This is a genomic window from Aeromonas sp. Marseille-Q5825 (assembly GCF_946892685.1).
Taxonomy (GTDB): Bacteria; Pseudomonadota; Gammaproteobacteria; order Enterobacterales; family Aeromonadaceae; genus Aeromonas; species Aeromonas rivipollensis.
Map to the genome: position 1 here is coordinate 115344 of NZ_CAMPOU010000002.1, position 57671 is coordinate 173014.

Consider the following 57671-nt stretch of genomic DNA (forward strand, 5'->3'; position numbering starts at 1 on the left):
CTGGTTGTGGTCCGGGTTGAAGATGTCGATGGCGGGCGCAGAGTAGTCGAGGGTGTCCTGATAGAGGATGCGCGCGTCCAGATATTGATAGTCGACCCCGAGCAGCAGGTTGTGCTGGGCCGGCCCCGTCATCACCTTGCCCGCCAGCTGGTTGTCGATGACAAAGCCCTTTGAGGCCTCGTCGGTCAAATAAGCGTTGCGGGCCAGGGTGCGGTTGTCCGCCGCCAGGGCCGCGTTGTAGGTGTTGCGCTGATAGGCGGAGGCATCCATGTAGCGGGCGTTTTGCAGCACCTGCCAGTTCCCGTTGAAGTCGTGGCTCAGCTTGTAGCCGAGCAGGGTCACATCCCGGTTGTACTCGTTCCAGTTCTGGTCGCCGAGGAAGGTATCGCTGCCAAGCTGCCCCAGGGGGTTGCTCTTGACCGAGCCGCTGGCGGGTACAGTGGTGTAGATGCCCGCCTCGGGGTCTTTCTGGTAGTAGAGGTTGAGGTTCAGCAGGGTGCGCTCGCCGAGCTGCCAGTCCAGGGAGGGCGCAAAGACGTAGCGCTCCTCCTCCGAGGTCACCGCCTGCCCCTCCTTCTGGCGGGCCAGCCCCACCACGCGGTAGGCGAGCTGATCGTTGATGGCCCCAGTGCTGTCGAGGGTCATCTCCTTGAGGGTGCCGGTGCCGGTCGCCACACTCACACTGTGATTGCTCTCGCGCTGCGGACGCTTGGCAATCAGGTTGACCATGCCACCGGGCGGCATGCTGCCATAGAGCACCGAGGTCGGCCCCTTGAACACCTCCAGCTGCTCTATGGCCACGGGATCTATCTGGGGTTGCAGGTTCCACTCGTTGTACTGCAGCAAGAGGCCGTCATAGAAGTTCTGGTAGTTGTCAAAGCCGCGGATGTTGAACAGATCCAGCCGGTTGACCGCCCCGCCGCGCAGCTCGGTATTGACCCCGGGCACGTAGCGCAGCGCCTCGCTCACCGAGCTCACGCCACGCTGTTCCAGGGTCTCGCTGTCCACTACCGAGATCGCCTGGGGCGTCTCTATGGGGTCGAGCCGGGTCTTGGTCGCGGTGTTGCGATAGGTCTGACCCAGCACCGTCAGGGTCTCGTCAGCCAGCGCCGCGTCCTGGCTGGTGGGCGCGGCGGCCAGCACAGAGCCTGCCAACAGGGTGGAGATGGTCACGGCGACCACGGTCAATGGGGGGTGAACAAGTTGCATCTGATCCTCGACTGCCTACTGCATGTGAATAGTAACAAATATCATTTGCATTTTATTGTTCTAAATTGCCCCGGAATTAACAATTTGGGGCATGTTGGCGGGTCAGTGACAAAGAAAGGGGGAGAGAAGGGCGCCATCTGACTTCGTGACGAGTGAAATAGAGTGCAGGGGAAGCCAAATGGAGAGGATGCGGCCTTGGGCTGGTCTGGATGCGCTTTCGCCGGAGTGGCCTCAAGGCCCCCTGCCCTGCTGGCCGAACCGGGCCGGATCAACCCTCGCATCCGGCCTTTGATTTAGAGTTTTTGCTCTTTTTTCATCCACACCCTTGATCCGGGTCAAGCCCTGCCGACAGGGATGACGATAGTATGCGGCCCCTTTTATCAGTCCTGTTTGAGACGATACGAGGCCAAACGATCACGCCAATGAATGACATCATCAATAAAGATCTGCACTGTCACACCCAGCTCCACGTCTCCTTCGCCGTGATAGTGCTGACCCTGCTCACCGCCCTGGTGGGGGTCAGCTGCAGCATCCAGCGTGCGGCCGAGGTGAAGTATCACAAGGTGGCCGCCATGTTCGTGCACAACATGGCGACCCAGTTCATCGCGTTGCAATTCAAGCCGCTGGAGCACGTCCTCAACGAGACCGGCAGCTTTATTGACAAGCCCGCCCTGCAGGCCTTCCTCGGCAACGGGCACGCCCCCCTTCGCATGACCCTGATGCAAACGTTGTCCCTCACCCCCTATGTGAAAAGCATCCTGGTCGCCGATCAGCAGGGGCGTTTCAACTCTGTCCCCCACCTGCCGGTCGAGGCGGACTTTGATGCCAGGGAGCGGCCCTGGTTCAAATCCGCGACCTCCCGCCCCCTCTTCGTCAGCTACACGGACCACTACGCCAGCAGGATTGACCAGCAGCGGACCATTTCCGTCTCCCGGCCCATCGTCGACAGGGAGGGCTTTCCCCTTGGCACCCTGGCCATGGAGCTAGATCTCGAGCAGATGAGCCATCCCCTGCGCCTGCTCAAGAGCCCCCTCAAGGGGGAGTTCTATCTCATCGCCCGTACCGGCGACACCCTGCTGCACGCCAATGTGGGCAACCTGTTTCACCGCCAGCTGGCGCCACGGCTCATCGCACAGATGACCAACGGGGCCGACCATCTCTATGACGCCGAACACCAGACCCATGTCTACTACTACGCCTTCTCCAACCCGGACTGGTTCGCCATCTACACCGTCAGCGACGCCGAGTTCAAGGAGGCCAGCCACAGCGAATCCTATCAGTTGCAGATCGCCGTGGCGGGCTGCCTGCTGATCTGCCTGCTCTGCTGGGGCTCACTGCGCCATGCCATCAACAAGATGATCGTCGAGATCATCGCCCTGATGCGCGTCGGCCGCATCGACATGAGCAAGCCAGGAGAGCTGCTGCGCCAGGAGATCCAAAGCGCCCATCACCAGATGCAGGAGGCCGTCGCCGCCTCCAACACGGATGCCCTGACCGGCCTCTTCAATCGCCGCAGCTTCGATCAGGATCTGGCCAGCCATCTGGCTGACGGCCGCCCCTTCTCCCTCGGCATGATAGATCTGGACAACTTCAAGTCCATCAACGACCAGCTGGGGCACCTGGTGGGCGACAGCGTCCTCCAGGCCGTGGCGCAGGAAGGGATGACGGTGGCCGACGGCCTGGCCAGGCTCTACCGGTACGGCGGGGAGGAGCTAGCCATCCTGATCCCGGGGGAAGACGAGGCCCAGGCACTGGCCCTGCTGGAGCGCTGGCGCCTGCGAGTCCTGCAGCGTCAATGGCGAGAGGCCGGATTGGTGGTGACCTTCTCGGCGGGGCTGGGGCTGTGGCGCCATGAATCGGCCGCACAGCTGATAGCAAGGGTCGATCGGGCACTCTATCAGGCCAAGGAGGCTGGCAAGAATCGGGTTCACCCTGCGGGCTGACGGGGCTGACGGGGCTGGCCGCCTGAGATCATGCAGGCGGCATGAGGGGCCTCGCTGCCGAGCTTAGCGGGGGGCTATGGGCAGCCAGTACTCCATGGAGGCATCGGGTTGCTGGCCGTCAAAGCCCGGGGCATAGCGCTCCAGCTCGAAGCCATCCAGCCCGCGATAGCTGGAAGAGGGCAGCCAGTGCAGGATGAACCAGTTGAGGCTCTGCCCCAACTGGCTGATGGGGCCCAGGTGGCCCAGCACGGCGTACTCCTGTGCCGGTACCCTGAGGCGCGCCAGCCCGGGGCCGGGCTCGCTCCCCTCCTCTGCCGCCACCCCGGCCCAGTAAGGCAGCCGCTCCCCCCCCCGACACGTCCACCACCCCGAGCAGCTCGCTGAAGGACAGGCGCCCCCCCGCCTCGCGCCAGGCGCCCCAGATGGCGGGCACCGTCTGCTGAAAATCGGGCGCCTTCGCAAACAGGCCCCGGATCTCCCCCCTGACGCCGTGCAGGGTGAACCCAGGCCGGCTCTCCACCCGCACCTGCACCAGTCTGGGGGGACTGGCCAGGGGCATGGGGACCCGTACCAGGGGGGTACGCAGCCCCAGCCGCAGGCCCCGCTTGCGATAGGCCAGGGGGGAGCAGCCAAAGTGCTGCTTGAAGGCCCGGCTGAAGCTGACTTCCGAGCCAAAACCGTGGTTCAGCGCCAGATCCAGCACCCGCTGACGGCTCGAGAGCAGCGCCTCCGCCGCCAGGCTCAGCTTCAACTCGCGCACATAGTGGGCCACCGTCTGGCCGGTCTCGTGCAAGAAGACCCGCTGCAACTGCCAGCGCGACCAGCAGCTCTGCTCGGCCAGCTGCTCCAGCGACAGGGGCTGATCCAGGTGGGCGTGAATGTAGTCGAGCACCCGCTCGATGCGGGTGAAATGGGGGCGCGTGTGTGGCGCCGGGTCTGGGAAAGCGAGGGAGCTTGTCATGCTGTGGTCGGGCTCTGTGCCGGCGAAGGGGCGCAGTCGCCCAAGTGGCCACATTAAACATGGCCGCCGTGCCGGGGGCAAGCCTTGTGCGGCCCCGGCAACCCCGGCGTCTGGCCGGTGGCGGCCCGGATCCCTCGCGAGCACTCTCCCCCAGGCGCCCCCTTGTCACAAAAGTGACGCCTTTCCCTGCCACATTGTTTGCAAACAAGGTTGTCAATTGCCCCCAGGGGCACAGTTCAACTCGTGATATGCAGGGAGAGCCAAGATGAAGAAGATTGCCTTGATCACCGGAGCCCGCGGCGGCATCGGATCCGCCATCACCACCGCCTTGCTGGCTCAGGGGTATCGCATCATCGCCACCCACTCCAGCGTCAACAATGCGGCGGCCCACGACTGGTACGCAGAGCAGGGCTATCACCAGGATCAGGTGCGGTTGCTGGCGCTGGACGTGGCCGACACCGCCATGTGCCGCGAGACCCTGGGCCGCCTGCTGCAAGAAGAGGGCCGGGTGGATGTGCTGGTCAACAACGCCGGCATCACCCGGGATGGCGCCTTCAAGCGGATGGCGCCGGATCAGTGGTTCGAGGTGATCCACACCAACCTGTGCAGCCTCTACAACGTGACCCAGCCGCTGTTCGACGCCATGTGCGAGCAGCGCGATGCCCGCATCATCAACATCTCCTCGGTCAACGGCCAGAAGGGACAGTTCGGTCAGGTCAACTACTCGGCGGCCAAGGCGGGCATGCTGGGCTTTACCAAGGCGCTGGCGGCGGAAGGAGCCCGCTTCGGGGTCACGGTCAACGCCATCGCCCCCGGCTACACCGCCACCCCCATGGTGGCGGCGATCCGCACCGACATCCTCGACAGCATCAAGGCCGACATCCCCATGCGCCGCCTCGCCAAACCCGAGGAGATAGCCGCCGCCGTGGCCTTCCTCGCCAGCGAAGCGGGGGCCTATATCACGGGGGAGACCCTGGCCATCAACGGCGGTCTCTATATGAAGTAGCGCGGGACAAGCGGGACCCACAGGGGGCAGCCAACGGGCTGCCCCCTGCTTTTGGTCGGTGCTACAAGGGGCGCGCCGTCCCCCCTGGCTCGGCGAAATGGCTGCGCAGGGCGGTGATCACCCGCCGCACCTTCTCGGGGATCTCCCGCTGCGGCGTGATGGCGTGGATCTCCATGGGCGGCACCCGAAAGCCCGGCAGCAGTTCCAGCAGGCGGCCCTGGGCGAGATCCTCGCCAACCTCCCCCTCGGGTTGCAGGGAGATCCCCTGCCCCGCCAGGGCAAACTGGCGCAGAGGCAGGACGTTGTTGCAGAGCACCCTGGGTTTGAACCTCACCCTGTGCTCGCCCCCTCGCTCGTCAAGGAGCAGCAAGCCGCTCCCCAGCATGTCGCCACTGAGCCAGTCGTGCGCGGCCAGATCTGCCGGGGTGCGCGGCGTCCCCTTGCGCGCCAGGTAGGCGGGGGCGGCGCAGAGCAGCATCTTGGTCTGACCCAGCTTGCGGGCCACCAGGGTGGAGTCCGGCAGGGTGCCGACCCGCAGCGCCACGTCGATGCGCTCTTTGATCAGATCCCGCTTCTCGTCGTCGGCGATGATCTGGATACAGAGGCCCGGATGGGCCTGCAACAGGGGCGACAAGGCCAGCGCCAGCGGCTGGCCCGCCATGCCCACGGGCGCGGTGATCCGCACCTCCCCGAGCAGGCTGTCGCGCACTTCCGAGAGGCGCAGCTCGGTCTGGTTGAGGGTCTGTTGCAACGACTGGCACCCCTGCCACACCACCTCCCCCGCTTCGGTCAGGCTGAGGCGGCGGGTGGAGCGATGGAGCAGGGTGAGACCGAGCAGGCTCTCCAGCTGGCCTATATGCTGGCTGACCGCGGAGGGGGTCATGCCGAGGGCCTTGCCGGCCCCCGTCATGGTGCCCGCCTCCACCACGGCGGCGAAGATGGCGTAACGTCTGAGCTGATCCATTATTAAATCCAGCTTACAAGTGAATGCAATTTAGAGGTGATTATTAAATCACATCCGGGGGCGTAGGATAGCCTCATTCCCACAGTGAAGGAGACGTCTCCATGAAAATTGCCCTCATAGGTGCCAGCGGTTTTGTCGGTTCAGCCATCCTCGATGAGGCCGTCAGCCGTGGCCACAGCGTCACCGCCATAGTGCGCGACACAAGCAAAGTCGCCCCCCACCCGCAGATCACCACAGTGGCGGTCGATGCCCAGGACCCGCAGGCGCTGGCCGAGGTGCTCAAGGGGCAGGATAGGGTGATCAGCGCCTACAACCCGGGCTGGACCGCACCGGACATCTACGACCAGTACCTCAAGGGCGCCAGCGCCATAGTCGAGGCAGCCAAAGCCGCCCACAGCTGGTTGCTGGTGGTCGGTGGTGCCGGCAGCCTGGAGATAGCCCCTGGCGTGCAGCTGGTGGATACTCCGGACTTCCCGGCCGAGTGGAAGCAGGGCGCCCTGGCGGCCCGCGACGGTCTCACCGCCCTGCGCCGCGAAGCCGCCCTCGACTGGCGCTTCGTCTCCCCGCCCGTGTTCCTCGAACCCGGCGAGAAGCGCGGCGGCTACCGTCTCGGGGGCGATCAGGTGCTCTTTAGCGGCGACAAGCCTGCCGGGATCACGGTCGGGGATCTGGCGAACGCTGTGCTCAACGAAGCGGAACAACCGGCTCACCTGCGCCAGCGCTTCACCCTGGCTTACTGAAGACACTGACCGGTGCGCACCGAGCGGGCGCTAGCCCTCAATCCTTTGCGCCCCACCAACAAAGGGGAGGCTGATGCCTCCCCTTTGTTCATTCGCCTCCCACGGGCACTGTGCCCTCCCTGCCCCCGACCCCAGGCGGATTCAGGGGCAAGGCGATCGGCAGGAGCGCATTTCTCCGTGCAATCGACAGGCTGCCCTACAGGACTCGAATTCTATTTCGACTTTTGTATATAACTAAGAATATTTTGTTGCTTCCACCTTATAACTCCGAACAGTAGCATCCCCCTCAACCCAAATGGTGCCATCGTGAGCCACAGACCCCGACTCCTGCCACGAGCCACACCGTCGTCTTTGTACCGGATCCTCGGGACTGCACCCGACATCCGGCAAGTGAGGAGATGCACATGGAACATTCATCACTGCCCATCATCGACTATGCCGCGATCAATGGCACCCCCGAGGAGCGTCGCCAGATGCTGGCCAAGCTTGGCCGGGCGGCCCGCGACATCGGCTTCTTCTATCTGACAGGCCATGGTCTGAGCGAGGCGGAGCAACGGGAGACCCTGGCGTTGGCGGCTCGCTTCTTCGCCCTGCCCCTGCAGGAGAAGCTGGCGGTACAGATGGTGCACTCCCCCCACTTTCGTGGCTACAACCTGGTGGGGGCCGAGCTCACCCGGGAGCGGCCGGACAGGCGGGAGCAGTTCGACATCATGAACGAGGAGCAGGCCCTCCCCCTGGCGCAGACCGGTAAACCCTGGCAGCGGCTCACAGGGCCCAACCAGTGGCCCACCGCCCTGCCCGAGATGAAGACGCAACTGCTGGACTGGCAGGAGCGGCTGAGCGACATCACCCTCACCCTGCTCGCCGCCTTTGCCGAGGTGCTGGAGCAACCGGCCGGGGTGTTCGACGAGAGCATCCAGGGCGCCCCCTATCAGCACATGAAGCTCATTCACTACCCGGGACGGGAAGCGGGAGGCAGCGGCCAAGGGGTCGGCGCCCACAAGGATCCCGGCTACCTGACCCTGGTGATGCAGGACGATCACTCGGGGCTAGAGGTGGAGACGGCGCACGGCTGGATTTCAGCACCGCCCCTGCCCGGCGCCCTGGTGGTCAACATCGGCGAGCTGCTGGAGCTTGCCTCCAACGGCTATCTCAAGGCGACCCTGCACCGGGTACAGAGCCCGCCCCCCGGAGTCTCGCGTCTCTCCTGCGCCTTCTTCATGGCGGCGAGACTCGATGCAACAGTGCCGCTGCTGTCGCTCTCCCCCGAGCTGGCGGCGCAGGCACAAGGGCCAGAGAGCGACCCGGCCAACCCCCTCTTCTATCAGGTGGGGGAGAACGTGCTCAAGGGCCGACTGCGCTCCCATCCCGATGTGGCGGCGCGCCACTATGCTCAGCAACACAGGGTAGCGCAGGAGCCGGTACCGGCCTGACGCCATCAAGGGGGATGGCAACAAGCCGCCATCCCGACCACAGGAGAGGGGCGCCGGCGCGGCCCCCTCCACAGATTTCCACACCAGAACAACAACGCCATAGCCTGGCGACCACGGAGCAAAACGATGAAATTCAAGACCATGAGCGTGCACAGCGGCCAACGGATCGATCCCCAGACCGGCGCCCTCACCACACCGCTCTACCAGAGCAGCACCTTCAGCTACGTCAATGCCCAGGCGGGCAAGGAGCGGTTCGCAGGCCAGGCCCCGGGCTTTATCTACAGTCGCTTCGGCAACCCCACCACCGCCGAGCTGGAGCTGAAACTGGCGGCCCTGGAGGGGGCCGACGAGGCGCTGGTGGTGGCGAGCGGCATGGCGGCGGTGAGCGCCATCCTCTATGCCCTGGCCAGCAGCGGGGATGAAGTGGCCTATGTCGGCCCGCTGTACGGCGGTACAGATGCGTTTCTCAAGCAGACCTTCAGCCGCGCCGGCATCACCATCACAAGTTACGATAGCGATCAGGATCTGCTGGCCAACATCAGCCCCGCCACCAAGGTGATCCTGTTCGAGACCCTGACCAACCCCACCCTCAAGGTGGTGGATCCCCGGGTGGTGGTGGAAGCCGCCCGCAAGGTGGGCGCCATCAGCGTCTGTGACAACACCTTCCTTACCCCCTATCTGCTGCGCCCGCTGGAGCTGGGCATCGATCTGGTGATGCACAGCGGCACCAAGTACCTGGGCGGCCACGGCGACATCATCGCCGGTGTGGTGGCCGGCTCCCACGCGCTGATGAAGTCGGTGCGCACCGTGGCCCTCAAGCACATAGGCTCCCCCATTGGGCCACAGGAGGCCTACCTGCTGCAGCGCGGTGTCAAGACCCTGCCCCTGCGCATGGATGCCCACCTGCACAATGCCCAGAAGGTGGCAGACTTCCTCGCCGCCCACCCGGCGGTGAAGAAGGTGATCTACCCGGGGCTTGCCAGCCATCCGGGTCACGATGCCCTCGGTGCCTTCGCCAGCGGCTTTGGCGGCATGGTGAGCATAGAGCTGGAAGGGGGCTTTGCCCGCTGCGCCACCCTGCTCGACAACCTGCAGCTGTTCGTGCAGGCGGTGAGCCTCGGGGATCTCGAGAGCCTGGCCTGCCATCCGGCCAGCACCACCCATGCGGCCATGGACGAGGCGAGCCGCCTCGCGGCCGGGGTCAACGACGATCTCATCCGCTTCAGCATCGGAGTGGAAGACGCCGATGATCTCATCGCCGATCTGGCTGCGGCGCTGGCCCTGATCTGACAAGGCCACCCTGATCAGTCGCCTCGGCAGAGCATCACGTTCGACCAGCAATAAAAAAGGGAAGGCCAGGCCTTCCCTTTCTCTCATCCCTTCCCTAGTGCGGGAAGGGGCCCTGCTCAGGCGTCGTGATAATCCTGGCAGGCGCTCAGGGTGTTCTCCATCAGGCTGGCCACCGTCATGGGTCCCACGCCACCGGGCACAGGGGTGATGAAGGCGGCATGATTGCGCGCCGTTTCAAACTCCACGTCCCCCACCAGGGAGCCGTCGGCCAGGCGGTTGATCCCCACGTCGATCACCAGGGCACCGGGCTTGACCCACTCCCCCGGGATGAAGTTCGGCTTGCCCACCGCCACCACCAGCAGATCGGCACGGCGCACCTGGGCCTCCAGATCCTGGGTGAAGCGATGGCAGGTCGTGGTCGTACAACCCGCCAGCAACAGCTCCAGCGTCATCGGGCGACCGACTATGTTGGAGGCACCGACCACCACAGCATGCAGACCGTGGGTCTTGACGCCGGTCGCCTCGATCAGGGTCATGATCCCCTTGGGGGTGCAGGGACGCAGCGCCGGGATGCGTTGGGCCAGACGACCCACGTTGTAGGGGTGGAAACCATCCACGTCCTTGTCGGGACGAATGCGCTCCAGCACCTGGGTGGTGTCGCAATGAGCCGGCAGGGGCAGTTGCACCAGAATGCCGTCCACCTCCGCATCCTCATTGAGCCGGTCGATCAGGGCCAGCAACTCTTCCTGGGTCGCATTGGCGCTGAGATCATAGGAGCGGGAGACAAACCCCACCTCTTCACAGGCACGACGCTTGCTGCCCACATAGACCTGGGACGCCGGATCCAGCCCCACCAGGATCACCGCCAGACCCGGTGCCCGCTTGCCCAGTGCCAACCGCTGTTGGACTTGTTCGGCGACCTGATTGCGAATCGTTTGCGCAACCTGTTTTCCATCAATGATTTTGGCAGACATCGTTCTTCACTCACCATGTGTTCAACTGCCGCGCATTGTCGCATTTTTTTGGCGCGGGTGTTAGCGGCTCTCGCCTGGCGGGCAATAAGTAGGCATTTGAATTTACTGGCGGAAAAAGTCATTGACGCTGACTTTGACGCTTGGGTATGATGCCCGCCCGTTGCCCAGTCGTACCGCCCCCGGTATGCTGGACGATGAGATTTCGGTGATTAGCGCAGCCCGGTAGCGCATCTGGTTTGGGACCAGAGGGTCAAAGGTTCGAATCCTTTATCACCGACCAGGTTCATCGAGACGTCTTGTGACGGCTCGATACAGAGCGCCCTTAGCTCAGTCGGATAGAGCAAAACTAACCCCCAAAGTGTTACCACTTTTTGAGGTGACTAGAGCAGGCAAGGGCTGGAGAGATGGTAAGGTTACCTAGTAAAGCCTTGCTGTTACTCCTTACAAAAAAGAGTTACCATTTTGCATAGCTCTTAAGATGTTGTTGATTTGTAAAATTTGTCCCGTTAGCTCAGTCGGATAGAGCATCCGCCTTTAAGTTATTAGGAGCCTGTACAGGGAAACCTATACAGTGGAGAGGGTGAATTCAAGGAAGCCTCAGCGCGTAATGGCGGTGGTAATCTTGAGCCAAGCTCTACAAGCGTGTAGAGAAGGTGCAGAGACTAGATGGTGCAATGCGATCTCATTGCGGAATACATCATTAGCGCCCTCCACCCAAACAGATAATGCTGTGGGTGAAGATATAGTCCAGACCACAAACACCCTCGGGTGGCAGTGAAAGCTGTAGTGGTAAGCTAAGCGGATGGTCGCAGGTTCGAATCCTGCACGGGACGCCATTTTCAGAAGTAAAAAAGCCAGCATTAGCTGGCTTTTTTACTTCTATAACCTCTCAATTAAATCCCCCCCCTCCCCCATTAGACAACCAATGACGACCTTATTGGTCTTTGGATGAGTACGCCCTCATCACCTCCTCCACAGCAAAGTGTTGGCTCATGACAACCTTATCGATCGGATCTATGTGTGTATGGCTCTGAGCAAGATAGCGGTCTGTTTTATGACAGCCAACGGGCGTGGCATTGATGTCGCCAAGCGCCTGCTGGAGTAGGAGTTGGCTGGTGTATTGGTGGCGGGCCTGTATGCTGGCTACCGGTTTATCTGCACGAGTCTGCGCCTGCTTTGCTGGGCCCATGTACTGCGCAACGTGGCTGTTATCGCCCTGAGTGGGGAGCTGTTTCGTCAACGCTTACTTTCGTTGGTTGAGACGACCAAACGCTTGGGACATTGACCCCAAGAGTGACTGCATACCATTATCCGAGCCCGCATCGAGAAAACGGATTACCCCATTCACTCCGAACTGTGTGCATCAATCCCCTGACGCTGAACGGTTACATCAAGAGGCACTTCTAAACGCAATCAACCCCCTCAAAAGCCTCTCCACGGCCTCCAGCCTGCCCCGCAAATCGCGTTTCTCTGCAACGGTATTGCTGATGGCACTTTCAATCGCTGGATCCAATATGGAGAAGTCCACTCTTAATTGCTGGTACTCAGCGAGCATTGAATCACATTCCTGCAACCCCTTACGGTAGTGCTGTGCTCTCGCGATCAGTCCTTCCAGGACGGATTCATACGTTTCCGACTTACGCTCCTTACCCGATTCCGTTACAAGCGCACAAGGCCCAATAAATTCCTCTTTGAAATGCACTTCATCGAACTTGGGAGTCCTGATGAAATGAGAACAGCGCTTCCCATCATCAACATGCTTCCTTTTTAGAAGTCCCTTATTTACGAGCTTGATCAGATGCCGATAAATGAAGGTATAACGATAACGCCGCTGACGTATCTGCGATTCTGCTTTGTCACCAAAAATGGCATTTACAAATCCTATCGCAGTGAAGTCATCCATCTGCCATCGAATGAGTGCGGTGTAGAGCGCGGTTGGTAACCACACGGTCTGGGAGCTCATAAGTAATCCTGGGCCTCGAACGAAAACACTTAGTGGAAATCTAAACTCGTTTGCGGATTATAATCCGTGGTCGTTAGCCAGACAACCAGAGATAGTGCTCGCCAGCGAGAGGCGAGACATGCAAGAGCTAGCAAAAAAATTTGGTGATGCTGTACGTGATAGACGGCTTCAATTGGGCGTATCGCAAGATGCACTCGCATATGCGGCCGAAATTGATAGAAGCTACGTAGGACGAATTGAGCGTGGTGAGGTCAATGTCACCCTGGAAAAGGCTTATCGTCTTGCCAGGGTTATGGGGTGTGACATTCGCGATCTGCTGCCATAGATATATTTGCCAAATAATTATCTCTTCACCCAGATAAAACTAAATTTCCCTATAATTATTCACAGTGATGGCATAGCGAGTACCATCAGGCATATGAGTGAGCAGACCTAAGGGCATCTGCGTGTGCGTGGCTTCATGCAGCGCAAGCTGCAAGCTCCCAAAAAGCATTCGAAACGAAAACGAGCTCCCGCCTTGTCTATCTACTGGTTGCTGTAGCGCCACACAGCAGCAATAAATCCAGTTTTTCATTAGCTCCGGTCTGAGATTTTCAGCCTGGATCTCCATCCTCATCACCAGCTCTACCAGCTCTACCAGCTCTGCTGTTCTGCTGCATGTGTTATATTCGGCTCAAACATTGAGCCGAATGATGGGCTGGGTCGGCTCATTATTGAGACCCTAGCACGTTGGATGAGGAAATAATGGAACCATTTTGGATTTGGCAACAAGCTGATTGGCCCCATTTTCGTTGGCAGGATAGCGAGATATTGCCCAGATTACGGCATGCTCAACGCAGGCTGGGAATGCTAATAGGTAGTCATTCCAGATTGGGGAACTCCGACCAAACGTTGGATACGTTACTGGCTAACATCATCTCCTCATCCGCTATTGAGGGTGAGCGTCTCAATGCCCAATCCGTGCGTTCCTCCTTGGCTAGGCGGTTAGGGGGATCAGAAACTCCGTCCTATCCCGTGTCAGATCGCTCAGAGGGGCTCGCGGCCATGATGCTGGACGCCATCGACAATCATGGACAGCCATTGACGATTGAGCGGCTTTACCAATGGCATCGTTGGCTGTTCCCCGCCAACGAATGGTCGGTGCAGCCAGTGAACGTAGGGCAGTTGCGAGGAGATGAGCCGATGCAGGTTGTCTCTGGGCGTGTTGATCGCCCCACCGTGCATTTTGAGGCACCGCCCAGAGCAACACTGGACGATCAACTGGCCGAGTTCATCCCCTGGTTTAACCAGACTCGGCATGACCCCACGATGGATCCCCTTCTTCGTGCGGCAATCATCCATTTCTGGTTCGTGACCCTGCATCCCGTTGATGATGGTAATGGGCGGCTCACGCGGGCATTGACCGATCTCGCGCTGTCACAGGCTGACAGCCAAAGTATCCGGCTGTATGCCATGTCAGTTGCAATTCTCGAACGGCGGGATCACTACTATCGGGCGCTTGAGTCAGCGCAGAGGGGCCCGCTAGATATTACCTCCTGGATCTGTTGGTTCCTCGACACACTGGATTACGCCATAGAGCTGGCATTACAGGTTATTGATCGTTCTCTCGCCAAGACATTTTTCTGGTTGCGGCACTGTAATGACGCTCTGAGTCCAGAGCAAACCAAAGTGCTGAATCGTTTACTGGATGGCGGCGAACAGGGTTTTGAAAATGGCATCAGTGCCAGTCAATATCAAAAAGTCGCCGGAGTCAGCAAGGCGACTGCCACACGCCATCTGGCTGAACTGGTGGAGAGGGGATGCATTGAGAAATTACCTGGTGGCGGACGCAATACACGCTATCAGATCTGCTTGCACACCGAGGGAGTTTGAAAAAGCATCGCCATGGGGCGTTAATTTCATCTGGTAGATGAGAGCTGCGATTGGTGTACAAATGACGCTATTTAGTTAAATGTTGACGCCATGATGTGTGCCGTCAGGCATATGAACGAATAGACTTAACCGACACTCATGGCTCTCAACTAATCTTTTGAGTGATAACAAACTATCGAGAACATCGGGATCTATTGCAGGAACATCACCAGGCCCGAGATTTGAAAGCAGTTTGGTCACACTGAGACGTACCAGTTGCTCTTCGGCCAGCGCCTTGGCTCTCTGGACAACCTCGGGTGATTCGGATGAAATCATATCCTCCAATGTCCTCCCCATACGGTGCTCCTACTACAGATAGAATTAAAGGCCCACGCCGAGCAGGCATGGGCTCTCAGCATTAGATCAAGAAGTCATCCAGTGCTTTTCCAGCCGCAACAGCGTCTGCAATGGCCTTGGGCATGCGCCCCTGGCCAGTCCATGTCTTCTCCTGACCGCCTTCGGTGTACTTGTATTTTGCAGGACGGGGAGCGCGTTTGACTTTGTTGGCTGAACCATCAGCTTTCGCTGGAGCCGCAGTGCCAACCAGCTCACTCGGATCTATGCCCGCTTGTTTCAGCAGCTCGGTAAACTCAGCCAGTTTTTGCAGGCGTTCAGCTGACTCTTCTCTCAATTTGCTCTCTTGCTGCTCACGTTCGGCATAGATTTCGTCAAATTTGTCTTTAGCCTCGACCAACTGCTCATAAGACAACTCACGCAGTACAGCTCGCAGACTACGAATATTCATCAGTGTTTTCAAAAAATCGTTCATTGATAGCCTCATGTATCACATTTTTATATCATGAAAATTATCTCTCAATCTCAGCATCAGCTCCACTGTTTTTTGCACCAAGATAGTTTGGAAATAGCATCATTCAAAAATCGTGAGCTAAATTGCGCTTGAATCTATTTAATAGCCTAGCTCCAATCTGCTATGAAACTATGTAGCCAAAAATTAAATCTAGGTGGTAGTGAGCGTTGAGACCATCTCACCAGATGAGCCGATGAAGGATCTTGTTCGGCTCACGAAATGAGCCGATTGAAAAGTATCATTGGCTCACAGAATGAGTCGATGATAAGAGATTTTTATCTCCACACAAACTAGAGTATGGGAGCATATTACTCATATTATTTCCCTATTAGAATAATCACGCCCAAATGTGTCTGGGTTTGCAGCCTCATAGTCATCGTCAAACATATGTTCCCCGCGATGCATCTCCCTCACTGTTGCGAGTGTACCGAAAAAGCACATTTCACACAGATGCACCTTATAACGTTCACCATCGTGACGGGAACCATAGCCAAAATCCGCCGATAACGAGCCGTATTGATTGGTTCCAAAATTCGTTTTTGTACTACGACCACAGACATCACAGAGAATGTCAACGACCTGCTCTGTTGGCACAATTTCTTTTACGAGCATGCTACGCTCCTAATCTGATGAGAATAGGAGTTATCATACGCGGACACACTATATATATTGCAACTTGTTTTGGTTACTTTCTGGTATCCATGCGAATGAGAGCTTTCACTTCGACAACAGTGGCGCCGATAGGAACACCTATCGAACTCAATAACTCGCCATTTTCAGTTCTGGTAACCTCGGGATCACCCTTATACCAACACCATTCTCGGCCAGTTTTTGTGTCGGCTGCCTCTAAGATGCCACAACGATAATCAAAATTGATGGTCACTGAATGTTCTCTCGGCTAGCTAGTGGTTATAGCATAGTAAATATATGAGAATTCAAGTCTCATAAAGACCCCAGATAGAATTATGCACAGAGATTCACGAAAAAGTTGGTATTGCCCGAATGGGGCGCTTCAACCTCTGTATCCTGTGCCTCATCCAACAAAGTCCTCAGACCCATCGCCATCGCCACATGGAACAGATAGGATAAGGTAATCTGGTATCGTAGGTTCAGGGGAGATTTCATCATGTCCTATGCGAGTTATCATCCAGGTAAGGCTACGGCCTCTACTAAGACAATATTTGACTCTCTTGGCATACCGAGTGACCCGTTGGGGGCACATCTATGGATCGTGGCTGGCGTAGCTCCTGGCATCATTCATCGACTAGCTGAATTGATGAACACACACTCAGGTTTGATATGCCGCTTAGCAGGCATTAGCCGGAGCACTGTTGCTCGCAAGCTGAGGATTGAGGCTCCCCTATCAATCTCGCAGGGCACCAGGGTATACGGCGTTGTACAGGCCCTAGATGCGGTGCTCTCCCTCCATGAGCACGACACCACCAGAGCGATTTCATGGTTAAGCCGCCCAGCCTGGGGCTTAGGTGGCATAGCTCCAGCTGAGGTATTGACGACACAAATGGGGGTTCTGGCTGTTGTCGATCTGGTGGGACGGATTGAATATGGGGTGTGCCAATAACAATAAATTGAAACACCTTGATAGCGAAAAACCACCAACAATCGTTTAAAAAAACAGCAAAACAATGAATTTTTAACTTTTTTTCATTTGTACCACTTGAAAAATTCGAAAAACTGTCCATTTACTAATTATGAGAGCAAAAAAATTTTTTCCGACATTCCGCTGCTATGCAGCGAAGATAAACCAGTCTTTCACCCCCCTTATATCCATGCTCTTAGACGCTAAAAGCAGCTATACCTTATATCATACTAAAAAATACTGATTTAGATCATTAACTTGAATAATAGAGCAAGGTTTACAAATCGACTTTATATACACGCAAGATGACAAAATAACCTTTACCAAAAAATATTAACACCATATCAAAATGACAAAGTGGCAATATAAGGGGATGAAAGATGCGTTGTTTCCTAAATCAGCTATCAAGCTACGACTTCCTCAGCCCCAAGTGACTGCTACACTCGGTACTTCCTGACAGGAAGTCTAAAGATGCTCAGTTTGTTTATCTCGCGCACATACTCCATCGCCCTACCTGGCCGTTGTCGATACGCGGGCAGGTTGTGCCTGACAGCAACTGTTTGAACCGATACATTTCCGTTTATGCTAGGGAAAGTGCGAACAAGTATCCCACGAACAAAAAATGAAAATTTTAGTCATTTAATATCAATGGGTTACCAGTAAATGCTCTCGTGCCATATGACTTATTCGCACCTTCCCTAGTGAACAACGGTGATACCCAGGCATTTTCTTCCAGTGTGCGCGTCCTTCCTTGCGCATCACCAGCGCGACCTCATTTCTTGGTGCCCCTTTTTCCATGGCCCCTGTTGCAAGGCAGGATACAGGCCGTCACTCCTTTGTGCGCTATCAGCTGATGGCTGGCTTTGCTCTCATAGACAGCATCAGCATAATGCGCCGTAGTGTATTGAGCAGTGTTGGCAGCGCCTCAGCACCATGAATATTTTCCAACGACACTTCCGCTGCCACGACCTCGTGAGTCGCTAGGTCAACCGCGAGATACAACTTACGCCAGACGCAACCTTTCTCGGCACCGTGTTTTCTTACCTTCCACTCACCCTTTCCAAACACCTTCAGGCCGGTCGAGTCGATAACCAAGTCGGTGATACCCCTTTTGTGGGCTGCTGATCGATAAACTTCATTGTGCGGGCACACGGCAGCACATTCATAAGATAAAACAGGGAGTCGCATAGTCTCTGAGTGGTTCGCAGGGTAAGGCTGCAAATCCCCTTGAACATCGAAAGGTACAGGTAGTCTGGTCGGTGTATAGCTGACTGCGGCCCTATAACCCATCACAGCCATGGTGGAACCAGTTGCTTATGGCATCGGCATCAATACAGAAGATGAGTGAGACACGATTAATCAGAGACCTGCTATATTGAAGCCAATTTCAGTGATGGAATGAAGTAACTTGCCCATGATGCTGGCTGGAAGGGGATGGTGGTGATCAGATTACCGACTTCTCAGTTCGTTCCACTCAAGAAGCATCGATTTGTGAAATAAAGCGGATGAAAGAACAAATGGAGCAATTCGCACGTATAGTGCGGATTATTTAAACAATGGTCTTTATAAAACTTAAATCCACATTAAAAACTACAGCCCTATAGGTCGCTATATTTTCTGAATGAGTTTATAGCTATACACTAATAGTAACAAGTGCTAAAAACCTTCCGAAAAAATAAATAAGAGAAATGAATTTCCAGGTTAAATAAAAGGCATCAGTGCAAAACTGATGCCTATTGAAAAATAGATTACACACAACTACCTTAAATTAACTAAACCATTATCAATATCAATTATTTCTTTTTTACCTAAAGACCCTGAATTTAATTTCAATGTGGCAACGTTGACTATGTAACTATATCTAGAAATAGCTAACTTTGTCTTTGCATCATACAATTTTCTATTAGCATCCAATACATCAATGATAGTCCTAGTGCCAACCTCATATCCTGCCTCGGTCGCTTTTAAAGCACTTTCAGCAGAAACTACAGCTTGTTGGTATGCTCGAACGGATCCTATGCTTGCATTAACATTGTTATATGAAGACTTAACTGCACTCATGACCGAGCGATAACTTTTCTCCAGCTGCTCACTGGCAGCAACATAGTCAAAAGAAGATTGTTTGACTTGTGATGCTGTTGCACCACCTGTATATAGTGGCAATGAAAATTTAATACCAATGTCGCCTTGATTGGAATAACCGTCCGTATTAACTGTATTATCTTTGTAGTTATTATAAGTTGAAGATAACCCCATAGTAAGATCAACTAATGGCTTATGTCCTGACTTAGATAAATCGATCTGCATCTTCGCAAGTTCTTTTTTAATCCGAGCCTGATGTAATGCCAAATTTTTTTCAATTGCTGCATCAGTCCACTTATCAATTTTCCATAAAGTTTTTTGAGGACTGAAACGCTCTGTATCAAGCTTATTAAGCTTTCTATGCTCAAGACCAGTTAACTCACGTAGAGCCTCATAGCTATTTTCAAGCGTGTTCTCTGCATAGATCTCATCGGCAAAAGACTGATCGAAGGCGGCCTCTGCCTCATGTACATCAGTAATCGCGGCCAAACCTACCTCAAAACGCTGCTGGGTTTGAGCAAGCTGCCTCTGAATTGCCGTTTTCGTTGCCTGAGAATAAATCAGCGAATCTTCAGCCTGGAGAACATTAAAATATGTCTGTATTGTACGAAGCACTAAGTTTTGATGCTCAAGAACATAAGAAACATCTGATAGTGTCGCATTCTTCGCAGCTAAATCAAGATTAATCCAATTAGCACTGTTGTAGAGAGATTGCTCTAGATTGATTGCACTATTCGTTGCGCTCCCAGTTTGCATATCCAGATTATCGTCAACATAGTTAGCACTAAGACCAAGATTTATCTTTGGTAGAAATGATGCTTGCTCTTCATTGATTTTTTCGAATGATTGGTCACGCATTGCCTTTGACTCAAGAAGTTGCGGATCCTTTTGCTTCGCCAAGTTATAAATATCTAGCAAGCCCTCCGCATGCGTGTAACTACTAAGAAGAGCGAGTATAGGTAAAAACATTTTGTTCATCATGATAGATACCAACAGATTGTAAATAAAGAAAACGAAAGTAGCGGATGCATATTCATATAATGCATCCGCCTGTGCACCAACCGTTATTCAGGCATATCAACACCTGTAGTATTAGTGATGCTCTTCAGAGTACGTCTACGCCATAAGTAAAATGCCGCAGGTAGAACTAAGAGAGTTAAAACGAGTGCGCTTACCATCCCACCAATCATTGGCGCGGCTATTCGTTGCATAACCTCAGAGCCAGTCCCATGACTCCACATGATAGGTAATAGGCCAGCAATTATCGTTACCACTGTCATCATTTTAGGACGTAGTCGCATTGCAGCTCCATGGATAACGGCACCATGTAATCCTGCATTATCAAGTTTATCGTTCTTAACGAGATCATCCCAAGCATGGTTGAGATAGATCAACATCAATACACCTGTTTCTACAGCGACACCTGCAAGTGCTATGAATCCAACTCCAACGGCCACTGACATATTAAATCCAGCTAGCCACACGTACCAAATGCCACCAACTACAGCAAGAGGCAAGGTCGTAAGAATAAGAAGCACTTCTTGAACACGCCGAAACGCCAAGTAAAGCAATAGAACTATGATGGCAACGGTTAATGGGACTACATAGGTAAGGCGAGCTTTAGCTCGTTCCATATATTCGTATTGACCAGACCAAGTAATAGAGTACCCAGCAGGAAGAACTAATTGTTCTCCGACCATTTTTTTTGCATCCGCGACAAATGATCCAATATCTCTATTACTAATATCAACATATACCCAACCATTTAACCTAGCATTTTCACTTCGCAACATTGGGGCTTCATCGCTAATATAAATTCGAGCAACATCAGCTAGAGCAATTCGTTCACCTTTGGGAGTGATCAAAGGAAGCAACTCTAGACTAGCGACTGAGTCGCGATAGCTTTGTGGATAGCGTATATTGATTGGATATCGCTCTCGCCCCTCTATCGTCTGTCCAACATCCATGCCGCCCACAGCCGTTGCTAGTACTGCTTGAACATCCGCAATATTGAGTCCATATCGGGCAGCCTTCAGTCTATCGATATCAACTTTGACATAACGACCACCGGCGACACGCTCAGCATACACGGATGATGCCCCCTCTACACTGCCAACAATTTTCTCAAGTTGCTGTCCTATTTTTTGTATCACTTTAAGATCTGGACCAGCAATCTTGATCCCAACAGGTGTTTTAATTCCTGTTGCGAGCATATCTGTTCGAGTCTTGATTGGGGGGACCCACGCATTTGTCAAACCAGGAAATTGAATTAATGAGTCTAGCTCTTCCCGTAATTTCTCTGGTGTCATCCCAGGACGCCACTCTGATTGAGGCTTCAGCTGAATAGTGGTTTCCATCATAACAAGATCAGCTGGATCTGTTGCACTATCCGCACGGCCAGCCTTACCGAATACATTCTTTACCTCAGGGACAGTTCTAATCAGCTTATCTGTTTGTTGTAATATCTCTCGCGTTTTCCCTACCGAGATATTTGTTGCCGTTGTCGGCATATACATCAGATCCCCCTCATCAAGTGGAGGAATAAACTCAGACCCTAAATATTTTAAAGGCAAGAAACCAACAACGGTCACGATAAATGCTAAAGTAAGAGTCACCTTCGGCCATGCTAAGACGCATTTCAGCAAAGGTATATAACCCTGACTTAGCCATCTATTAATTGGGTTCGCTTGTTCAGCAAGTACCTTACCACGAATAAAGTACCCCATTACAACAGGGACTAACGTTATTGCAAGTGCAGCAGCTGCGGCCATAGCATAAGTCTTAGTATATGCGAGCGGAGCAAACATCCGCCCTTCTTGTGCTTCAAGAGCAAATACTGGTAAAAAGCTCATGGTAATAATTAATAGAGAGAAAAATATAGCAGGGCCGACTTCTGCACTGGCCTCTCCAATTACCTTCCATCTGTTTTCATTAGTTAGGGGTGTCTGTTCCATATGCTTATGGACATTTTCAATCATTACAATTGCACCATCAACCATTGCTCCAATTGCGATGGCTATCCCTCCCAAAGACATTATGTTGGCGTTGACACCCTGTATATTCATTATTATAAATGCAACTAGAATTGCAATTGGTAGGGTAATAATCACTACTAACGATGACCGTAGGTGGAATAAAAATGCTAAACAAACTAATACAACAACAATAAACTCTTCCAGTAACTTCCCTGAAAGGTTGTCGATTGCTCTTTGGATTAGATCTGAGCGGTCATATACAGTTATTATCTCAACCCCATCTGGTAGACTACTTTTTAATTCATCAAGACGAGTCTTAACTCCATCAATAGTGTGTTGTGCATTTTCGCCATAACGCATGACGATAATGCCCCCAACGACTTCACCTTCACCATTGAGCTCTGCGATGCCTCGACGTACTTGAGGGCCAGTTACCACATCCGCTACATCACCTAGCAATAGTGGAGCACCACGTACATTTGTTCCTAATGGAATGTTTTTTAGATCAGAGACATTTTTCAAATACCCATTGGAGCGAACCATATACTCAGCTTCGGCCATCTCGATAACTGAAGCACCTGTTTCCTGGTTACCTTGTTCTATTGCTGTCTGAATTAAAGACAAAGGTACACCATATGCACGCAGCTTATTGGGGTCTACACGAACCTGATACTGACGAACCATTCCTCCAACCGTAGCGACTTCAGAAACCCCCTCTACAGTCTGTAATTCATACTTTAAAAACCAGTTTTGCAGTGAGGTTAATTCACTTAAGTCATGCTTACCTGTTCTATCGATCAGTGCATACTGATAGACCCAACCAACACCAGTTGCATCAGGCCCAAGCTGGGGCCTCGCAGAAGATGGTAAATTAGGAGCAACTTGGCTCAAGTATTCTAAAACTCGCGCCCGCGCCCAATACAAATCCGTATTGTCATCGAATAGAACATAAACGAAAGAATCACCAAAGAAAGAATAACCACGGACGGTAGTTGCACCAGGAACAGCAAGCATGGCGGTGGTTAATGGGTAAGTTACTTGGTCTTCAACTACTTGTGGTGCTTGCCCAGGATAACTTGTTTTGATAATAACTTGAACATCCGACAAATCAGGCAGCGCATCAACAGGAGTTTGCTTGACTGACCATATTCCCCATGCAGTGAGCAACACACTTAACAAAAGAACAAGGAATCGATTGCCAATAGACCATCGAATTATTGATGTGATCATTTCTGACCTCCTATCTCATCCATTTCGGCCATATCATGCTTGGAATGGTCCAATTGTGGAGCAGATGGAGCCTTACCTTTCCCGTTGCTACTATTTGAATCTGAATTTTTAATATTTGTTTTAGCAATCGGCTCCTTGATACCAGTTATAATGTATCGTTCCCCATCCTGCCTTAGCAAAACACTCACGGAGTGACCCATCTTTAAACTTGAAGGAGCAATACTCTTATCAAGTTCAAAGCTCATACGCATTGCTGGCCATTGCCATTCTGGTACTTGTTGGTGTGCAATTGTGATCTGCCTATTCTGACCAATATCAACGATGTCAGCATTGACCCAGACTTGAGCAGGACGAAATGCAGTCATGCGCTGGAAGTCGGAACTGATACTTGACTCAGAGTCTAATAAAAACTGAGCAGACCTTACTATCTCATCACCTTCTTCAACTCCAGATGTAACAACGATATGTTCCCTAAACTGAGAACCGAGAGTGACTTCAACAGATTTGAAGCGCCCATCACCTAATGACAGCACTACTCGATTCTGCGTTCCTGTTCTAATAATAGCCTCACTAGGCACCACAAGATTAGACTCGGTTCCACCGGCTTTTATGTTGATCTGAGCAAACATATTCGGCTTAAGGAACTCGTCTGGATTATCAAAGCGTAGCCTGACCTTAAGCGTTCTAGTTGATGCGTCTAGGGTGGGATATAAATAATCAACTTTACCGACCCAAGTTCTGCTTGGCGCATAATCAAGAGTCATGGTAACTGGATCTCCCAATTTCAATACGGTAGCTTGGCGCTCAAAAATTTCTGCACTGACCCAAACTTGTTGTAATGTGCTGATATTAAATAGCGCCTCAGCTGGTTCTACGTACTGTCCCTCTCGAATTTTTAGCTCAGAAATATATCCATCACTAGGTGCATAGAAATTAATTGTTTCACGCACTTTCCTAGTTCGCTTTAAAATAGATATTTGATCACTTGGAATTTGTAGCGCCTTGAGTTTCCCTTCTGCGGCTCGAATCAACAAAGGGTTACTGCTATTCATGGCCAACAAGTATTCATGCTGCGCATTTACTAAATCAGGGGCATATAATGCGTAAATAAAACTACCTTTGGTAACCCTTTGCCCCTCACTTTTAATTGCAAGGGTTCGTACCCAGCCAGCCATACGTGAGTTGATAGCTTCAAGACGGTCTTCATCATATCCAACATATCCAACAGTATCAATTTCCTGATAAGTAGGAGCTCGTTTGACTTGATCGAGACGAACACCAAGATTCTGCTGTATTTCCGGTGATATTGTAACTGTGCCAGCTGACCCTTGACCTTGAGCTTTCTCTTCATAAACAGGAATGAAATCCATTCCCATTGTGTCCTTGGCTGGAGAAGGTCTCTTATCAGCTGGATCCATCGGGTTTACCCAATAAAGAGGTTGTTTTTCCTTTAATGTATTTACATCTTTAAAATTTGTGAGCAGGTAGACACTACCGCCTCCTGCGACAAAAACTAACAACATTGCAATAAATTTCATCATGCCATGCCCCTTAAGATATATTCAAAATATGGAAAACCAGGTGGTGTAAAATCATCTCTCATACCCCAATAGGGTGAATCATACATACTTGCCCTCTTAAAGATCTATATCCTTACGGTAATGTAATCTTGCTGACAGCAGCATGTAATGTTGATTGTATATAGTGATTAGCGATAACCGTGCAATAACAACGAAATGAGGTAATCCAATGAAAATCAAGACCATCTTAGCTGCGCTCACCATGTTGATTAGTAGTTCAGCGGCTTTCGCTAATGCCCCAATGCCTTTCGATCTTAGAGCAGGGCATGGAGTAGTCTATGTAGAATGGAAAATATCTGCATTGCCTACTGACTCCGTGGACGTATCCACCCCCGATGGCACGAAACTGGGCGTTGTGAAGGCTCTCCCTGGTAAGACCAAGCAGTTAACACTTCCTTCTGATAAAAATATTACAGAAGTTATCGTGGACTATAAAGGAACCATTCATAACGTCTCTCTCCCGCATGGTATGGGAAGCGGTAGTAACCGTTAAGATCTTCCACATGTAAAAAACGGCCAGCTTATGCTGGCCGTTTTTTAAACATTAAAAATAATCATTCTAGATTTTATAATTTCGATATAACCTTCATTGAAACTCTTGATGCAGCTGGATTTTTTTTATTTTTTAGTGTATGTAGTAGCATAGACTACTGACTATCTTAATACTGCATATTGGAGAACATAATGAATATTTTAGTTGTTGAAGATGAGCCAAAGATAGGTGAGTATTTAAAGAAAGGACTCACTGAGTCAGGCTACATTGTTACTCTCGCCACAAATGGAATTGATGGTCGCTTTTATATACTTAGCCATGAATTTGACTTAATAATACTAGATATTATGTTACCTGGGATTAACGGATGGCAGCTTCTTGAGGAAATTAGAAATATAAACATTCAAGTACCTGTCATGTTCCTGACGGCAAAAGATGGTGTCGGAGATAGAGTAAAGGGGCTAGAGTCTGGAGCTGATGATTATCTTTCAAAACCATTTGCATTCACTGAACTACTAGCCAGAATAAAAAACCTTCTTAGGCGATCCAAAGACAATCATATTGAAGAGGTTATATCAATTTCAGATTTGATTATAAACATCAAATCAAGAACAGTTAAGCGGTCGGGTAAAAAACTACATCTCACCCCTAAAGAATATCTATTACTTGAGTTATTAGCTCGGCGGCATGGTGAAGTATTACCTCGCTCATTAATTGCCTCTTTGGTATGGGATATGAATTTTGACAGCGATACAAATGTAATAGATGTTGCAATCAGAAGATTAAGAGCCAAGGTTGATGATGATTATCAAATAAAATTAATTCATACTATTCGAGGAATGGGATATAAATTAGAAGGTGCTGGCGATGAAGAGTAACATGCCTATAACTATACGTGCTATGCTTTTTGTTTCTGTCGCCATAACGATCAGTATGATTTCCTTGTTATTTTTGGTAGAGACATCTATCAAAAATCATTTCTTAGACCTTGATAATGAAACGATAGATAACAAAACGATTATTATCGAGCAGTTTTCAAAGCGCATAGATGCAGTTCAAAGAATTATCAATTGGGATACAATCAATCCTGACTCTAATTTTTATATCGAGATATTAAAAGATGGTAAAAATATATATAGGAGTAAACGAGACAGCTTTAATTTGAGAAAGTTCAGCAATACACTAATTCATGTATCTGAAACTGACACTTCCGCTCCACATAAATATCTCAGTAAAAACATTAATTTTAAAAAAAATGATAACTCCTATTCAGTCGTGTTCTATTTAGACTCAAGTGTTCACTCTCATTTTTTGTCTGACTTTAGGATGCAGCTATTAATCATAGTCTTTGGTGTTTGGGCGATCATAATATTGTCTACATACTTGGGTATAAGGCAAGGCCACAAACCTATTTATATATTAAGCAAACATATGTCGACTATTCAGGCTGAACAGTTGAGCTCAACATTAGAACCCAACCAATATCCGAGAGAGTTAAGGGAGTTGGTTGACTCATTCAATACCATGCTATCTAAACTAAATAATAGTTTCGTTAAGTTATCTGATTTTTCAGATGATGTAGCGCATGAACTAAGAACCCCATTAACCAATATAATCATGCAGGCTCAAGTTGGGTTAAATCAAGACAGGAGCATCTCCGAATATAAAGAGTTCCTATATTCAATTCTGGAAGAGCTTGAGCGTTTGGCAAAGATGGTTAGCGATATGCTGTGGATTGCCAGGTCAGACAAAGGTTTGATTTCTGCAAATAAAGAATTTTTAGATTCAGAGAATGAACTTTCTTCTATTTTAGATTTCTTTATGTATTTAGCAGAAGAAAAAAGCCTTACGTTTAACGTTGCAAATACTAATAAGATTATATTTGCTGACAAAATAATGTTTCGTCGTTCGATATCCAATCTGATATCTAACGCAATAAAATACTCAGAGAGCAACTCTGCCATTAGCATCTCAATATCAAACGATGAAGGAAATAATTCTATCATTGAAATAAAGAACAAATGCAAAGATATATCTTACGATGAATCCTTGAGAATGTTTGATCGATTTTATAGGGCAGATTTATCAAGATCTAGCAATAACGATAGTGTCGGGTTGGGTCTATCGATTGTTAAATCGATAACCGAAGTTAATGGAGGAAAGGCTTGGAATAAATTAAGTGGTGACTACATTTCATTTTATTTATTATTCCCAGCTCGGCGTTTTTCAAGATAGTTGTCGCGCAAAGCTGTTTTAAGCAGCCTCTTTTTGCTCCGGCTCGGGTTTCTCGGGCCGCTCCGGATTTAGCATCACGGCACCGATAGGTGTCCAGTATCGCGTCTTGCCACTCCACCTCGCTGGGTGTTGTGCTCGGGCGGCCTGGTACACAGCATCCCGTTTCGCCAGCAGGGCTTTATCGTCACCCCGATGCCGCTCGTTGGGTGTGACGAAGCGGATACGGCTATGCCGGTGCTCTTCGTTATACCAGGCCATAAAGTCGCGCACCCACTCCCTGGCCGCTTCCAGACTGGCAAAGCCGTCTGATGGCCACTGCGGACAGTACTTCAGCGTCCTGAACAATGACTCCGAGTACGGATTATCGTTGCTGACCCGAGGCCGTCCCGGCGAGGGCGTGTCACCCAGGTCATGCATCTTGGTCAGCAGCGTGACTGACTTCATTGGCGCGCCGTTGTCCGAGTGCAAGACCAGCGGCTGCTTCCAGCACTGCTCGCGGATGATGCTCCGTTGCAGCAACGCCGCCGCCCGTTCACCGCACTCTTGCTCATGCACTTCCCAGCCCACCCCTTTGCGGCGGTAGATGTCCTCTATCAGATAGAGGTAGTAATACTGGCCGCGCACGAGTGACGGCAAGTAGGTGATATCCCAGGACCACACTTGATTGGGCCCAGTCGCGGTATGGCTGGTTGGTACCGGCACATGACGCGGTGGCTGGCTCCGGCCACGCCTGTGCTGCTGGTCAGCCGCCCGCAAGATGCGATAGAAGCTCGACTCACTGGCCAAGTAGCGCCCCTGGTCGGCCAGCCGTGGCACAATTTGACTCGGCGGCAACGAGGCGAACTCCTGGCTATTGCAGACGTCCAGCACGGCCTGCCGCTCCTCTGGGCTCAATGCATGAGCAGGTATGGAACGAACCGCATCCGGTCGCCTATCGGCACTCAGCTCAGGCCCGGCCAACCAGCGCTGGAGCGTGCGCAGACTCAGCCCCAACACCTCGGCCGCAGGATGCTTGCGGGCGCCAGCTTCAAGCGCTTCGCGCCACCATGCAACGTATTGCTGCCGCTCTGGCAACGAGGTCAGTTGTCCTCGTCGACGTTGCTCCAGTAGGCATCGAGCTTTTTTTGCAATATCAGCAGAGCTGCCGCCTCGGCCAGGGCCTTGTCTTTGCGCCGCAGCTCTTGCTCCAGTTGTCGGATACGCTTCTTGCCCGCTTTGGCCTGTGCCTTCTCCGCCTGTTGTAAGGTACGAGCGGATTGCTGGCCCAGAATACAGGCTTGGCGCCATTGCTGGACTTGCTCGGGATAGAGACCCTTACGGCGGCAGTACTCACTGAGTTCAATCTCGGAAAGCGCAGCGGTTTCCAGCACGACGGCGAACTTGGCCTCGGCGGGCCATTCATCGGTCAGTTTGTTGTCCCCGGGCACAGGAGACCCTCCGTCTTTGGCGTGTTTGCGCCAATTATACAGAGTGACCTCGCTGATGTTTTCCTGCCGAGCCAACTCGGCCACCGACATATTGATGGGCGGCAGCAGCTTCTTGAGCAAAGCAGCCTTGCGCTCACTTGAATAACGAGCCATTCGACACTCTTTATCCGCCCCCGGTCTTCACATTTAGATTATTCAGATTAGGCGACAACTATTCTGACACCGGGGGACTGGAAACAATACAACCTGGCGTTGGCTCAACATAGTTTTCCTGACCATCTGAAGGAATGAACACGTCTTCAGGCGGCATCCATCATGGCTGGTATTCTGCGTTAATATTCAAGCCCATATTCAGGCTGCTCCTGCAAGCCCTGGATAGCTTCATCAACTTGCTGTTCACTGGCTGCCCCACTCCAGTAACCAGGCTACAGTTCTATTAACAAACAAGCTAATATGGAGGATATAAACTACGAGTAGCCGACCGCTGGTGTATCAGGTGATTGATGCAATTCGACTCTAAATCCATAGCGAATGCGAATGAAAGCGTATAACTACAGCGAGGAGAAGTAGCGGTTTTGGCGCAGGTTTCATTCAATTGTTGATGTGGCCACCTATCAGCTGAGGCCCGCCTGGAGACGGTTGTACCGACCTTGCTCAATCACTTGCGGCGCAAGATAGAGCAGGTTAGTGTTGATGGTTACCATGGCACCAAAGCGTGTCACCTCCTTCTGAAAAATAGGGAGCAGGGCCATTTTTTCTCACAGTAGCTCTATTTATTAACTTCAATGTATGTTCTTCCTGCTTCTTATAAAAAGCAGTTGATTATGTTAATTTTTATCATTATCCGTAAAGTTTAGAACTGAATTATGAAAATCAAAGAGGGGCCTGAACAGGCCCCTCTTTGATTTTCATATAGGCTCAGATAGCCTCTTATTTAACGACAACCTCTCCAACCATACCAGCTTCCATATGACCAGGTACAAGACAAGCAAATGATACTGTACCTGCTTTATCAAATTTCCATAGCACTGCACTCTTCTGACTGGGTGCAAGAGAGATCATGTTTGGCATGCTATGTTTCATCTGCATACCTTGCATTTGTTGCATCATTCCCGCATGCTCTTTGAGCTCTGAGGTTGTTCCGAGAACGAACTCATGTGGTAGTTTTCCATTATTCTTTATAAAGAATCGGATTGTTTCACCTTGTTTGACCGATATCGTTTTCGGTGTAAACCGCATGGTGTCATCCATAGATACGTCAATGGTTCTAGACACATCTTTGGCAACACCAGGGGAACCAGCCATACTCCCCATGTCATGCCCCATAGGAGCTGGATTCCCCTTCATTGAACTCATGTCATGGTTCATGCCATTCTTCATTGAGTTCATGTCATGACCTTGCTCAGAAGCCATCACACCCGTAGAAATTACTATCACAGCAGCAGTAATCATTTTGAATTTCATACATTACCTTCCTTATGTAATCAGAGCCAGAATCTGGCACCTGCAATAAATCTCGTATCAGATGTACTCTCCCCATGATCTTTTGCTAGATCGTATGTATTGCCAGCGAGAGTTTTCCATTCAACGCCTATGTAAGGAGCAAACTGCCTACTTATTTCATAACGTAACCGCAAGCCAGTGCTGATGTCTGAGATACCTCGCCCAACAGACATATCATCATTATCTTTACTGTAAATATTCATTGCAGCTTGGGGCTGTAGTATCAATTTCTGAGTAAGTAAGAGGTCATATTCCGCCTCTAGGCTTAAAAGCATTAGACCATGCTGATCTACAAATAAAGAGGAGTCAACCTCAAACCAATATGGCGCTAATCCTTGTAGGCCAAGGGCAAGCCATCCTTTATCGCTTCTAGATTGATATGTATCATATCTTGCTCCAAAAAGGATGTCCCAGTATGCAGATGTAGCATACCCATAAAGAACTTGGTTTTCTGTATCCTGTAATGAATTTTTATATTCACCTTCAGATTTAAACCATATTTTTTGATAGTCTTTCCCTACCCAAGCAAGGGCTTTGTAGGAAGCATAATTTTCCTCTCGTCCATTTGAATATTCAAGCCTGTCAATTAACAGAGAAGAAAAGGTATGTTCATCTGCTAAGGAAAGCTGCTCTCTGCCTTCAAAAAGGCTTGGGCCTGAACTAAGTGTGAGTCCATCAGAATATTCATCAGGGCTTCTTTGTTCGCTATCCTCAGATGCGGTTAAATCAGGGTGATAGCCGCTAACAGCATCTTTTGACTCCTCAGAAAAAGAAAGAGAAGCAAATAACCCAAGGCTGATCAACCATATTCCATTTTTTACTATACTTTGAATTAGCATTATTTATTTCCTCAAGAAACCACTACTTCACGGAACATTCCAGCATCCATATGGAACATAATATGACAGTGCCAAGCCCAACGGCCAATGGCATCAGCGGTCACAAGAAAACTAATTCGTTGTGCTGGCTGCACAGGTATTGTGTGCTTTCTTGCCAAAAAGGAGCCATCTTCATTCTCAAGTTCACTCCACATACCATGTAAATGCATGGGATGGGTCATCATGGTGTCATTGTGGAGAGTAATTCTAACTCTTTCTCCATAATTAAAATGAATTGGTGTTGATTTACCGAACTCAACGCCATCAAACGACCATGTATAGCGTTCCATATTTCCAGTCAAATGAAGTTCAATTTCGCGTTCTGCTGGTCTTGGATCTATGGGCCCACCTTTAGTTTTCAGGTCTGCTAACGTAAGCACTCTTCTCCCATTATTACGTAGCCCTACACCAGGGTCATTCAGATTGCGTCTTGGTGTATCTACCCTCGCATCAACACTGGGCCCAAACTCTGTACTGGCATGCCTAACCTTGCTTGGCGGTGTAGCATTACTCATACCAGCCATAGAACCATGATCCATACCAGCCATGGAGCTATGATCCATCGTTGGCATTGCCCCCGATGCCATGCCAGGCATTGAGCCATGATCCATACCTGCCATAGAGCTATGATCCATCGCTGGCATTGCCCCCGATGCCATGCCAGGCATTGAGCCATGATCCATACCTGCCATAGAGCTATGATCCATCGCTGGCATTGCACCTGATGCCATACCAGGCATTGAGCCATGATCCATACCTGCCATGGAGCCGTGATCCATTCCGTCCATGGAGCCCATCATATCTTCCATTGAAAGAGGCTCAGGTTTGTCTACAGTAGGAATCGGAGCTGAAAGGCCAATCGCCGTCGACAACGTACCTCGGGCAAAACCAGTACGATCCATCGACTGTGCGAAAATCGTATGGGCGTTATCGATGGGTTGAACAATGACATCGTAAGTTTCACCAGGGCCGAAACGAAACTCATCTACGTCTATAGGTTCAATATCAACACCATCGGTTTGTACAACCGTCATTTTTATGCCTGGAATTCTGACATCGTAAAAAGACCCTCCAGCACCATTTATAAATCTAAGTCTGATCTTCTCACCTTTATTGAAGACACCAGTCCAATTTCCATTAGGGGTTGTTCCGTTCATTAAATAGGTTAAAGTTGCAGAGGATAAGTCAGCCAAATCTGTAGAATTCATTCTCATTTCATTCCACATCTGGCGTTTGGTGAAGGCAACCTTTAATCCACTGTTGCTGACATCGTTAATGAAGTCGATAGCTGTAGGCTGATTAAAATTATAGTAATCACTTTGCGATTTCAATTTTGATAAAATTCGCATCGGGTGCTCATCTGTCCAGTCTGACAAGAGAACAACATAATCTCTATCGGCTGATATAATCTCGCCTTCTTTTGGCTCTATAATTAAAGCGCCATACATTCCCGTCTGTTCTTGAGAACCAGAGTGAGAGTGATACCAATATGTACCGGACTGTTCCAACGTGAATTTATATGTGAATGTCTCTCCTGGTTTAATACCATTGAAACTAATACCAGGTACGCCATCCATTTCAAATGGAAGTATTATACCATGCCAATGAATAGAGGTAGGCTCACTGAGCTTATTGGTAACACGAAGAGTAACCTCATCGCCTTCCTTTAAGCGTAATGTCGGTGCAGGTATGGAGCGATTGACAACCGTGGCAATTCTTGTACTTCCAGTAAAGTTGACAACAACTTCTTCAACTACCAGATCGATTACTGTTCCACTTAAAACTGAGCTGTAAACCTTTTGCGGCAGTTCTTCTTTAGCGTTAATTGACATAGGAATCGATGCCACAACTCCGCCAGCAGCAATCCCTTTAACAAACTTTCTTCTTGAGATAGAAGGATTAAATCCATTTTTACTATGAACATCATTCATAAGCGCCTCCATTTCATCACAGCTGTGATGTGTGATGATGCTCATTATAGAAATCAATGTACAATTACAATACTGTCATTTTTCTCAATGCGTAGAAAAAAATGCGCCAAACTTACGTTAAGCGAATGATTTTATTTGCTTTATCTGTTTCGCCCACTACCCATTCCATGCTGAAGTTCAATCACATGGACATCACCGTTGTAGCTGACTTTGACTGTGTTGATACTTTTGTCCATGGGGAGTTGCAGTTGCTTTGTCTTCCCAGGAGTAGCCATTACAGTACCCAGTTTAGTGTCATCCAGGGTAGATACACTCACAGTGTCGGTACTAAGTGCGTTGGCACTCCAATCCATATATATAATGTTATGCCCAGCACGAACGTTATAAGGCACCGGAGCCTGAGCAAAGGCGGAGAAGCTTCCGACGACCAGCGTACATGCCATGAATGCACCAGTTTTAATATTCATAAACCACCTCATTTAATTATGACTCAAGTTACGTGACTCATTATATACTGTGAGTCATTACATGAAGCTGTCACAAAAATTACAAGTTAGTAATAAACCTATCGAAGAGTATTTGGGGAAAGCTGGATGACTTAATGAGGACATACCCTAGTTTTTGACCTGCTCAGATAGAGATTCGGTTCAACCCAATCATCGTCGGCCTGATGTGGGCCACCTTCGGCTGGAAAGTGACAGTGTTGTATGCCGTGATTGCAGCAGGAGTTTCCGTACTGACGAGTATGTTGCTGGACATGCTGGGGTTTGAGCGTCATGTAATTGACTCCAAAGAGGCAAAGCAAAGCAGCTGTGGCACCGGTTGTGGCACCACGACACAAGAACCGAACCAGCCAGTGTGAGTGCAACAGCTTGAATGGTATCAAGTCCGTCAAACCGCTAAAGGCTCAGACATCCTGCCGTACCGTACAACCCGATGAGACCGCGCCAACTATCTCTTGCTGCGCAGCTGGCACTGACCCAGGCCCCAGTCATTCCTACGGCCTTCGCAAAGCGCGTATCGATGCCTGGCAACAATTCAAAGAAGTGCTGCCTTACTTGTTGCTGGGAGGGCTGATAGGGTCATTTATCTATGGTTTCATCCCAGCCGAGGGATAACGGCCTACGCAGGGGCAGACAACCCGCTGGCGATCCCATTTAGCGAAGTTGTGGGTATTTCGCTCTATATTCGGGCAGAAGCAGTTATCCCTCTGGCATCGGTATTGCTGGGCAAAGGGATGGGCACGGGAGCTGTGATGGCGCTGATTGTCGGTAGTGCGGGGGCCAGTCTGACCGAGGTGGTCCTGCTCAAATCGATGTTCAGAACACCTATGACTGTGGCGCTCCTGACCGTAACACTGGGGATGGCCGTCATGATGGGTTACCTGACCCAACTGCTGTTTGCATAAATGAAAATGGCCTTCTGAAACAGAAGGTCATTTTACACGAGGAAGTTACTTGGCTATTGATGAGTGGGTGTTGATAAACAACCTCATCAGCTGGAACAACAACGCAGCCACTGAAATACCCAAGACCAGAATACCGATCTCGGCCAGGTTAGGCACATAGTGCTGTATAGCACCAAACCAGGTCGATATTGGCCCAAGAGACACCAACTGTCCGCTGATCACAAAGGCAACCTCATGAATCACACATGAGCAAAGTGATGAGCTGTAACTAGGCCTTTCTTTACCCATACGGCACTTCGACAACCAATACATGTGCAATTGCATCCTTTTCCACTAACAACGTCTTTGACATCAACGATATGGCCGTTGTCATCAAGAGCGCGAGTCATCAGGATTCTTGCCATCTCTATCCTACCCACAAGTGGATCTATGTATAAAAGCACATCAGTTTATTCAGTTAAATTGGATGCTTTAACTACATAAGTAGTTACAACACTTCCATGAAAAATCATACACTTACATTTAATTGTTTTGAACTTCATCAAATTCCAATTGGATTTAGACGTATGACCACTACCCAGGTGAGATCATTGGGCTTTGGAGAATGCGTAGGAGCGGGCTGGTAATCAGGAAGGGGGGATGGATGCAGTACGGTGGAAGGCTCTGAAATTGATACCAATGGCAGTATACCCGAAAGTAGCCAAAACAAGACACCGGTTTTAGGTCGGTGTCTTGTGATAACTAGAACTGTACAAGTCATTTCTGCTTATAGTCTAAATCTTGACTGTCCAGAATTGCTTCCAACGCCTCTGCTAATCCTGGATCTGAAAGTACTGTTCCTGCTGGAATCGGCCGCTTAGCTATCAGACACCCATCATTGTTGAAAGACAAACTCGGGTTAGATTGATTGAGCAGGTTTGAGATAACTTCCCGATTCAACTCACTCAATATTGTTGCTACCAAATTAGTAGTCCCTATCTCCATAGATACAACTGGTAATTTCTCGATGTTTCTCAATGCGTCATTTTGAGCCTTTAGCGAGCGGACTTGGCCAATGAATATCATCATTTTATGCTGAAGAACTGGATCACTAATTTTTGCTAGATCTTGTTCATCAATTTGGATTACTCCATTATCAATTGTCTCAGTAATCTTAACCTTCTTCGCCGCCAGAACCTCTATCCAAGCATCGATTAAAATGGGATAAGGATTTTGGCCATTACGTTTGTTGTAAATAGTTCTAGTCGAGATCTTATACCCTTGTGTTCCTAATATTTTTACTACAGATGCAGCAGAAGGCGTTGAACCCTGTTTTACCAGCTTTGCACAAACCTCATGGATATTCGCAAGCATTTTCCTTTGGTCTGCTTTTCTATTTTTTGATAATTCCTGATACAAATCCTCTACTTGGCTAATTGTTACGGGTATCATTGATCATTTTCCTTGTGCAAAATCTGACTAGATAACTGTAGTCTTGCCATTTCACGCGGCATACTAGGGGTAAAGCCAAGCTCTTCCAGGGTCACACTACCTGATTGCAATGCTACTATTTCATCTCCTGTAGCTCTAGTTACAAGGAGTTTTGCCAGGCTATCTGCAACTCTCCGTTTTTCATCTATTGTCAGCGGTAGCATCATGAGAGGCTTATATCCGTTGTTTAGAAGGATAATATTCATCACCTCATCACGTTCTCGCTCATAGTTTTCATCACGGTCATTGATATAAATTCTGCTAGCCTGAACAACGAGATCTAGTGTTTTGAAATTGCTAGGTGACTCAGCATATTCTATATCGAAGTGGCTTTGTGAGTGCACAACAAGATCAATCCCCCCTTCAGGACTTCCATCTGGTATCTGACGAATTTTACTGATGAGATTATGAGTCGCATGAAGCGAACGGATCAGAGTATCTGTTTCATTACTAAGGCGCTCAATTATTGAGTGTAATTTGTTAATATCAGTCCTCAATTTTGCATCAGGCTTTTCTCCAGCCTTCACGGCGGTTCTCAAATTAACCTGAAGTTTATTTACATTTTCGGTGGCATCTTGAGTTGCCTTTATCTTTCTCTCTATCTCAAGTAGTAATTTGTTTCCGTGTACTATCAACTCCATTTTCCAAGGAGAACCGGTGATGAAATGACGGCAATTAATACAGTCTTTATCTGAAACAGCTCCATAAGTATTAGTTTTCCCATTTTTACGAATAACTTCTCCACCATCGTAACACCTCGTACCACCGTATGGACAAATTCCTAGATGGGTTGCATTCCAAATACCGACAATGGCAGTACAATTTCTGCTTAATGCGATTGCAGCATCTTCACTATTGTATGCTGCATATTTTTTCACCTCATCCCACGAAGAACTCTTAATCCATCGTGCAAAGTCCTCCTGTTCCCTTAGCAGGATATTGTTACTGGCTTCATTCAGTATTTCTGTGACGTGAGCTACCGAATGCTTTATATAATAGAGGGTCATTGTCAAGCTTTTGTGCCCAGCAACAAGCTTACTAAGCACATCAATTGGAACCCCTTGTTCTGCCAGTGAGGTTAGTCCGGCGACCCTTAGTCCATGAGGTGTAAAGAATACTAATTGGGGCTGTCCAACCTCATTCCAATTAAGAACAAGTTGGATATCCAGCCCCTCTTCATTAAGCTGCTTTTCCAGTTCAGCCATTGCTAGATTCCAATACTGAACAAGAGAGCGCTCAGTTGGAGGAACCATACCAGTTGCAGCACTACGTTTCGAGTTCGTGCCCGAACGGAAAAGATAAAAACGGTCAGGAATACTATCTGCGATAGCCTGATTGGCTGTTTGAGGAAATACAGAATCTGGAATTTCTCTGGCAGTAACAGGTGTATGACACGGATTATACTTTTCCTGCCATTCTCTCAATTCTGTTGCCAGACGGATTATCTCTGGGTGCTTCCAAGGAATTTCATAACCAGAAAATTCACTGTACCCCACATCTTTGTCTGCTGTTTTATTGGAATTTATATAAAGAACCAGATTCTGGTCGCCATTCTCTAATGAGCGAGATTCTCTCAGCAAACCACGGTCATAAACTTTAGCCTGAGGATCGTTTTGCCAAAAATTAGCAGTACTTGATTTATTAGCAACCCATTTATTTAACTCTGGCGAGAATTTTTTAGTATCACCCTCTCCAGAGTCACACCGCAGCAACTGAATACGCCTAACTGGGATTTCTAACATCATAAGGTAGATGTATGTAATAGACGGCAGCCAGAGAGGCTCATCCAGCTCGTTTGTTAAGTAGTTGCTATACTCACTGCTTAATGTTTTTGGCCATGCATAGTCCTCTCCTGAGAGTAAATCTCTTAACCTCATTCTGAGCCACAATGGCATAACTTCCTTAGTGGAAGATCCAGGCACATCTATATCACTTTTGTGCGAATTCAAAAAAGATTTAAGTGTCTGTGGGCGAACCAATGGGTATGCGACAGAAAATTTTTCACCATTTTCTTCGATATCAGATAAATAAGTCTCGATAAACCAGTTGGAAAAATTAGTGTTGTATCTAACAAAATCGCAGAGTGCCGCCTCACTTGAAAAAAACTTTTTATGAAGTTTCTTTTCCGACCATTCTAAAAAATCTACAGGTGGTGGAGAGCTAAAAAATTCTTCAGGAGATGGTATTTGGGTGCCAAGATAGACATCCTCCAAGAAGATACGAAATCGATGAAATGCAGTATGGTAAATTTTTAACGTATAATTACCAGTTGACTCAATATAGTGGTTCCAACGCTCAACCCATGAAACAAGATGTTCAGGTGGCTTGACCAGAAGATCTTCGCCTTTGTTTACCTTATCTGAGCGTTTTACATGAATGGCGTTAGAGAAGTTTTTTCCTTTTACCATTACATTCAGTAGTTCAGCCACCCCCTTTAAACCTGCTTTATCATGAATGCTAACATCATCAATATATCGTTCACCGTCTGTTCTTATGGGCGCTAAGAACTCCTTCCAGTCCTCCATAGTGACGTCATTAAGGTATTGCCTCTCCATCAGAAAAAGAAGTTCACTCGCAGCAGTTATAATATTATTGACGAGAGTGGCTCTTGCTCGCTCGCTTTTTGGGCTATTAGCAACCCCATGAGAGGCTATATCCTTTTCAAGCCTATCTACTATTGACTTTGGGACAAGTAGCCTTCTTAAATTTTTGGGTATGTACGACTGTCCATACCTAGCGTAAAAAAATTCAGACGTTATCATCCATTTACACGTTTTGTAGTTTTTTATCAAACGCTCCAGAACATTTTCAGCCTCTCTTGAAACCTTTGACGCAGCAAAAGGGGAAATGATCATCACAGATAGGGCTATTTCATCATTTTGTTCAATTGCGTTGCCATTTCTTGCACTGATACCGCGCAATTTCATTTGACCATTCCTATATTGTTTAGTTGTGAGCTAAGTGTGTAACTGGCCAAGATCTTCTGAACCTTATCTGGTGGTAGTTTTTTGTATACTTCTTGAGCATCAATGGTTCGATGGTGCATTACATCCTTAATTATCTGGGGCTCAACTCCAGCTTCGGCCATTACATGTCCAACGTGATGCCGTAACGCATGCGGATTGAGTCCATAATCTCGACCACGCGGCAACTTCCGCCCAAGTATCTTCTCCAACCGCCCTAGAGCCCTCTCAAAAGATTTATCGAATGCAGCCATTGAGTAAGGAGCACCTCGATAGCTGATGTTTGCCCCACGATCTTCACCATTAGATACAAATAAAAATGGATGTTCTGTTCCGTGATTAGCCTTGTAACTCTTCATTAGTGAAGGACGATAGCGGTTCATGTAGAGCAAATACATTTCCCAAAACAGGAACGAGTACGACTCATGTATGAAATAAACAGGCGCTGACAGCGTTTTTTTATCTACGGCCAGAGATTTCCAAGTAGCATGGTGACTTCTGCTAGCACCACTCCGATTTCTAGGTAACATTTTCCTCTGAGCTAGGTACTGCTCTCTGGTTTGTTTGTTGCCTCTAAAACCTGTTTGTGAGCCTGAGGGATGAAATAAGGTTACTGCGCACCCTCTAGCAGGTTCAGGCACGACATCATTAAACCAGAGATGAAATGGCTCCCCTTTTCTAAGCCCACCGCCTGCAAGCAATATAGTGATCATTTTGGCCGTTATGTCCTCTCGTTCAAATGGATCAGTTGCATGAGGATCACGAATAAAGCCATGTGTTATTAGCTGAGGAATTAGCTCTGAAGGGAAGTTGTTGACAGTTCGAATGTTACCTATCGACTCTCGTGGATCATTACCCAATTCCATACCAAAAAACTTCCTCGCCTTATCCAACCCTTCCGCCAGCATGTTGACGTCCTTGGTGTGATATAGCATGGATTTACTGGCTATTATTTTACTAGCCGTCAGCAGCCTCCTTAGGCTAGGTGGGACTTCTTCTAAATACCGAAGGAAAACCGGATCCTCTTTCCTGCTGGTTTCATCTTTCCAAGCGATAAACCTAGTTATGCTAGAGCACATCTTTTTTTGCACAGAAACCGAACCAGGGGCCCAATAAAGACCTGTCTTGTCTTGATAGGTCTCGGGATCAATAGTGCCATGGCAAAGGGACAGCGAGAACCGCCGGAAAAGCTCTTGTCTTGATAGACCTAAATCGGCGACAGCAACGGAGAAATCATATAGCAGGCCCAGCGCTCTAGACGTTTGTCTGGCCCACGACAAGCTAGTATTTGGGCGAGCTTTGAAGTACTCAACAAGAGGCCAGAAAACAGACAGCCCGTTTGGAGTAATCAAGTATAACATTGGTAGCTTCATGGTTGAGACATCAGCCAACTTCTGGATGATCACAACATGAGACCTACCTATTGGAGAATTCTCACCCAACCTCAAAGCAACACTCCTTTAACATGACGTTCCATGTGTTAACTTAATGGTAAGATCTAATAGGGGGTTGGTCAAATCAATAAGCTATAAAATTTTGTTGATTTATGCGACTTATCAGCCTATCATCCGCACCATAAAGCGCTTAGTAGTAACTTGTGGTAACCTAAGTAAAGGGGTTAGAAGAGCAACGGCCTTCTAAGCCGTGGGTCGCAGGTTCGAATCCTGCAGGGCGCGCCATTAATGTGACTCTTCCCTCGAAGAGGAGCATTGAAGGCAGATTTCAGTGGTGGCTGTAGCTCAGTTGGTAGAGTCCCGGATTGTGATTCCGGTTGTCGTGGGTTCGAGCCCCATCAGCCACCCCATTATTGTCTGTTCGTGCTGGATCAAGCCGACAGGGGCAAGCCTGACTTGCCATGAACCGGGCATCTGATGCCCTCATCAAAACCGGCCCTGCGCCGGTTTTTTTGTGCCTGCGCCCCAGACTCACCGCCTGCCCCGACCGCTCTGCTTCCTCTTTTCTTCTCTTTGTTCCCCCTGCTCTCTCACGCTTGTCTCTTTGCTGGTCGGTCAGCGTCACGCCAGCCCGCCGCGTTGCTACATCGCCTTACCGGATCACAGAAATGATCGGAGCCATCACGGCCCCCAGCTGTATCCCTGCTCACCATGATGCAGCGCAAGCTTAAATGCCGATGGCCGTGATATGGATAAAAACCAGACAAATGCCTTGCCTGCTTCCCCCATCAAGGGCGAGCAACCCCTTGCGCCCAGGCAGCGCTATCACGCGTGGCCGCCGCGCCTGACATCAGGGGAAGACGGGCAGAACGTAAATAGATTGTTAAACTAGATGGTCGTGATTCATCTTTTCGTAACCCATTCACTGCACAATAACGCAATAAATTGAAAATAAAGGAGTTATTGATAAGGACCCGATCAACAGCAGACGGCTCCCCTGCCATGACCCCACACAGCGCAGTGGAAATCTTCCCATACTAAGTTGTCAGCAATGTACATGCCCTCCAAGGAGAGACTGAGATGAGTGAAGAAAGCAAATGCCCCTTCAACCACACCGCCGGCGTCGGCAGAACCAATCGTGATTGGTGGCCGAATCAGTTGCGGCTGGATCTGCTGCACCAGCATTCCCCCAGCTCCGATCCCATGGACAAAGATTTCAACTATGCCGAGGCATTCAACAGCCTCGACTACAAGGCACTCAAGAAAGACCTGGTCAAGCTGATGACAGACTCCCAGGAGTGGTGGCCGGCGGACTTCGGTCACTACGGTCCCCAGTTCATCCGCATGACCTGGCACGCCGCAGGCACCTATCGCATCACGGATGGTCGTGGCGGCGGCGGTCGTGGCCAGCAACGCTTCGCCCCCCTCAACAGCTGGCCCGACAACGTCAACATCGACAAGTCCCGCCGCCTGCTCTGGCCCATCAAGCAGAAGTACGGCAACAAGATCTCCTGGGCCGATCTGCTGATCCTCGCCGGCAACGTCGCGCTGGAGTCCATGGGCTTTAGAACCTTCGGATTTGGTGGCGGCCGCCCGGATGTGTGGGAGCCGGATCAGGACGTCAACTGGGGTGATGAAATAGCCTGGCTCGGGGTCGACCCCGATCGGGTCAAGGGCGATCGTGAGCTCGCGGCACCCTTTGGCGCCACCCACATGGGGCTGATCTACGTCAACCCCGAAGGGCCGAACGCCAGCGGCGACTACATGAAGGCAGCCAAAGACATCCGCTCCACCTTCGGCCGCATGGCCATGAATGACGAAGAGACGGTCGCCCTCATTGCCGGTGGCCACACCTTCGGCAAGGCCCACGGCGCCGCCCCCGAATCCCATAAAGGGCCCGAGCCGGAGGCCGCGCCCCTGGAAGCCCAGGGCCTGGGCTGGATGAGCGACTACGGCAGCGGCCATGGCAAGGATACCGTCTCCAGCGGTCTCGAGGTGACCTGGACCAAGACCCCTGCCCTGTGGAGCAACAACTTCTTCGAGAACCTGTTCAAGTACGAATGGGAGCTGACCAAGTCACCGGCGGGCGCCAAGCAGTGGGTGGCCAAGGATGCACCGGAGATCATTCCCGATGCGCATATCCCGGGCAAGTTCCACAAGCCGACCATGCTGACCACAGACCTGACCCTGCGCTTTGACCCAGAATTCGGCAAGATCTCCCGCCACTTCTACGAGGATCCGCAAGCCTTCGCCGATGCCTTTGCCCGCGCCTGGTACAAGCTGACCCACAGGGACATGGGCCCCATCGCACGCTACCTGGGGCCGGAAGTGCCCAGCGAGGAGCTGATCTGGCAAGACCCCATCCCCGCCGTCAATCACCCCCTGGTCGATGACAAGGATCTGGCCGCCCTCAAGGAGAAGATTCTCGCCTCCTCCCTGACTGTCGCCGAGCTGGCATCGACCGCCTGGGCCTCTGCCGCCACCTTCCGCGGCTCTGACAAGCGGGGCGGAGCCAACGGGGCGCGCATCCGGCTCGCACCGCAAAAAGAGTGGGCAGCAAACCAACCGGCACAGCTGGCCAAGGTGCTCAAGACCCTAGAAGGCATCCAGCAGGGGTTCAACGCCTCGGCCACCGGCGGCAAACAGGTATCCCTCGCCGATCTGATCGTGCTGGCCGGCGGCGTTGGTGTCGAGCAGGCGGCCAAACTGGCGGGGGTCACAGTGACTGTGCCCTTCACGCCGGGTCGCATGGATGCCTCCCAGGCACAGACGGATGTCGACTCCTTTGCCGTGCTCGAACCCCTCGCCGACGGTTTTCGCAACTACCTGGGTGGTGACTACGCAGAGCTCTCGGAAGCCATGCTGGTGGACAAGGCCCAGTTGCTGACCCTCAGCGCCCCCGAGATGACGGTGCTGATCGGTGGCATGCGCGTGCTCGGCACCAACACCGGCAACTGCCACGGGGTGTTTACCGCAACGCCGGGGACCCTCTCCAACGACTTCTTCGTCAACCTGCTCGACATGGGCACTGAGTGGAAACCGGCGGCAGGAGCCAAGGGCATCTACGAGGGGAGTGATCGCAAGACGGGCAAGGTCAAGTGGACCGGCACCCGCGTCGATCTGCTGTTCGGCTCTAACTCCCAGTTGCGGGCGCTGGCCGAGGTGTATGCCAGTGCGGACGGGAAAGAGAAGTTCGTGAAGGACTTCGTGGCGGCCTGGACCAAGGTGATGAACCTGGATCGCTTCGATCTCGCCTGACGCTCACTCCCTGCATGCCGCCAGGCCTGCTTCAAGGGAAATGCGTGAGAGATGACCGGGCACCACAAGACAAAAACCCGACCATAAGGTCGGGTTTTTATGTTGGCGGCGGGTCTGGATTTAACCGGACCATCATGCCCCCTTGTCGAACCAGGGTTAGGACCGAGCCACCCATGACCGGATAACACCCATGACCGGATAAAGTAAAAGGGCCTGTCTTGCGACAGGCCCTTTTACTTTATTTGGCGGTGAGGGAGGGATGATTCGCCACTTCGTGGCTCACCCCTTCGGGGCGGCCGTTGGCCGTTCATCGCAGCAAGCTGCTCTGCTCGAACCCGGCGAGGGTTCTCACCCTCCCTCCATGGGCATCAGATTTTGCTGTGCCACCAGATGCAAAAAACCGACCCTGAGGTCGGTTTTTCAATTTGGTGGTGGGTCGGGATTGACTCGCGCCATCCCTGGCGCTCGCCCTGCGGGCAGCCTGCGGCTGTCCAAGGGGGCTGTCCTGCCCCCTGGTCGAACCAGGGTTAGAACCGAGCCGCCCATCACCGGATAAAGTAAAAGGGCCTGTCTTGCGACAGGCCCTTTTACTTTATTTGGCGGTGAGGGAGGGATTCGAACCCTCGATACGTTGCCGTATACACACTTTCCAGGCGTGCTCCTTCAGCCACTCGGACACCTCACCAATTTGTTTCAGTCATCTGCCTGTGGCTTTCGTAGCACGCGCTGCGTGCTTTCTTGCCGATTTCATCGGCTGGCAGCCACTTGGGCACATCACCAAATTTTTGTCTGTGGTTTAACGTGTTCAGCCAACACGACATTCGCGGAGCTATTGCGCCGGAACGGGGCGTAATTTAGGGGAAAGCCCCGCCGGCGTCAACGGCTTTTTGGCTGCTGCTAACCGTTCGCACATTAAACGCGCAACTCAGTGCACAGATTCCGGTGCGACCTGGATCTCCGGCAGATTGAGGAAGCCGAGGCGTTCACATTCGGAAACCACTTCATGGGTCGCCGCCGTGGTGCTCTCGACGAACAGCAGGAACTGCTCGACGGATAGACCCGCCTTGGTGAAGACGGTGTGGCCCACGACGAGGCGCGGCAGGTTGTCATCTATGATGTCAAGGAACACCTTGAGGGAGGGGTATTGCATGTTGAGACGACCCAGCTCGGCCACCAGGGGCAGCAGCGATGAGGGGCGTACCTCCAGCTCGGATGAAAACAGCAACCCTTCCTCTTCCACGAAGATCCGGCTCTCCTGGATGCCCTCGACGGACTGCAGGGAGACCATGTGGATGCCGTGGCACTGATCGCACACATAGTGCTCGATCCGGGCCTGCTGCAGCCAACGCATTATCATTTCAGAGCTGGGGATATTCATCATTTTCACGAACACAATAAGGATCAAGGGGCGCAGTCTAAACCAATTTTCCGACAACCAAAAGCGCACAGGCGGGATCACTCCTGGTCTCGCTTCTTTTTGGCAAGCGCTATGCATATACTCAGCCATTCTCGTACCGCACTCGCCTCCACAGAAGGCCCGATGACCATCCAAGAAAAGTATCGCCTGCACCTGAAATCCCTCTCGGATGAACTGCTCGCCCTGCAAAAACCCATTCGCATCCTGGATGCCATCAAGTGGCCCCGCCACCTGCAGACCGAGTTTCTTGCCAAGGGCGGACGAGCGCTGCCCGCCATCGATGCCGACTTCTATCAGGCCCTCCCCCTCGATTTCGATCCCCGCAACAAATACCTGGAGCTCAAGGAGCTGAGGGACAGGATCCGCAGAAAACTGGGGCCGCAGGATGATCTGGGCCGGATCCTGCAAGAGACGGTGGATCAGTACATGGTGGTGATCGAGATGCTGCGCCAGCGCGGGCAGCCTGACTTTCAGCGCTACAGCCAGTTGCTCTACGGCTCGGCGAGCGATCACCTGCGCGGGGATCGCAAGACCCTGAAAGAGCTGGGGGCCCGGCTGTGCGACATCTTCTCCCTGCCTGGCGCCCGCCATCTGGTGCGCCCCTACCCCAAGGAGTTCGAGGGGGAAGCGGCGGTGGCCAAACTGCAGGGCAAGCTGTCGAACTATTTCAGCGACGGCACGGTGCAAGTCAAGCTGAGCGATGGCATCGTCTCCGATGCCGCCGCCGGGGGGGATTACATCAAGCTGAGCTCCCACGCCCGCTTCTCCGAGCTGGACTTGCAGGTATTGGAGGTGCACGAGGGCTGGGTGCACGTCGGCACCACCCTCAACGGCCGCCAGCAATCCTATGCCACCTGGCTGGGTGCCGGCTCGCCGCGCATCACCGCCTGCCAGGAGGGGCTGGCTGTGCTCATTGAGACCCTCACCTTCAGCTCCTTTCCGGACAGGGCCAAGCGCATCTCGGATCGGGTGATGGCCATCGACATGGCGGAGCGCGGCGCCGACTTCATCGAGGTGTTCCGCCACTTCGTCGAGAAGGGGGCCAGCGAGCACGATGCCTACAAGATCACCCAGCGGGTGTTTAGGGGCGGCATGGTCGAGGGAGGCGCCTGCTTCACCAAGGATCTCTCCTACGTGAGAGGCTATGTGGAGACGGTCAACTTCATCCGCAGCGCCGTGCTGGAAGGGGTGCCGGAGATCCTGCCCATGCTGTTCGTCGGCAAGGTGACCCTGGACGACATCCCTGTGCTCTATCAGCACTATCTGGAGGGGCTCATCGATGCGCCCCGCTACCTGCCCCCCATGTTTCGCGATCTAACCGGTCTCTATGTCTGGTTCGGCTTCGCTTCCGGCATGTCGCTCATCGACATCGGCCGGGTACAGCGGCATTTTCGCCAGCTGTTCCACCGCCTGCCGGTGGCCGACCCCATCATAGCGCCGGTGGACATAGAGATAGACTGAGCCCTTCGTCGACAAAAAAGGGCGCCCGTGAGGCGCCCTTCTTCATGCTGTGGCTTATTTGTAAGCCCGCCCTTCCAGATAGTGCTTGCGGCAGAGCGACACATAGCGGTCGTTGCCCCCTATCTCCACCTGCTCGCCGTCACGCATTACCAACCCGGCTTCGTTCACCCGGGAGTTCATGTGTGCCTTGTTGCCACACCAGCAGATGCTCTTGAGTTCCTCGAACTTGTCGGCCAGACAGAGCAGGTGGTAGGAGCCGGGGAACAGCTCGCCGCGAAAATCTGTCTTGAGGCCGTAGGCCATGACCGGGATCTTGAGCTCATCGACGATACGGGCCAGCTGATACACCTGCTCGCGGGTCAGGAACTGCGCCTCGTCGACGATGAACACATCGATCTTCTTCTCGCCGTGGCGCGCCTTGACCATCTCGAACAGATCGCAGCTGGCACTGAACACTTCCACCTTCAGCTCCAGACCCACTCTGGCGCGGATCACCCCGACCCCGAAGCGGTCGTCGATGACCGGCGTCATGGCCAGCGGATTCATGCCGCGCTCCAGATAGTTGAAATGCGCCTGGATGAGCTGGGTCGACTTGCCCGAGTTCATGGTGGCAAATTTGTAGTGCAGTGAAGCCATGGTACTGTTCCGAAACTGAATTTATGGGGCGCATGCTAACCAAAGCCCCTGCCAAAACCAAGGGGCCCGTGGGCCCCTTGTTTTATTTATGCGACCGCCAGGTCTCGCTGGAGCCGCGCTTTACGCAAATGGTAACCGGAGAAGATGATGAACCAGAGCCCGCTGACGGTGAAACCCGCCAGCACAGAGTGCATCATCCCCATCACCAGGTAACCGAGGGCGGCACCGAAGGCGATGGCAAGCGCATAGGGCAGCTGGGTCATCACGTGATCGATGTGATGGCAACCGGCACCGGTGGCCGAGAGGATGCTGGTGCTGGAGATGGGCGAGCTGTGATCACCGAACACCGAGCCCGCCAGCACGGCGGCCAGCATCGGCAGCATCAGGCTGATGTCGCTGGCGGCTGCCATGTCACCGGCCAGCGGCAGCATGATACCGAAGGTGCCCCAGCTGGTCCCCGTGGCAAAGGCCATGGCACAGGAGAGGATGAAGACCACAGCCGGCAGCACTTCGATCGGCAGGTTGCCGTTGGCCATGGAGGCCAGGTACTTGCCGGTCTCCACGTCGCGCACCACGGCGCCTATGGTCCAGGCGAACAGCAGTATGTTGATGGCGGGCAGCATGGCCATGATCCCCTGGGGGGCCGCCTTCATCCAGTTCTTGGCACCCAGCTTGAGGCGCATGGCCAGACCGATGGAGACCACCAGGCTGCACAGGGCGCCATAGACCAGGGAGGAGCCGACGTTGGTGTTCTCGAACGAACCGAGCACGCTGAACGGCAGGCCTTTGCCGGCCAGCACGGCGGCGCCGGAATCTATCATGAAGTAGACGGTCGCCAGGGTCAGGGTCAGGATCGGCAGCACCATGTCGATCATGCCGCCATTGCTCTCCTCCGGAGACTCCATGTCCAGGCCGATGGGACGGCCCTTGGACTCATCCCACAGCTTGCCTTCCAGCGCCCACTGCTCGTGTTGACGCATGGAGCCGATGTCGAGCTGGAAGGCGATCACCACCAGCACCATGATCAGGGTGAAGACCGCATAGAGGTTCATCGGGATCATCTCGACGAAGGCGGAGATGGGGCTCTGATCGGTCAGGCCATGGGCCGCCATTATGCCGCCCACCAGAGCGATGATGTAAGCGCCCCAGGAGGAGATGGGCATCAGCACGCAGACCGGCGCCGCGGTGGAGTCCAGCAGATAGGCCAGCTTGGCACGGGAGATCTGGAAGCGATCGGTGACCGGACGGCAGATGGCCCCCACCGACAGGCTATGGAAGAAGTCATCGATGAAGAAGGCGAAGACCATCATGCCGGTGAGAGCCTTGGCCCCCTTGCGGGTCTTGGCGCGCCGCGCGGCCCACTCGGCGAAGGCCCGGGTCGCCCCGGAGACGCTCATCAGGCTGATGAGGCCCCCCAGCAGCAACATGAACAGGATCATGTTGACGTTGTCCCGGTTGAGCGCACCGTCGACCCAGAAGATCTTGAGCACGGTGTTCAGCATGTAATGCAGGGAATCGAGGGGGGAGAACTGGTTGAGCAGCAGACTGCCGGCCACAATACCCACCCCCAGCGACACCAGGACGCGGCGGGTGATGATCGCAAGGGCGACGGCCAACAAGGGGGGAACGACGGACCAACCGGAGTCGGCGTAATGAACGATGTCCATGATCTCTTTGCACCTAAAGACAACAGGTGGAGATCTACCGAGAGGATCAAAGAAACAAAACCCAGGGCGGGCATACTCCTCAGCCCCTTCAGGTAGCGCTCCATAGTGGATGACTATGGCAGTCCTGCACCTGTTCGATGCAGAACCAGCAACCCGGTATGATGGCCTGGTCACTTCGGCGCCGACTCCTTTCATCGAGCATCGCAGGCATCACCCTCCGCTCGGTTACTCATAGGCAGCGCGCCTCTACTTAAAGGTATTCGCGGCACATTTTATCGAGCCACCGGGTGATAGCAAGTTTTTTGATTAAATTTCAAGGCTTGTGTGGCGAAAAGCGGAAAAATGGTAGTCAAATGGTTCATAAAATACGGCATGGTCGATATTTTCATCTACTCAGCACTCATTCGGAAATGAACTCGCCGCAAAGAGAATAAACCGGTCGTCGTGAATAATTGCCAGACTTTATTTATCTGCCTAATTAATTATTTTTGCAGACTTGACTTGATGCCAAATCCCCCTATAAATTATCGAAAAACCAGCCCTTCCCATTAATATTTCTGCTCGCGTGGTAGCCAATATGAACGAATTTTTGAAAATTCTGCTGAATATCCGTAGTCTGCGCGCAGCCTGCCGCGATTTGTCCCTGGAGCAACTGGAAGAGGGACTGCAGAAATTGTCCGAGGTGGTCGCCGAGCGCCAGCAGGATGAATCTGCCGAACGCCAGGCCCGTGAAGAACATCAGAAGAAAATTGCCGAATACGCCGAAATGTTGAAAGCCGCAGGGATAGATCCTGCTGAATTGGTGGGCACAGTTGCCACCGAAAGTACCAAGGCCAGCAAAGGCAAACGTGCTCCCCGCCCCGCCAAATATCGTTATCTGGACAATGGCGTGGAAAAAACCTGGACCGGCCAGGGCCGCATGCCCTCCGCCATTGCCAAGGCCGTGGCCGAAGGCAAATCCGTGGAAGACTTTGCCATCTGATCTGCAGCACAGTCCCGCCCAATAAAAAAACCTCGCCATGCGAGGTTTTTTTATTGTGTCAGTACCGGGCGTTTCAGCGCCTGTCTGCCGCCTTGACCCAGAGCACTTCCGGGGTGCCGGCAGAGACCAGCAAGTATCTGGCCACCGTGAAAAACCAGTCACTTAGCCGATTCAGATAGGGCAGGATAGCCGGGTTCACCTGCTCTTCCCGACTCAGGCCGAGCAGCAGCCGCTCGCAGCGACGGGTCAGGGTGCGCACCACATGGGCCTGCGCCGCCGCCCGTGATCCGCTCGGCAGGATGAAATTGCGCAATACAGGCAACTGGGCGCTGTAGGCGTCAATCTGTTGCTCCAGCCGCGCCGTCCAGGCCTCATTGACCTGCCACAGGGAAGCATTTTGCACCTCGCTGGAAAACGCCAGCTCCCCGCCCAAATCAAACAGCTCTTGCTGCAACAATATGAGTTCAGCCAATAATGCCGGCTCATTCTCGGGTATTTCGGCCATCAGCAGACCTATCTGGGAATTGAGCTCGTCAATGGTGCCATAGGTCTCGACCCGTCTGTCATCTTTTGCAAGGGAGGAGCCATCAGCCAGCCGCGTGAGGCCCTTATCCCCTTGCCGGGTATATATTCTCATTCTGACATCCTGTTAATAATGGGAATAATCATGGATTCGAGTCCATTGAGTTTTATCTCGTACGCCAGTGCCAGGGTTTGGCCCAATGCGCCAGCCGGAAAACCGCTGCGCGCCATCCATACCAGATAGGGCTCTGGAATATCTATGATGCGTCGCCCCTGATATTTACCGTAGGGCATCTTGCCCGCCAGGGTGAGCAATACCCGCTCATCGGAGAGTCTGTCCATATCAATCGATATTCAGATATTTATGGGTCTGGATGGAGAGCCGCCAATTACGGGCTATGCAGGTCGCCATGGCCAGTTCGGTGGCCCTGGGCTTCTGGCTGATGGGCTGCAATGCTATCACCACGTCGGGACGCAGGCTGGCCGTGGCCAGCAGGGCATCGAGCTCCTCGATATGGCGCTCGGTGGCCACCGGATGCTTGATCTCGTTGGCCCGCTCCAAAGCCGATACCAGCACAGGCAAGCCCCCCTTCATGCCAATCTTGGGGGAGACGGTGACCCAGGTCTGCGCGTGGGTCAGGATCTCGCTGGTACCACTGGTTTCGATCTGCACCTGATATCCCGCCGCCAGCAGGGCCGACGAGAGTTCGTGCAGATCGTAGAGACAGGGCTCGCCACCGGTCAACACCACATGGCGCGCCCGGTAACCCAGAGTCTCGAAGCTTCCCAGGATCTCCTCCGTGCTCATCTTGCTCCAGCCATCGGACTCGTTGGATCGGTCGAGCACCTCGCGGCTGCCCACCTCACGGGCAGGATCCACCACCCATGTATGGCGGGTGTCGCACCAGGGGCAGCCCACCGGGCAACCTTGCAGGCGAACGAAGATGGCGGGTACGCCTGTGAAGACGCCCTCCCCCTGGATGGTCTGGAAGATCTCGTTGATTGGGTAGTGCATCTCGGTCACGGCTTGCTGCAAAAGGCGCGGATTATACCCCAAACCCGGGAAAGAGGCAGGATCACAATCCGGTTTTCTCGCGCAAGCTGGCCATGATGCCCGCCTTGTCGCCCAGATAGCGCTGCAGGCCGCGGCTGCGCAGCTCGCAGGCGGGGCAAGTGCCGCAGCCATCCCCCTGGATGCCGTTGTAGCAGGTGAGGGTCTGCTGGCGCACCGTCTCGAGGTGGCCATAGTGATCCGCCAGCGCCCAGGTTTCCGCCTTGTCGAGCCACATCAGGGGAGTCTCGAAGCGAATGGCGCGATCCAGCCCCAGCGACACCGCCTGATTGAGGGCCTTGACGAAGTCGTCGCGGCAATCGGGATAACCGGAGAAGTCGGTCTCGCACACCCCGGTGATCAGGGTGTCGGCACCGACCTGATAGGCATAGATGGCCGCCAGGGTCAGAAACAGTATGTTGCGGCCCGGCACGAAGGTGCTGGGCAGGCCGTTGTCCTGCAGCTCACCGCTGACCGGGATGTCGTCCCGGGTCAGGGCCGAGACGGCCAGCTCACCCAGCATGGTCACATCCATCACCTTGTGGGCGGCAATCCCGATCTGCCCCGCCAGACGGCGAGCTGTCTCGATCTCTTCCCGATGACGCTGGCCATAGTCGAAGGTGATGGCGTGCACTTCATCATAGAGGGCCAGGGCCTGCACCAGGCAGGTGGTACTGTCCTGACCACCACTGAATACCACGACGGCTTTTTTCACGTTCATCACTCCTGTTTGCAATTCAGATTCAAGCGCGGCGACCTTGGGCAAAGTCATGCCACTGCCGGTTCAACTGGGTAAAGAGGTTCATCAGCGGGGCGAAGCGCTCGGGCTCCCCTTCCCACTGGGATAACAGATGGTAGCCCGCCTCCAGGGTCGACAGCGCCTCGGGAAACGGCTTCTTGCGAATGGAATATTGCCCCGCCATGGTGCCCAGCGTGATCCTCGGCAATCCCAGCAGGGCCGGGTTGCTGTGCAACATGCGATAGGCCTTGCGCCAGGTGCCATCGAGCAGGATAAAGTGCACCTCTTTGGCGTGCTCACGGCCCTCGCGCACCTGTGTCAGAGTCTGAGCCTCTTCATCAGGCCACAGCAGATAGCACTGCACCTTGGGGTCGACGAGCAGGGCATTGAGCCAGTCGGCATCGGCGAAGTGCTCCCCTACGTGAATGCGGGCATGGCTGAGGGAGGCGGCCAGCAGGGCGGCCGTTCCCTTGGGGTGGGCGACCTCGCCGGGATGCTGCAGGATATGGAGCGGTGCGAGGTGAGGCACCGGCTGGATATATTCACACAGGCAGGCTTTGAGGGCTCGGGTACAGCGTGTACAGTATCGGCTCTCTCTGTCGTTGGGTTGTTTCATGTTGTCAGAAAAATCGGGTCTGCTCTGGGTCATCACGCTTTCGCTCGTCACTGCCTTGCTCTTCTTCACCGTACCTAACCAGCTGCTCTCCTTCGATCGCGACCTGATCGCCCAGGGCGAAGGGTGGCGCATCATAACAGGCAATCTGGCCCACACCAACGGATGGCACCTGCTGCTCAACCTGAGCGGGCTTGCGGTGCTCTACAGCCTGTTTCGCGAATACCTGACGGGCTGGCGCCTGCCCGTGCTGCTCCTGCTGCTGGGGACGGCCGTCGGACTCGGGATCTGGTGGTGGTGCCCGCAGACCCAATGGTACATGGGGCTCTCCGGCTTGCTGCACGGCCTGTTCGTGTGGGGAGCCATGCAGGATATCCGCTATCGTCGCCATTCGGGTTGGCTCATGCTGCTTGGCATCGTCATCAAGCTCGGGCTGGACTTTTACAGTGCGGGAGAGAGCCCTGTCTCTGCCCTCATTGGCGCCAGGGTGCACATAGAGTCGCACCTCATCGGCTCGGCCGCCGGCCTGTTGCTCGGCCTCTTCCCCATCGGCCTGGGTGTGCAGGCCGTCAAGTCCTGATCCCCCGCGGATAAGGGCCGCCACTCATTCGCAGCAGCGCTCAGCGAGCCATCAAAACGCAACAGGCCGGATCTGCAATCCGGCCTGTGGTCATCAAGGGGTCGGCCCCTTATCGGCAGAGCTCGGCGTTGATAGCCCCCAGCACGGCGGCCGGATCCGCCGCCTGGGTAATGGGTCGCCCTATCACCAGGTAGTCGGCACCCGCCTCCACCGCCGCCAGCGGCGTCATGACCCGGCGTTGATCCCCGGCCGCCGATCCGCTCGGGCGAATGCCCGGGGTCACCAGCTTGAAGTCTGTGCCGAGCAAGGCTTTCAGCTCACTGGCTTCCTCGGCGGAGCAGACCACGCCGTCCAGCCCTGCCGTCTTGGCGAGGGTGGCCAGCCGGATCACCTGCTCGGCCGGGCTCACATCCAGACCCAGGGGGGCCATATCGGACTGCTCCATGCTGGTCAGCACTGTTACCCCGATAAGCCAAGGCGCCTTGTCACCATAGGGCAGCAGCGCCTCCCTGGCAGCGCGCATCATGCGTTCTCCCCCGCTGGCATGGACGTTGACCATCCAGACCCCGAGCTCGGCACTCGCCGCCACGGCCTTGGCAACCGTATTGGGAATGTCGTGAAACTTCAGATCCAGGAACACCTCGAAGCCCTTGGCCACCAGCTGGCGCACGAACTGGGGGCCAAACAGGGTAAACATCTCCTTGCCCACCTTGAGGCGGCACTCGGCCGGAGAGATCTGTTCAATGAAGGCGAAGGCATCGGCTTCGTGCTGATAATCCAGCGCGACCAGTACTTTGGGGTCTTGCATGTCACTTCCTATGGGTTGTTATGCCACATCCAGACTCGACACGGCCGACGAGCCGGTCGCAGTCTGGCATCTTGCTCACTTGGGTTAGCGCCAGGTTCGGCTTGCCGCCTCCGCTCGGATACGGGCTTTCGGTTACTAAAGATTATTCACCATCCAGGCCACGGATAGGCTTGATGGAGCCCCACTGCCGGCAGGAGGGACACTGCCAGAACAACGAATGGGTGGCAAAGCCGCACTGACGACACTTGTGGGTGGATTTTATCTTGATCTGCTCGCCGACCAGCTGCTGCAGCAGCTCCAGACTCTCCTTGGCGGGCCCCTCCTCGGCGCTCGCCAGCTGGAAGCCCACCAGCTGGTAAAACCCCTTCATGGAGGGGTGGCGCCGCAGTTGGCGCAGCACCAGGGTGCGGGCCTGGCTCAGGCCGTCGCGCGCCTCCACCAGATTGGCCAGGGCCAGGGTCACGCTGACACCGGCATGATCCTCCACCGCCTTCTCAAGCAGCGGGATCAGCTCCTGGGTGCGGCCAAGCTGCTGATAGCAATCGAGCAGCCTGGGCATGGCTTCGGAGGCAAAATCCATGTCCTGCTCGAACACCTGCAGCAGATCCTTGCTGGCCTCCTCGTGCTTGCCCTCTTCCATCGACAGATCGGCCAATCGCAGGCTGGCCCGAGCGCAGGCCGGATGGGCAGCGAGCGCCCGCTTGAACTTGGCGATCCCCGCCCCCTTGTCACCGTCGCGCAAGGCGCTCTCCGCCTGCTCGCAATAGAAATGGGAGATGGGCTCCGCCAGCTTCTTGCCCTGGAATTTCTGCAGACGAATGGCGACCTCGATGGCCTTGTCCCAGTCACGCAGCTGTTGATGGATGATGAGCAACTGCGCCAGCGCCGTCTCTTCAAAGTCGCTGTCTTCGCACAACTCCTTCCAGAGCGCTTCGGCCCGATCCAGCAGGCCGGCAGCCAGGAAGTCCCGGGCCAGCTCCTGCAGCGCGAGCTGACGCTGCTCCCGGGTCAGCTGGCGGGCGACCAGGTTCTGGTGGATCTTGATGGCGCGATCGACCTCGCCCCGCTGACGAAACAGGTTGCCGAGGGAGAGATGGGTTTCGATGGTTTCGCTGTCGACTTCCAGCAGCTGGATGAAGAGATCCACCGCCTTGTCCGACTCGTCAGACAGCAAATAGTTGAGGCCCGCCACGTACTGGCGGGAAAACTGGTTACTCTGTTGCTGGGTGTCCTGGCGAACACTCCTGCGTCCCATGTACCAGCCATAACCGGCGGCAATCGGCAACAGCAGGAAAAGCAGTTCAAGCATCGAGGGACATTATTCCTTGGCTGGCGACCGGGCTAGCTCCAACTCACGGGATTGACGACGCATGGTGCGACTGAGGGTGCGGTTTTGCAGTTTCAAGCGCAGGAAGAGCAGACCGAACACCAGCCAGCCCAACAGGAAGCCACCGGCAAAGAAGAACCCCAGCAGCATGGAGAGGGAGAACTCCCCCTGGGCGATGAGATAGTTGAACTGCACCAGCTGGCCATTTTGCGAGCCGATGGCGAGGGTCAGTACAAACACCAGCACCAATGGGATGAGGGCCAAGATACGCTTCATAAGATCTCCCTGTCTGTAGCTAATGAGAGACTGATTATCCTTAAAATCACAGGCAGACTCTAGAGCGAATGGGAAAAGACTGCGAGAAACCTGACAAATGACATATCTAAAGACGTAAAAATAAAAAAGGCATACCCAGGTATGCCATTTTCTGCATTATTCGATGATGTTCACGCGTTCGCGCAACTCTTTACCAGGCTTGAAATGCGGGACATATTTCCCGGTCAGTTCAACCTTGTCCCCTGTCTTGGGGTTGCGACCCACGCGGGGCGCACGATAGTGCAGTGAGAAACTTCCAAATCCTCGGATTTCAATCCGGTCGCCGTTTTGCAAGGTCGATGCCATCTGCTCAAGGATCTCCTTGATGGCGGCTTCGACATCTTTGGCCGGCATATGCATGCGGCTGGCAGCCAATTGTTCGATGAGATCTGATTTGGTCATAAGGTTAAATCTCCTTCCCCGATCACATGCAATTTTCATTATGCCAAGATAAAAAAGGGCGGCGTGAAGCCGCCCTTTTCTTGCATCAAGGATTACTCACCCTTGGCGGCTTTGAACGCTTCCATCATGGCATTGCTGAACACAACTTCTTCTTGTTGGTTCAGGCTGTCGATGGCAACACGCTCGTCAGCCTCGTCCTTGGCACGGACAGACAGGCTTACGGTACGGTTCTTGCGATCAACACCCATGAATTTGGCTTCAACTTCGTCACCGACAGACAGCACCAGAGTGGCGTCCTCTACACGGTCACGAGCAGCGTCGGAGGCACGCAGGTAGCCTTCCACGCCGTCAGCCAGTTCGATCACGGCACCCTTGGCGTCAACCTCGGTAACCTTACCCTTCACGATAGCACCTTTCTTGTTGTCAGACAGGTACTTGTTGAACGGGTCTTCTTCGATCTGCTTGACGCCCAGGGAGATGCGCTCGCGCTCCGGGTCCACTTGCAGAACAACGGCTTCGATTTCGTCACCCTTCTTGAATTCACGTACTGCTTCTTCGCCCTGGTTGTTCCAGGAGATGTCAGACAGGTGAACCAGGCCGTCGATGCCGCCGTCCAGACCGATGAAGATACCGAAGTCAGTGATGGACTTGATCTTGCCGGAAACACGGTCGCCCTTGGCGTGAGTTTCGGCAAACAGCTGCCACGGGTTGGACTTGCACTGCTTCAGACCCAGGGAGATACGACGACGCTCTTCGTCGATGTCCAGAACCATCACGTCAACCACGTCGCCAACGTTAACAACCTTGGACGGGTGGATGTTCTTGTTGGTCCAATCCATCTCGGATACGTGTACCAGGCCTTCAACGCCTTCTTCGATTTCAACGAAGCAGCCGTAGTCGGTCAGGTTGGTCACGCGGCCAGACAGACGGGTGGTCTCCGGGTAACGCTTGGCGATAGCAACCCAGGGATCTTCGCCCAGCTGCTTCAGACCCAGGGATACACGGGTACGCTCGCGGTCGAACTTCAGAACCTTGACTGCGATCTCGTCGCCAACGTTGACGATTTCGGAAGGATGCTTAACGCGCTTCCACGCCATGTCGGTGATGTGCAGCAGGCCGTCAACGCCGCCCAGATCTACGAATGCACCGTAGTCGGTCAGGTTCTTGACGATACCCTTAACTTCTTGACCTTCTTGCAGGTTGGCCAGCAGGCTTTCGCGCTCGGAGGTGTTCTCGGTCTCGATCACGGCACGACGGGAAACGACAACGTTGTTGCGCTTCTGGTCCAGCTTGATGACCTTGAACTCGAGTTCTTTGTTTTCCAGGTGAGCGGTGTCACGGATCGGACGCACGTCAACCAGAGAACCCGGCAGGAAGGCACGGATGCCGTTCAGCTCAACGGTGAAACCACCCTTGACCTTGCCGTTGATGATACCGATAACGGTAGCTTGCTCTTCGTATGCCTTCTCAAGCTGCAGCCAGGCTTCATGGCGCTTGGCTTTTTCGCGGGACAGCTTGGTTTCGC

At 52.6% G+C, this 57671-nt stretch carries 47 protein-coding genes, 3 tRNA genes, 1 other RNA gene, 4 pseudogenes and 1 riboswitch (2 of these 56 cut by a window edge); of the genes and pseudogenes, 20 read left to right on the forward strand and 35 right to left on the reverse strand.

From position 1 onward, the window contains the following. Positions 1 to 1209, reverse strand: the 5' portion of a protein-coding gene (locus OC537_RS07260) for a TonB-dependent siderophore receptor (protein ID WP_262110622.1). The gene continues 936 nt to the left of window position 1, outside the view; the window shows 1209 of its 2145 coding nt (coding positions 1–1209); its start codon is at positions 1207 to 1209; the stop codon falls past the left edge of the window. A gap of 422 nt (positions 1210 to 1631) precedes the next feature. Between OC537_RS07260 and OC537_RS07265 the strand changes: the two genes are divergently transcribed. Continuing rightward, positions 1632 to 3152 carry a sensor domain-containing diguanylate cyclase gene (locus OC537_RS07265; protein WP_262110623.1) on the forward strand — a complete coding sequence of 507 codons (1521 nt, stop codon included), beginning with the start codon at positions 1632 to 1634 and terminating at the stop codon, positions 3150 to 3152. A 63-nt stretch (positions 3153 to 3215) separates the two neighbouring features. Here the strand turns inward: OC537_RS07265 and OC537_RS07270 are convergent. Continuing rightward, positions 3216 to 4194, reverse strand: a pseudogene (locus OC537_RS07270) (helix-turn-helix domain-containing protein). Positions 4195 to 4378: 184 nt separating this feature from the next. Between OC537_RS07270 and OC537_RS07275 the strand changes: the two are divergent. Further along, entirely contained in the window at positions 4379 to 5119 is a 741-nt protein-coding gene (locus OC537_RS07275; protein ID WP_262110624.1) for an SDR family oxidoreductase, read from the forward strand. 61 nt (positions 5120 to 5180) lie between these two features. Here the strand turns inward: OC537_RS07275 and OC537_RS07280 are convergent, their stop codons facing one another. Beyond that, complete coding sequence (locus OC537_RS07280; RefSeq protein ID WP_262110625.1) at positions 5181 to 6083, reverse strand: LysR family transcriptional regulator; 903 nt, start codon at positions 6081 to 6083, stop codon at positions 5181 to 5183. Positions 6084 to 6184: 101 nt separating this feature from the next. Here OC537_RS07280 and OC537_RS07285 point away from each other — a divergent pair, with 101 nt between their 5' ends. The 3 genes from OC537_RS07285 to OC537_RS07295 all read left to right on the forward strand — a co-directional run bounded on the left by OC537_RS07285 (position 6185) and on the right by OC537_RS07295 (position 9546). Next, positions 6185 to 6823: an NAD(P)-dependent oxidoreductase gene (locus OC537_RS07285; RefSeq protein WP_262110626.1), complete on the forward strand. Its 639-nt coding sequence runs from the start codon at positions 6185 to 6187 to the stop codon at positions 6821 to 6823. Positions 6824 to 7227: 404 nt separating this feature from the next. After that, positions 7228 to 8256 carry an isopenicillin N synthase family dioxygenase gene (locus OC537_RS07290; RefSeq protein ID WP_262110627.1) on the forward strand — a complete coding sequence of 343 codons (1029 nt, stop codon included), beginning with the start codon at positions 7228 to 7230 and terminating at the stop codon, positions 8254 to 8256. A 126-nt stretch (positions 8257 to 8382) separates the two neighbouring features. Next, positions 8383 to 9546: a trans-sulfuration enzyme family protein gene (locus OC537_RS07295; protein WP_106886616.1), complete on the forward strand. Its 1164-nt coding sequence runs from the start codon at positions 8383 to 8385 to the stop codon at positions 9544 to 9546. Positions 9547 to 9662: 116 nt separating this feature from the next. On the opposite strand, the gene folD is transcribed toward OC537_RS07295, so the two are convergent. Beyond that, entirely contained in the window at positions 9663 to 10520 is an 858-nt protein-coding gene (gene folD, locus OC537_RS07300; protein WP_005326697.1) for a bifunctional methylenetetrahydrofolate dehydrogenase/methenyltetrahydrofolate cyclohydrolase FolD, read from the reverse strand. 203 nt (positions 10521 to 10723) lie between these two features. Between folD and OC537_RS07305 the strand changes: the two genes are divergently transcribed. Beyond that, positions 10724 to 10800, forward strand: a tRNA-Pro gene (locus tag OC537_RS07305). Positions 10801 to 11454: 654 nt separating this feature from the next. On the opposite strand, the gene OC537_RS20670 is transcribed toward OC537_RS07305, so the two are convergent. Beyond that, on the reverse strand, positions 11455 to 11760 hold the full coding sequence (locus OC537_RS20670) for a hypothetical protein (protein WP_162626920.1): 306 nt from the start codon (positions 11758 to 11760) through the stop codon (positions 11455 to 11457). Positions 11761 to 11910: 150 nt separating this feature from the next. Further along, positions 11911 to 12483 carry a hypothetical protein gene (locus OC537_RS07315; protein ID WP_005895555.1) on the reverse strand — a complete coding sequence of 191 codons (573 nt, stop codon included), beginning with the start codon at positions 12481 to 12483 and terminating at the stop codon, positions 11911 to 11913. Positions 12484 to 12601: 118 nt separating this feature from the next. Here OC537_RS07315 and OC537_RS07320 point away from each other — a divergent pair, with 118 nt between their 5' ends. The 3 genes and pseudogenes from OC537_RS07320 (at position 12602) to OC537_RS07330 (ending at position 14355) form a co-directional block, all read left to right on the forward strand. Beyond that, the gene (locus OC537_RS07320; RefSeq protein ID WP_005895552.1) at positions 12602 to 12808 is read left to right on the forward strand and encodes a helix-turn-helix domain-containing protein; all 207 of its coding nucleotides are present in this window, start codon (positions 12602 to 12604) and stop codon (positions 12806 to 12808) included. A gap of 419 nt (positions 12809 to 13227) precedes the next feature. Continuing rightward, positions 13228 to 13461: pseudogene (locus tag OC537_RS07325) on the forward strand (DUF4172 domain-containing protein); the annotation flags it as partial. A gap of 66 nt (positions 13462 to 13527) precedes the next feature. Continuing rightward, positions 13528 to 14355 (forward strand): Fic family protein, encoded by an 828-nt coding sequence (locus OC537_RS07330; RefSeq protein WP_223930090.1) that lies wholly within the window; start codon positions 13528 to 13530, stop codon positions 14353 to 14355. 397 nt (positions 14356 to 14752) lie between these two features. Here the strand turns inward: OC537_RS07330 and OC537_RS07335 are convergent, their stop codons facing one another. Then, entirely contained in the window at positions 14753 to 15163 is a 411-nt protein-coding gene (locus tag OC537_RS07335; RefSeq protein ID WP_262110628.1) for an H-NS family nucleoid-associated regulatory protein, read from the reverse strand. Between the two features lie 351 nt (positions 15164 to 15514). Continuing rightward, the gene (locus OC537_RS07340; RefSeq protein WP_005303889.1) at positions 15515 to 15814 is read right to left on the reverse strand and encodes a hypothetical protein; all 300 of its coding nucleotides are present in this window, start codon (positions 15812 to 15814) and stop codon (positions 15515 to 15517) included. A 514-nt stretch (positions 15815 to 16328) separates the two neighbouring features. Between OC537_RS07340 and OC537_RS07345 the strand changes: the two genes are divergently transcribed. Further along, entirely contained in the window at positions 16329 to 16781 is a 453-nt protein-coding gene (locus OC537_RS07345; protein ID WP_262110630.1) for an antitoxin Xre/MbcA/ParS toxin-binding domain-containing protein, read from the forward strand. A gap of 711 nt (positions 16782 to 17492) precedes the next feature. Here the strand turns inward: OC537_RS07345 and OC537_RS07355 are convergent. The 4 genes and pseudogenes from OC537_RS07355 to OC537_RS07370 all read right to left on the reverse strand — a co-directional run. Then, positions 17493 to 18215 (reverse strand): annotated as a pseudogene (locus OC537_RS07355) (IS5 family transposase); the annotation flags it as partial. A gap of 342 nt (positions 18216 to 18557) precedes the next feature. Then, a complete protein-coding gene (tolC, locus tag OC537_RS07360) occupies positions 18558 to 19859 on the reverse strand; it encodes an outer membrane channel protein TolC (protein WP_041202624.1) in 1302 nt (433 codons plus the stop codon). 86 nt (positions 19860 to 19945) lie between these two features. Then, a complete protein-coding gene (locus tag OC537_RS07365) occupies positions 19946 to 23086 on the reverse strand; it encodes an efflux RND transporter permease subunit (protein ID WP_034524316.1) in 3141 nt (1046 codons plus the stop codon). Next, the gene (locus OC537_RS07370; RefSeq protein ID WP_017778712.1) at positions 23083 to 24627 is read right to left on the reverse strand and encodes an efflux RND transporter periplasmic adaptor subunit; all 1545 of its coding nucleotides are present in this window, start codon (positions 24625 to 24627) and stop codon (positions 23083 to 23085) included. The genes OC537_RS07365 and OC537_RS07370 overlap by 4 nt, the downstream gene beginning before the upstream one ends. 208 nt (positions 24628 to 24835) lie before the next feature. Here OC537_RS07370 and OC537_RS07375 point away from each other — a divergent pair, with 208 nt between their 5' ends. The 3 genes from OC537_RS07375 to OC537_RS07385 all read left to right on the forward strand — a co-directional run bounded on the left by OC537_RS07375 (position 24836) and on the right by OC537_RS07385 (position 27394). Then, positions 24836 to 25159, forward strand: coding sequence for a hypothetical protein (locus tag OC537_RS07375; RefSeq protein ID WP_021140715.1), 324 nt, complete (start codon positions 24836 to 24838; stop codon positions 25157 to 25159). 191 nt (positions 25160 to 25350) lie between these two features. Further along, entirely contained in the window at positions 25351 to 26037 is a 687-nt protein-coding gene (locus tag OC537_RS07380; RefSeq protein WP_021140716.1) for a heavy metal response regulator transcription factor, read from the forward strand. Then, positions 26027 to 27394, forward strand: a complete 1368-nt coding sequence (locus OC537_RS07385) for a heavy metal sensor histidine kinase (RefSeq protein WP_087756361.1) — start codon at positions 26027 to 26029, stop codon at positions 27392 to 27394. The genes OC537_RS07380 and OC537_RS07385 overlap by 11 nt, the downstream gene beginning before the upstream one ends. Before the next feature lie 18 nt (positions 27395 to 27412). Here OC537_RS07385 and OC537_RS07390 read toward each other — a convergent pair. Then, positions 27413 to 28974, reverse strand: a protein-coding gene (locus tag OC537_RS07390; protein WP_262110631.1) for an IS3-like element ISAs20 family transposase whose coding sequence is annotated in 2 segments (ribosomal slippage) — positions 27413 to 28512 and positions 28512 to 28974 — 1563 coding nt in all. Because the reading frame shifts where the segments join, the coding sequence is not laid out codon by codon here. Between the two features lie 417 nt (positions 28975 to 29391). On the opposite strand from OC537_RS07390, the pseudogene OC537_RS20675 reads away from it, so the two are divergent. Beyond that, a pseudogene (locus OC537_RS20675) lies at positions 29392 to 29561 on the forward strand (IS5/IS1182 family transposase); the annotation flags it as partial. Positions 29562 to 29751: 190 nt separating this feature from the next. On the opposite strand, the gene OC537_RS07395 reads toward OC537_RS20675, so the two are convergent. The 4 genes from OC537_RS07395 to OC537_RS07410 all read right to left on the reverse strand — a co-directional run bounded on the left by OC537_RS07395 (position 29752) and on the right by OC537_RS07410 (position 33600). Further along, the gene (locus tag OC537_RS07395) at positions 29752 to 30285 is read right to left on the reverse strand and encodes a cupredoxin family protein (RefSeq protein ID WP_087756363.1); all 534 of its coding nucleotides are present in this window, start codon (positions 30283 to 30285) and stop codon (positions 29752 to 29754) included. Positions 30286 to 30305: 20 nt separating this feature from the next. Beyond that, on the reverse strand, positions 30306 to 31163 hold the full coding sequence (locus OC537_RS07400) for a copper resistance protein B (protein ID WP_262110632.1): 858 nt from the start codon (positions 31161 to 31163) through the stop codon (positions 30306 to 30308). An 11-nt stretch (positions 31164 to 31174) separates the two neighbouring features. Beyond that, positions 31175 to 33133, reverse strand: a complete 1959-nt coding sequence (locus OC537_RS07405; protein WP_080989874.1) for a copper resistance system multicopper oxidase — start codon at positions 33131 to 33133, stop codon at positions 31175 to 31177. A gap of 140 nt (positions 33134 to 33273) precedes the next feature. Then, positions 33274 to 33600 (reverse strand): hypothetical protein, encoded by a 327-nt coding sequence (locus OC537_RS07410; RefSeq protein WP_158197851.1) that lies wholly within the window; start codon positions 33598 to 33600, stop codon positions 33274 to 33276. Positions 33601 to 34283: 683 nt separating this feature from the next. Here OC537_RS07410 and OC537_RS07415 point away from each other — a divergent pair. Continuing rightward, positions 34284 to 34541 carry a hypothetical protein gene (locus OC537_RS07415; RefSeq protein ID WP_262110766.1) on the forward strand — a complete coding sequence of 86 codons (258 nt, stop codon included), beginning with the start codon at positions 34284 to 34286 and terminating at the stop codon, positions 34539 to 34541. A 756-nt stretch (positions 34542 to 35297) separates the two neighbouring features. On the opposite strand, the gene gmtX is transcribed toward OC537_RS07415, so the two are convergent. From gmtX to OC537_RS07430, 3 genes are read right to left on the reverse strand one after another with little or no spacing between them, the layout of a single operon-like run. Then, positions 35298 to 35972 (reverse strand): gamma-mobile-trio protein GmtX, encoded by a 675-nt coding sequence (gmtX, locus tag OC537_RS07420; RefSeq protein WP_111809682.1) that lies wholly within the window; start codon positions 35970 to 35972, stop codon positions 35298 to 35300. Beyond that, the gene (locus OC537_RS07425; RefSeq protein WP_262110634.1) at positions 35969 to 38938 is read right to left on the reverse strand and encodes a VPA1269 family protein; all 2970 of its coding nucleotides are present in this window, start codon (positions 38936 to 38938) and stop codon (positions 35969 to 35971) included. Before OC537_RS07425 ends, gmtX begins: the two co-directional genes overlap by 4 nt. Then, positions 38935 to 40380 carry a tyrosine-type recombinase/integrase gene (locus OC537_RS07430; RefSeq protein ID WP_262110635.1) on the reverse strand — a complete coding sequence of 482 codons (1446 nt, stop codon included), beginning with the start codon at positions 40378 to 40380 and terminating at the stop codon, positions 38935 to 38937. The genes OC537_RS07425 and OC537_RS07430 overlap by 4 nt, the downstream gene beginning before the upstream one ends. Before the next feature lie 322 nt (positions 40381 to 40702). Between OC537_RS07430 and OC537_RS07435 the strand changes: the two genes are divergently transcribed. After that, a tRNA-His gene (locus OC537_RS07435) sits at positions 40703 to 40778 on the forward strand. A gap of 670 nt (positions 40779 to 41448) precedes the next feature. After that, complete coding sequence (gene katG, locus OC537_RS07440; protein WP_262110636.1) at positions 41449 to 43626, forward strand: catalase/peroxidase HPI; 2178 nt, start codon at positions 41449 to 41451, stop codon at positions 43624 to 43626. A 243-nt stretch (positions 43627 to 43869) separates the two neighbouring features. Here the strand turns inward: katG and OC537_RS07445 are convergent. The 3 genes from OC537_RS07445 to OC537_RS07455 form a co-directional block, all read right to left on the reverse strand. Further along, a non-coding RNA gene (locus OC537_RS07445) (RtT sRNA) lies at positions 43870 to 43998 on the reverse strand. Positions 43999 to 44223: 225 nt separating this feature from the next. Continuing rightward, positions 44224 to 44311: transfer RNA gene (locus tag OC537_RS07450), tRNA-Ser, on the reverse strand. A gap of 240 nt (positions 44312 to 44551) precedes the next feature. Then, a complete protein-coding gene (locus OC537_RS07455) occupies positions 44552 to 45007 on the reverse strand; it encodes a YbjN domain-containing protein (RefSeq protein ID WP_161507131.1) in 456 nt (151 codons plus the stop codon). A 159-nt stretch (positions 45008 to 45166) separates the two neighbouring features. On the opposite strand from OC537_RS07455, the gene OC537_RS07460 reads away from it, so the two are divergent. After that, positions 45167 to 46504, forward strand: a complete 1338-nt coding sequence (locus tag OC537_RS07460; RefSeq protein ID WP_262110638.1) for a flavohemoglobin expression-modulating QEGLA motif protein — start codon at positions 45167 to 45169, stop codon at positions 46502 to 46504. Between the two features lie 54 nt (positions 46505 to 46558). On the opposite strand, the gene OC537_RS07465 is transcribed toward OC537_RS07460, so the two are convergent. Both OC537_RS07465 and OC537_RS07470 read right to left on the reverse strand, forming a co-directional pair. Next, positions 46559 to 47140 (reverse strand): thymidine kinase, encoded by a 582-nt coding sequence (locus OC537_RS07465; protein ID WP_262110639.1) that lies wholly within the window; start codon positions 47138 to 47140, stop codon positions 46559 to 46561. A gap of 86 nt (positions 47141 to 47226) precedes the next feature. Then, positions 47227 to 48807, reverse strand: coding sequence for a Na+/H+ antiporter NhaC family protein (locus OC537_RS07470; RefSeq protein ID WP_111913730.1), 1581 nt, complete (start codon positions 48805 to 48807; stop codon positions 47227 to 47229). A gap of 85 nt (positions 48808 to 48892) precedes the next feature. Then, positions 48893 to 49064: riboswitch (Lysine riboswitch) on the reverse strand. Positions 49065 to 49384: 320 nt separating this feature from the next. Between OC537_RS07470 and OC537_RS07475 the strand changes: the two genes are divergently transcribed. Continuing rightward, positions 49385 to 49789: an H-NS family nucleoid-associated regulatory protein gene (locus OC537_RS07475; RefSeq protein ID WP_025327182.1), complete on the forward strand. Its 405-nt coding sequence runs from the start codon at positions 49385 to 49387 to the stop codon at positions 49787 to 49789. 73 nt (positions 49790 to 49862) lie between these two features. Here the strand turns inward: OC537_RS07475 and OC537_RS07480 are convergent, their stop codons facing one another. The 5 genes from OC537_RS07480 to OC537_RS07500 all read right to left on the reverse strand — a co-directional run bounded on the left by OC537_RS07480 (position 49863) and on the right by OC537_RS07500 (position 52750). Beyond that, a complete protein-coding gene (locus OC537_RS07480; protein ID WP_262110640.1) occupies positions 49863 to 50426 on the reverse strand; it encodes a cob(I)yrinic acid a,c-diamide adenosyltransferase in 564 nt (187 codons plus the stop codon). Beyond that, a complete protein-coding gene (locus OC537_RS07485) occupies positions 50423 to 50653 on the reverse strand; it encodes a DUF3820 family protein (protein ID WP_005327834.1) in 231 nt (76 codons plus the stop codon). Before OC537_RS07485 ends, OC537_RS07480 begins: the two co-directional genes overlap by 4 nt. A 1-nt stretch (position 50654) precedes the next feature. Further along, the gene (gene queE / locus OC537_RS07490) at positions 50655 to 51326 is read right to left on the reverse strand and encodes a 7-carboxy-7-deazaguanine synthase QueE (protein WP_262110641.1); all 672 of its coding nucleotides are present in this window, start codon (positions 51324 to 51326) and stop codon (positions 50655 to 50657) included. Positions 51327 to 51387: 61 nt separating this feature from the next. Further along, positions 51388 to 52077 (reverse strand): 7-cyano-7-deazaguanine synthase QueC, encoded by a 690-nt coding sequence (gene queC / locus OC537_RS07495; RefSeq protein WP_262110642.1) that lies wholly within the window; start codon positions 52075 to 52077, stop codon positions 51388 to 51390. 28 nt (positions 52078 to 52105) lie between these two features. Next, positions 52106 to 52750, reverse strand: a complete 645-nt coding sequence (locus tag OC537_RS07500; RefSeq protein WP_262110643.1) for a tRNA-uridine aminocarboxypropyltransferase — start codon at positions 52748 to 52750, stop codon at positions 52106 to 52108. Here OC537_RS07500 and rrtA point away from each other — a divergent pair. Beyond that, entirely contained in the window at positions 52716 to 53294 is a 579-nt protein-coding gene (rrtA, locus tag OC537_RS07505; RefSeq protein ID WP_234678086.1) for a rhombosortase, read from the forward strand. The genes OC537_RS07500 and rrtA overlap by 35 nt on opposite strands. A gap of 109 nt (positions 53295 to 53403) precedes the next feature. On the opposite strand, the gene pyrF is transcribed toward rrtA, so the two are convergent. From pyrF to rpsA, 5 genes are all read right to left on the reverse strand, one after another. Then, positions 53404 to 54102 (reverse strand): orotidine-5'-phosphate decarboxylase, encoded by a 699-nt coding sequence (pyrF, locus tag OC537_RS07510; protein WP_262110644.1) that lies wholly within the window; start codon positions 54100 to 54102, stop codon positions 53404 to 53406. A gap of 142 nt (positions 54103 to 54244) precedes the next feature. Further along, a complete protein-coding gene (gene lapB / locus OC537_RS07515; RefSeq protein WP_262110645.1) occupies positions 54245 to 55411 on the reverse strand; it encodes a lipopolysaccharide assembly protein LapB in 1167 nt (388 codons plus the stop codon). Between the two features lie 9 nt (positions 55412 to 55420). Next, a complete protein-coding gene (locus OC537_RS07520; RefSeq protein ID WP_005327818.1) occupies positions 55421 to 55705 on the reverse strand; it encodes a LapA family protein in 285 nt (94 codons plus the stop codon). Positions 55706 to 55861: 156 nt separating this feature from the next. Then, positions 55862 to 56146, reverse strand: coding sequence for an integration host factor subunit beta (gene ihfB / locus OC537_RS07525; protein WP_005299934.1), 285 nt, complete (start codon positions 56144 to 56146; stop codon positions 55862 to 55864). Between the two features lie 92 nt (positions 56147 to 56238). Next, a protein-coding gene (rpsA, locus tag OC537_RS07530; RefSeq protein ID WP_005327816.1) for a 30S ribosomal protein S1 crosses the window boundary here: on the reverse strand, positions 56239 to 57671 show its 3' portion. 238 nt of this gene lie beyond the right edge of the window; only the last 1433 of its 1671 coding nucleotides appear in the window; its start codon lies beyond the right edge, outside the window — the gene reads right to left on this strand; its stop codon occupies positions 56239 to 56241.

What these genes read in the sequence shown, in the direction of transcription:
- OC537_RS07265 (WP_262110623.1), top strand. Translation starts at nt 1,632, where the DNA reads ATGAATGACATCATCAATAAAGATCTGCACTGTCACACCCAGCTCCAC.
- OC537_RS07275 (WP_262110624.1), top strand. Translation starts at nt 4,379, where the DNA reads ATGAAGAAGATTGCCTTGATCACCGGAGCCCGCGGCGGCATCGGATCC.
- OC537_RS07280 (WP_262110625.1), bottom strand. Translation starts at nt 6,083, where the DNA reads ATGGATCAGCTCAGACGTTACGCCATCTTCGCCGCCGTGGTGGAGGCG.
- OC537_RS07285 (WP_262110626.1), top strand. Translation starts at nt 6,185, where the DNA reads ATGAAAATTGCCCTCATAGGTGCCAGCGGTTTTGTCGGTTCAGCCATC.
- OC537_RS07290 (WP_262110627.1), top strand. Translation starts at nt 7,228, where the DNA reads ATGGAACATTCATCACTGCCCATCATCGACTATGCCGCGATCAATGGC.
- OC537_RS07295 (WP_106886616.1), top strand. Translation starts at nt 8,383, where the DNA reads ATGAAATTCAAGACCATGAGCGTGCACAGCGGCCAACGGATCGATCCC.
- folD (WP_005326697.1), bottom strand. Translation starts at nt 10,520, where the DNA reads ATGTCTGCCAAAATCATTGATGGAAAACAGGTTGCGCAAACGATTCGC.
- OC537_RS07315 (WP_005895555.1), bottom strand. Translation starts at nt 12,483, where the DNA reads ATGAGCTCCCAGACCGTGTGGTTACCAACCGCGCTCTACACCGCACTC.
- OC537_RS07320 (WP_005895552.1), top strand. Translation starts at nt 12,602, where the DNA reads ATGCAAGAGCTAGCAAAAAAATTTGGTGATGCTGTACGTGATAGACGG.
- OC537_RS07330 (WP_223930090.1), top strand. Translation starts at nt 13,528, where the DNA reads ATGATGCTGGACGCCATCGACAATCATGGACAGCCATTGACGATTGAG.
- OC537_RS07335 (WP_262110628.1), bottom strand. Translation starts at nt 15,163, where the DNA reads ATGAACGATTTTTTGAAAACACTGATGAATATTCGTAGTCTGCGAGCT.
- OC537_RS07340 (WP_005303889.1), bottom strand. Translation starts at nt 15,814, where the DNA reads ATGCTCGTAAAAGAAATTGTGCCAACAGAGCAGGTCGTTGACATTCTC.
- OC537_RS07345 (WP_262110630.1), top strand. Translation starts at nt 16,329, where the DNA reads ATGTCCTATGCGAGTTATCATCCAGGTAAGGCTACGGCCTCTACTAAG.
- tolC (WP_041202624.1), bottom strand. Translation starts at nt 19,859, where the DNA reads ATGAACAAAATGTTTTTACCTATACTCGCTCTTCTTAGTAGTTACACG.
- OC537_RS07365 (WP_034524316.1), bottom strand. Translation starts at nt 23,086, where the DNA reads ATGATCACATCAATAATTCGATGGTCTATTGGCAATCGATTCCTTGTT.
- OC537_RS07370 (WP_017778712.1), bottom strand. Translation starts at nt 24,627, where the DNA reads ATGATGAAATTTATTGCAATGTTGTTAGTTTTTGTCGCAGGAGGCGGT.
- OC537_RS07375 (WP_021140715.1), top strand. Translation starts at nt 24,836, where the DNA reads ATGAAAATCAAGACCATCTTAGCTGCGCTCACCATGTTGATTAGTAGT.
- OC537_RS07380 (WP_021140716.1), top strand. Translation starts at nt 25,351, where the DNA reads ATGAATATTTTAGTTGTTGAAGATGAGCCAAAGATAGGTGAGTATTTA.
- OC537_RS07385 (WP_087756361.1), top strand. Translation starts at nt 26,027, where the DNA reads ATGAAGAGTAACATGCCTATAACTATACGTGCTATGCTTTTTGTTTCT.
- OC537_RS07395 (WP_087756363.1), bottom strand. Translation starts at nt 30,285, where the DNA reads ATGAAATTCAAAATGATTACTGCTGCTGTGATAGTAATTTCTACGGGT.
- OC537_RS07400 (WP_262110632.1), bottom strand. Translation starts at nt 31,163, where the DNA reads ATGCTAATTCAAAGTATAGTAAAAAATGGAATATGGTTGATCAGCCTT.
- OC537_RS07405 (WP_080989874.1), bottom strand. Translation starts at nt 33,133, where the DNA reads ATGAATGATGTTCATAGTAAAAATGGATTTAATCCTTCTATCTCAAGA.
- OC537_RS07410 (WP_158197851.1), bottom strand. Translation starts at nt 33,600, where the DNA reads ATGAATATTAAAACTGGTGCATTCATGGCATGTACGCTGGTCGTCGGA.
- gmtX (WP_111809682.1), bottom strand. Translation starts at nt 35,972, where the DNA reads ATGATACCCGTAACAATTAGCCAAGTAGAGGATTTGTATCAGGAATTA.
- OC537_RS07425 (WP_262110634.1), bottom strand. Translation starts at nt 38,938, where the DNA reads ATGAAATTGCGCGGTATCAGTGCAAGAAATGGCAACGCAATTGAACAA.
- katG (WP_262110636.1), top strand. Translation starts at nt 41,449, where the DNA reads ATGAGTGAAGAAAGCAAATGCCCCTTCAACCACACCGCCGGCGTCGGC.
- OC537_RS07455 (WP_161507131.1), bottom strand. Translation starts at nt 45,007, where the DNA reads ATGATGAATATCCCCAGCTCTGAAATGATAATGCGTTGGCTGCAGCAG.
- OC537_RS07460 (WP_262110638.1), top strand. Translation starts at nt 45,167, where the DNA reads ATGACCATCCAAGAAAAGTATCGCCTGCACCTGAAATCCCTCTCGGAT.
- OC537_RS07465 (WP_262110639.1), bottom strand. Translation starts at nt 47,140, where the DNA reads ATGGCTTCACTGCACTACAAATTTGCCACCATGAACTCGGGCAAGTCG.
- OC537_RS07470 (WP_111913730.1), bottom strand. Translation starts at nt 48,807, where the DNA reads ATGGACATCGTTCATTACGCCGACTCCGGTTGGTCCGTCGTTCCCCCC.
- OC537_RS07475 (WP_025327182.1), top strand. Translation starts at nt 49,385, where the DNA reads ATGAACGAATTTTTGAAAATTCTGCTGAATATCCGTAGTCTGCGCGCA.
- OC537_RS07480 (WP_262110640.1), bottom strand. Translation starts at nt 50,426, where the DNA reads ATGAGAATATATACCCGGCAAGGGGATAAGGGCCTCACGCGGCTGGCT.
- OC537_RS07485 (WP_005327834.1), bottom strand. Translation starts at nt 50,653, where the DNA reads ATGGACAGACTCTCCGATGAGCGGGTATTGCTCACCCTGGCGGGCAAG.
- queE (WP_262110641.1), bottom strand. Translation starts at nt 51,326, where the DNA reads ATGCACTACCCAATCAACGAGATCTTCCAGACCATCCAGGGGGAGGGC.
- rrtA (WP_234678086.1), top strand. Translation starts at nt 52,716, where the DNA reads ATGTTGTCAGAAAAATCGGGTCTGCTCTGGGTCATCACGCTTTCGCTC.
- OC537_RS07500 (WP_262110643.1), bottom strand. Translation starts at nt 52,750, where the DNA reads ATGACCCAGAGCAGACCCGATTTTTCTGACAACATGAAACAACCCAAC.
- pyrF (WP_262110644.1), bottom strand. Translation starts at nt 54,102, where the DNA reads ATGCAAGACCCCAAAGTACTGGTCGCGCTGGATTATCAGCACGAAGCC.
- lapB (WP_262110645.1), bottom strand. Translation starts at nt 55,411, where the DNA reads ATGCTTGAACTGCTTTTCCTGCTGTTGCCGATTGCCGCCGGTTATGGC.
- OC537_RS07520 (WP_005327818.1), bottom strand. Translation starts at nt 55,705, where the DNA reads ATGAAGCGTATCTTGGCCCTCATCCCATTGGTGCTGGTGTTTGTACTG.
- ihfB (WP_005299934.1), bottom strand. Translation starts at nt 56,146, where the DNA reads ATGACCAAATCAGATCTCATCGAACAATTGGCTGCCAGCCGCATGCAT.